Here is a 56,812-nt window from a genome sequence, read left to right on the forward strand (position 1 = left end):
CCTCGGCATGGCGGTGGCCGGGCCGCTCGCGGACGCCCTGGGCACCGCCTCGCTGTTCCTGCTGACGCTGGCCCTCGCGCTGCCGGCTCTGGCGGGCATCCTCGTGCTACGGCCCGACGCCGACTCCGGCCCTGAGTCCCACCCCGACTCCGGCCCTGAGTCCCACCCCGACTCCCGTACCCGTACCTCGCTCGACCTACCCGGTGCGTTCCTCCTCGCCGTGACCCTGGTCGCCCTTCTCCTCGGGATCAGTCAGGGGCGCACCTGGGGGTGGACCACGCCCCTCACCCTCGGTGTCCTGTGCGGCGCGCTCGTCCTCGGCGGCGGCTTCGTGGTCACCGAACTGCGGTCCGCCGCACCGTTGCTCGACATGAGGCTGCTGCGGGGGAGGGAACTCGCGGCGACCCACACCGCGACCGTCGTCATCAGCGTGGCCATGTTCTCGGCCGTCACACTGATACCGCAGTTCGTCCAGACGCCGAGCAGTGCCGGATACGGCTTCGGTGCCTCGGCCTCCCGGACCGGGCTGGTGATCGCGCCCATGGCCGTGTGCATGCTGCTGGCCGTCCCCGTCTGCGCGCGACTCGCCGCCCGTACGGGGAACGGCACAACGTTCCGCATCGGGGCGGCACTTGCCGCGCTCGCGCTGTTCTGGCTGGGCGCGGTGCACGACCGGCTGTGGCACTTCCTGGTGGCCGGGGCCGTGCTCGGGACGGCGTACGGGTTCGCCTTCGCCTCGCTCGGCGGGCTTGTCGTCGCCGCGGTGCCGGCCGAGCGGACGGGTGCGGCCACCGGCGTCAACACGATCCTGCGCACCATCGGCGGCGCGGCCGGTGCCCAACTCGCCACGGCGATCGTCACCGGCTCCATGGGGGCGCCTCCGGCGGCGCTGCCCACGGAGGCTGGTTACAGCAGCGCCTTCTACGCCGCCTCGGTGACCGCCGCGCTCGCCCTGCTGATGAGCGTCAGCATCAGCGTCAGCATGAGGGGCAGGGGCAGGGGCAGGAGCAGGAGCAGGAACCTCTCCGGGGTTACAGGGCGTTGAGCAGGTCGTCGAGGGGTGTGGGCGTGCGGTCGGGGGTGAGGGCCTCGACCAGGACCCGGCCGTAGTGGATTTTGCGGCCCGATGTCGTGCCGAAGAAGCGCCTCAACTGCTGCTGGATGGTGCGGCCTTGCTGGGCGGGCTGGTTCAGGAAGGTGCGCAGGGGGCGCAAGTCGCCCTCCGCGTCGATGAGTTCGGTGACGCGGGTCGGGCCCAGTGCGCGGATCAGTTCGTCCTCCAGGTCCGCCGCGCAGACGAAGACGGCCTGCTGCGGTGCGCCCGCGCTGTCGAAAGCCCGGGCGTAGTAGGGATGTTCGCGTTCGTCGCACAGGCCGGTGAGGCGCAGGCCCAGGCCGGAGGGGGACGGGCCCAGGAGACGGGCGTAGCGGCCTACGTTCATCGCGCCGCCCATCGACAGGACGCAGACCCCTTCGGCGGCCAGGTCCCGGCCGCGGGCGGCGGCGAGTGCGTCCACGGCCGCTACGTCACTGGGGCCTTCGAGTAGTACGGCGACCCGGACGCCGAGTTCCGCCGCCGACTCGCGTGCCGAGTCACCGGGGTCACCGGCCGCCGCGCACCCCGCGACCGCCTCCCGGAACCTCTCCATCTCTCCCGTGCTCACCATCCCGACCATGAGACGAGTCTCCGTCCTGCCCCGGCCGATCCGGTAGGGATTTTTCGCCGGGGCAGGATCAACTACCCGCACAGGCAACCGCGTTACGCGTCCGGCAGTGACTCCGCGAGGTGTTCCCAGGCCGTGTGCACGTCCTCGCCGACGATGCCGAACTGGGTGATCACGGCCACGCAGCGGCCGTTCTCGTCGTCGAGTTCCAGTGCCGAGGTCGGGCCGTGTGCCGCCGTGGAGCGGACCAGGTGGCAGGCGCCGACGGCCGTGAGGTCGAGTTCCACCGAGCTGTCCGCCACCGCCGCGAACACCCTTCCCCCGACGGTCCGGTCCGTGACGTGGACCCGGCCCGCGCACGCCTGCATGACCACGGCCGACGGGGCGAACACCGCTACGCCGATGGGCAGTCCGACCGAGCAGACGTGGTCCAGCACCGAGGCCACGACGTCGACCTCGATCGGCCGGGACACGCCGCCGCGAGAGCGGTGGAACGCCGTGCGCCGTCCGGCCCCGCCGTCCACCAACACCGCGTCCAGCTGGGCGAGTTGGTCACCCTGCTGCCAGGCGGCGGCCGGGACCTCGGGGGCCGTGGACGGCGGCCCGCCGCCCGACGTCCCCGCCCGCACCGTGGGCGCCAGCCCCGCCAGCAGGCGGTCGCCCTCCGACAGCAACTGCCCCTGGTGCACGGTCCGTCCGGCCGGGTCGAGGAGTCGCAGGGCTACGGCGTCCTCGTCGCGCGCGATCACCGCAGCCGCGATTCCGGCCGGGTCGACGCGCAGGGTGATCGACCCGGGCCGGATCGCGAACGCCTCGCCGCGCAGGGTCGGTACGGCGTAGCTGCCGGCCTGGTCGATGCGGGCGACCGGCCCGCCGGTGACCGCCCGGACGTACTGGAAGAGCGTCAGGCAGCGGGCCAGTTCCGGCATGCGCGCGTCGATCAGACGGGCGCTGCCGCCGCGCCGACCACAGCAACCCTCGTACCCACAGCCCTGGTTGTCGGTCATCCGCAGTACACGTCCATCCTCAGTACACGTCCCGTACGTAGCGCTTCGCCCGGCGCAGGTCCGCGAGGTACTCCGCCGCGTCGTCGTCGCCGCGTCCGCGCTGTTCCGCCACGACCGCCAGCAGTGCCGCCTCCACGTCCTTCGCCATCCGGGAGGCGTCGCCGCAGACGTAGACGTGGGCGCCGTCCTCCAGCCAGGCGTACAGCTCGCGCGAGCGTTCCCGCATGCGGGTCTGGACGTACACCTTCTCGGCCTGGTCGCGGGAGAACGCGAGGTCGAGTTCGGTGAGGACACCGCGCTGCCGCAACTCGCCCAGCTCGTCCTCGTACACGAAGTCCGTCTCGCGGTGGCGGTCGCCGAAGAACAGCCAGTTGCGGCCGGTGGCGCCGCGCGCGGCCCGTTCGTGCAGGAAGCCGCGGAACGGGGCGATGCCCGTGCCGGGGCCGATCATGACCATCGGGGTGTCGTCGTCCGCCGGGACGCCGAACGTGGGGTTGGGCTGGAGGTAGATCCCGACTCCCGTATCCCCATTGCCCGTTCGGTCCGCCAGGTACGTCGACGCCACGCCCCGGTGTCTGCCGTAGCGGACGGACGCGACCGTGAGGTGGATGCGGTCGGGGTGGGCCAGTGGGCTCGACGAGATCGAGTACTGGCGGGCCTGCAACGGCCGCAGGAGTGGCAGGAGTTCGGTCAGGGTCGGGGCCGTCGGCCCTGCGTCACGCAGCAGGTCCAGGATGTCGCGGCCCCAGAGCCAGGAGTCCAGGTCCGAGCGGTCGCCGTGGGCGACGACCGCCGCGAGCTCGCCGGACGGGGCCCGTTCGACGAGGTCCGCGATCAACTCCTTGGAGGGGGTGCGGATTTCGCGCTCCGTACGGAGCAGCCGGGCCGCCTCCTCGTCGGTGCTCGCGCCCAGGTGGTCCAGGAGCGCCCGGACCAACGCCTCGTCGTTCAGGGGGACTACGGCCAGCGCGTCCCCGGCCTCGTAGGTGATGCCGCTGTCGCCGAGGTCGAACTCGTAGTGGCGGATCTCCTTCTCGCTCCGGGGAGAGGAGAGGAGCCGGTTCACCGCGAGCCGGGACGGGTAGGGGGTGCGCTTGTTCCAGGGGGAGCGGGGGCGGGAGGCAACAGCCTCTGCACTTCCGCCGCCCGTTGCACCCGTCTCGGCCGCCACCCGCTCCAGCACCGCCGCCGTCCACTCGGCCGCCGGTTCCTCGAAGTCCACGTCGCAGTCGACGCGTTCGTGGAGCCGGGTCGCGCCGAGCTGTTCCAGTCGGGTGTCGATGAGCTTGGCGGCCTGGCAGAAGTCGTCGTAGCCCGTGTCGCCGAGGCCGAGGACCGCGTACCGGACTCCCTCCAGCCGCGGTGCCGTGTCGGACTGGAGTGCTTCCCAGAACAGGCCCGCGTTGTCGGGGAGTTCTCCCTCGCCGTAGGTGGAGGTGATCACCAACACATGGGTCATGGCGGCCAGTTGGGCCGGGGTGACGGTGTCCAGGGCGCTCGCCGATCCCGCGAGGCCGCGTGTCCGCGCCCCGGCCGCCAACTCCTCGGCCAGGAACTCCGCGTTGCCGGTCTGGGTGCCGTACAGGACGTTGAGCGTGGCGGTGGGTGCGGCACCGGACACGTCCTCCCGGCGTCCGGCGGCGGCGATGCCGGCGATGAACCCGGCCAGCCACGCCTCCTGTTGGGCGGAGAACGGTGCGTCGGCCGGGATGAGGGAGCCGGTCGGGGGCAGGAGCGTCACGTGGTCACCGTCTCGGTCGGGGCCTGCGGGGCGCGGCGCGTGGCGATGTCGTCGAGGGCGGCCGTGGCGAGCAACTCGTCGAAGCGGGCAGCCCGTACACGGCCGGCGTTCTTGGTGTGCTGGTGGACGATCCAGCCGTAGGTGCCGGGGGCGTCCACGCTGAGGTTGTTGCGTTGCCGCAGCGCCCGCTTGTAGTCGTCGAGGCGCTTGCTCGCGATGAGCGTGGCCAACTCGTCGTCGTCGAAGCGGTCCAGGGTGCCGCGCAGGTACTTCACCACCCGCTGCTTCACGAAGAAGTCCTCGGTGAGGACGAGGTTGCGGACCGCCTCGGCGACCCTGGGATCGTCCGCGCCGGTGGCGCCCGGTACGCGTTGCAGCGCGAGGTCCTGGGCGACCGCGAGCACGGTGTACGAGGACAGCAGCGAGAACATGTCGTCGCTGCCCTGGTCGCCGAACTCCGGTGCCCTGCCGCCGAGTACGGTACGGCGGTCGCGGTAGTCGACCTTGAACGCGCGGAGTTTGTCCGTGGCGATGGATGTCGCGAGTTCGTCGAGCAGCTCCCCCCGGGTCGCGGCCGCGAGGATCTCCGTCGAGTCCTGGTAGAGGAGCAGCGCGCGGGGCATTCCGCAGTACACGTGCCGCCGTTCCGTGTCCCAGTCGTGCAGCAGCCGGGCCGCCGACTCCGAGCCGGTGGCCTCCAGATGCCAGGTCAGCAGCAGGCGTACGGCCTCCTCGTGGAAGGCGCCGTGCACGGTGTCGGTCACGGGGAAGACGAGGAGCGAGTCGGCGCTGACGCGGTCGGCCAGTTCGCCCGACGGGTCGTACTGGTAGAGGAATCCGCCGCTCATGCCGTTGCCGAGGCCCTTGCCGAAGCCGCCCAGGTTCAGGACCGTGCCGCCGGTCATGTACTCGCAGCCGAAGTCGCCGATGCCCTCGACGACCGCCGTCGCACCGGAGTTGCGCACCGCGAACCGGTCGCCCGCCTCGCCCTGTACGAACGTCCGGCCGCCGGTCGCGCCGAACAGCGCGAAGTTTCCGACGAGGACGTTCCCGCCGCGTTCGGTGCTGCCTCCGCCCGGTGCGCGGACCACGATCCGGCCGCCGCTCTGGCTCTTGCCCACGCCGTCGTTCGCGGTGCCGGTGTGTTCGAGGGTGATGCCGTCGTTGCAGAAGACACCGTACGACTGTCCGGCCGAGCCGGTGGTGCGGACGCGGACCGCGTCGTCGACGAGACGGCGGCGGCCCCGGTCGTCGGTCGTGAACGCACCGCCGCTCAAAGTGAGTTCGTGGTTCAGCAGGCGCTCGACGTCGATCGACAGCTGGCCGCCCACCGACTTGTCGCTGTTGCGGAGGCGGATGCCGTCGATGAGGACGGCCGCCTCGCGGCGGTCCACGAGTGCGGTGCGGACGCGGTCGAGCAGGGTGTCGTCCGTCGTGAAGTCCTTCTCCAGGTACTCCGGTTCGGCCACGACCTTCTCCGGGACGCGGGCGAGGAGGCGGCGGACGTCGAGGCGGCCGACGCTCGCCGGGTGGTCGAGGAGCTGGAGCAGGTCCGTGCGGCCCCGGGCCTCGCGCAGCGAACGCAGGCCGAGGCGGGCGAGGATCTGCCGTACGTCGTGCGCGATGTTGAGCAGGTACTGCGCCAGGGCGCGCGGATCGCCCTCGAACGCCTCGGAGTTGGTGGTCAGGCCGGCGGGGCACTTCACATTGCAGTTCTTCGCCATGACGCAGCCGAGCATCATCAGCGCCGTCGTACCGAACTCGAAGCTGTCGCCGCCGAGCAGCGCCGAGGTGACGACGTCGCCGCCGGTCTGGTGTGCGCCGGAGCAGCGCAGGATCACCTTCTGGCGCAACCCGTTGGCCACCAGGGCCTGGTGTACCTCGGCGACACCGATCTCGGCCGAACGGCCCGCGTACTTCAGGCTGGTGACGGCCGCGGCACCCGTACCGCCGGTGTTTCCGGCGACGTTGATGACATCCGCGCCCGCCTTCGCGACACCGACGGCGATGGTGCCGATGCCCTCGGAGGACACGAGCTTCACCACGACCCGCACCCGTGCGGCCTTGCAGTCGTGGATGAGCTGGGCCAGGTCCTCGATGGAGTAGGTGTCGTGGTGCGGGGGCGGGGAGATGAGCTCGATGCCGGGGGTGCCGCCGCGGGCCGCCGCGATGTCCACGGTGACCTTCGGCGCGGGCAACTGGCCGCCCTCGCCCGGCTTCGCGCCCTGCCCGATCTTGATCTCCAGCTCCTCCAGCATCGGATCGGCGAGATAGCCCGCCCAGATGCCGAAGCGGCCCGACGCGAACTGCTTGATCCGGGAGCCCCGGATGGTGCCGTAGCGGGAGCGGTGTTCGCCGCCCTCGCCGCTGTTGGACATCGCGCCGACCATGTTGGTGCCGTGGGCGACGGCCTCGTGCGCGGTCGCGACCAGCGCGCCGTGGCTCATCGCGCCGGAGGCGAGGGCGCGGGTGATCTCGTGGGCCGGTTGTACGTCGGTGAGTTGGACGCTCTCGGGGGCGGGCCGGAGGAGGGCGAGGAGGCGGGCCGCGGTGCCGGTCGCGGTGACGGTGACGCCTTCGGGACTCACGGCGACCGTCTTCACCTCGCCGGGGTGCGCGAGGGCGAGACCGTCGGCGAGGGCGGTGTGGCGGTCGGCGTCCCCGGCCAGAGTGAGCCGGAAGGTCAGGGCGTCCAGGGCCGACACGACCACTCCCCGTACCGTCACGCTCGCGTTGCCCGCCGTGGAGAACCGGCCGAGTTCGCGGGCGAAGTCCTCCGCCGTGCGCAGGCCGGTGACGTCGGCGGGCAGGGCGAGGACGTCGCGCAGTGCGGACGGGCGGCGGGAGCGTTCCTCGTGGGTGGTGCGGAGGAAGGCCCGGTAGCCGGGGGTGATCCGGAACGCGTCGATCTCGGCGTCGCTGAGCGCGTCGTAGCCCGTGTTGCGGTAGGCGCTGTCGCTGATGCCGAAGGCGTCGTCGAGCTGGCCGAGGGTGAGGAGGCGGAGGGCGTCGGGGTCGGCCGCGCGCCCGAACTCCGGGCGCTCCTCGGCCATGTCGCCGAATCCGCGTACGGCGGAGACTCCGAAGGAGTGCCCGGCGCCGTCCGACCGTTCCTTGAACAGGCCCAGCAGCGGCACCTGTTGCTCGGTCTCCACGGCACGGGCCCGCTCGTGCCACTCGGTCGCGGCCTGCGCGATCCGCGCGAAGCCGACCCCGCCGACCGGCGCCTCCATGTGCGGGAAGACGCGGGCGAAGACGTCGTCGCGGGTGTCGAGGTAGTTCGGTTCGAAGAACGCGCCGCCTATGTAGCTCTCGGCGGTGCACAGGCCGACCCGGCCCATGGTCTTCGCGAGGGCCTTCTCGGCGGCCTTGCGGAAGCGCGCCAATGCCCGGTCGGTTTCCGTGACTTCGCCCGCAGGGGCCGGTGCGCTCGGGTGCTTCTCCTCGGCGCGCAGGCGGGCGCTGAGGCTGTAGACGGCGGAGGCGCCGAAGCCGAGTGCCGTCGCCACATGGTGCGAGGACGGCAGCTGTCCGCTCTCCGCCACGATCGAGACGCGGAGGCGCAGCCCGGTCTCGATGAGGCGCTGGTTCACGGCGGCGACGGCGAGAATCACCGGCAGCGGGGCGCGGGTCGAGGAGATCGCGCGGTCGGTGAGGACGGCGATGCCGCCGCCTTGCGCCGCGAACGCCTCCACGTCGTCGCAGAGTTGGTCGAGCGCGGCCCGCAACGAGTCGGCGTTCGCCGTCTCGTCCCCGGCCACCGGGTCGTAGAGCATCGCGAAGCGTTCCAGCGGCACGATCCGCTGGTCGCGCAGCCGCACCATGTCGAGGTGGCCCAACACGGGCGACTGGACGACGAGTTGACGCCCGCCCGCGCTGCCCGTGCCGTCCGGCTTGGGGCCGAGCGCGACCCGCATGCTCATGCCGTCGGCCTCGCGGATGCTGTCCAGCGGTGGGTTGGTGACCTGGGCGAAGCGCTGCGAGAAGTACTTCGCCATGCCGCCCTCGGTGTCGCTGAGCGCGTTGATGGCGTTGCCGTAGCCCATCGCGGAGATGCGTTCCGAGCCGTTGGCGAGCATCGGGTCGAGCAGGAAGCGGAAGCTCTCCTGGTTCAGCGAGTACGCCACGTACCGTCCGGCGAGGGCGAGATCGCCGTCGTAGCCGAGGGTCGTGGTGCCCCGGTAGTAGTCGGGTGCGGGCAGGTCGTCGAGGTTCACCCGGGCCGCGTCGAGGAGTTCGGAGTACGGGCGGCGGGTGGCCAGGGTGTCGAGGATCTCGCGGGTGCGCAGCCGGCGTCCGGTGCGGTGGTCGACGACCAGCATGCCCCCGGCCTCGATCCGGCCCCGGTGCACGACTTCGCTGTCCGGGAAGGCGACTTGGCCGGCCTCCGAGGCCACCATCAGGTACTCGGCGGTCTCGACGGTACGCAGCGGACGCAGCCCGAGCCGGTCGAGGCGGGCGCCGATGACGTCGCCGTCGCTGAAGATGACGGCGGCGGGACCGTCGTTCTTCTCCTCGTAGAGGGAGAAGTATTCGAGCATGTCCCGTACGGCGGCGGGGAGTGTGCGGTCGTTCTCCCAGGCGGGCGGCATCAGCGACACGACGGCCTCGACGAGGTCCAGCCCGTCGTCGAACACCCGGCTCTGGAGGGTCTGGTCGAGCCGGCTGGAGTCGGACTGGCCCGGGGGCCGCACGATGCTGCGGGTCCGGGCGCGCGCCAGGGCCTCGTCGCTGAGCCGGTTCTTGCGGTCGGTGTTGAGCTCCCCGTTGTGCGCCATGAGCCGGAACGGCTGCGCCATGGTGGGGTGCGGCTCGGTGTTCGTGGAGAAACGGGTGTGGAAGTAGAGCGAGCGGACCGAGTGGCGGGGGTCGTTCAGGTCCTTGAAGTACCCGATGACCTCACCGGAGTTGAGGCGTCCCTTGAGCACCTGCGTGCGGGCGCTGAGCGACAGGGGATACAGGCCGGCGTAGGTGTCGTCGGCGTAGGCGACGGCCTCGATCGCGAGGAGCGCGCGGTGGGCGGCTGCGTCCACGGCGGTCCGGGCCCAGTCCTCCGGGGCGCGGAACACCCACTGCACGAGGGGGAGTTGGTGCGGTTCGGCGGCGGGGCGGGGCACGCCGTGGTCGACGGGGACGTCACGTACGAGCAGCGGCTCGAAGCCCTGCTCGGCGATGCTGCGGCCGACCAGGGCGACGGCCGCGTCGCGACGTGAGGTGTCCTTCGGGACGAAGCAGTTGGCGACGCCGAAGTGGCCCGCGCGCAGCGGCTCCCCGGTCAGCGCGCCGAAGAACTCCACCGACAGGTCGACGCTGACGCCCGCGCCGTCGCCGACCCCCTCGGCGGACTTGCCGCCGCGGTGCGGGATGGCGCGGAGCGCCTCGTCGCCCCTGCGGATGACGTCGTGACTCGGCGTCCCGTCGAGCCGGGTGAGGAAGCCGACGCCGCAGTCACTGTGGTCGCGGGCAGGGTCGTAGAGACCGAAGGTCGAGTGATTCACGTGCCCGTCCTGTGCGCGGGTGCCGGCTGGGGGTACCTCCCAGGCGGTCGGGGCCCTGGGAAGGACGGCCAGGCTGCGTCGGTGAAGCGCTCGCCGCGGGCGGACCGGGGTGCGGTCGCCCTGTGTGGTGCAAAAGAGAACGGTAAGGGTTGCCTAACTTCCGCCGCAAGTGTGTCCGCCGGTCGGACGGGGGCGGGGGCGCCGCTCCCTGACCGGTAACCCGGGCTCAGACCAGCCGCCGTAGATCCTCCAGGTACCGCAGGACGGCCGCGACCCGGCGGTCCAGCTGGTCCGTCGGGGAGAGGTCGAGCTTGGCGAAGATGCTGCGGATGTGTTTGTGGACGGCGCCGTCGGTGACGACGAGCTTTCCGGCGATGGCGGAGTTGCCCAAGCCCTCGGCCATCAGGGCGAGTACGTCGCGTTCGCGGGGGCTGAGGCGTTCCAGGCGGGTGTCCTGGCGGGAGCGGGTGAAGAGCTGGGCGACGACCTCGGGGTCGATGGCGGTGCCCCCGGCGGCCACCCGGTGCAGCGCGTCGAGGAACTCCTCGACCCGGCCCACCCGTTCCTTGAGGAGATAGCCGAGCCCGTTCACCCCGCCGCCGAGCAGCTCGGTGGCGAAGCTCTGCTCGACGTAGGCCGACAGGACCAGGACCGCCAGGCCGGGGCGGCGGCGCCGGGCCTCCACCGCGGCGACGATCCCCTCGTCGGTGTGCGTCGGCGGCATCCGTACGTCGAGGATCGCGACGTCCGGCCGGTGTACGTCGATGGCGTCGAGCGCCTCGTCGGGCGTGCCGGCGGTGGCCACCACGTCCAGCCCCTCGGCGCGCAGCAGCAGGGCGAGGCCCTCGCGCAGCAACGCGTCGTCCTCGGCGATCACGATCCGCACGGCCTGTTCCATCTCGTCCACCTCATGTGCCACAGGGAAGGTCCACCGTCAGGACGGTCGGGCCGCCCGGTGGGCTGGTCAGGGTGAGACCGCCGTCGTGGGCGGCGACGCGGCGGCGGATCCCGGTGAGGCCGGAGCCGCAGTCCTCGTCGGCGCCGCCCCGCCCGTCGTCCTCGACGGACAGCAGCAGTCGGCCGGCACTTCCGCGTGCCCTGACGACCGCCTGCCGCGCGCCGCTGTGCTTGGCGATGTTGGTCAGGGCCTCGGCGACGACGAAGTACGCGGTCGCCTCGACGGAGGCGGCACAGCGCGCGGGCACGTCCACGTCGATCCGGCACGGCACCGCGCAGTCCGCGGCGAGACCGGAGAGCGCGCCCGCGAGGCCCCGGTCGGCCAGTACGGGAGGCAGGATGCCGCGCGCGACCGTCCGCAGTTCGGCGAGTGCCTGTTCGGCGGCGGACTGGGCGCGTTCGAGGAGTTCGTCGGCGCCGGCCGGATCGCGGGCGACCATGCGGCGGGACGCCCCGATCAACACGGCCACGGAGACGAGGCGGTTCTGCGCGCCGTCGTGCAACGAGCGCTCGATGCGCCGCAGTTCGGTGGCGTGCGCGTCGAGGGCGGCGGCCCGGGTGGCGGTCAACTCCGCGACCCGCAGGGAGAGATCGGCGTCGGGACCGGCCGCGAGGAGCCGTCGCCCGGGGTCCGACTGGAGCCGGGCCATACCGGGCGTCAGCCCCAGGACGATGGCGATCCAGCCGACGCCAAGGAGCGCCACGGCGAGGGCGTCCGCCCAGGTGTGCGCGTTGCCGACGCCCAGGGAGGTGGCCGTCGTGTTCGCGGGCAGGAAGCTCCAGTACAGCGGGAACGCGGTGTCCCGCACTGCCAGGGGCGGCAGCAGCACGCCGAGCAGTCCGAGCAGCAGGCCCAGGGTGGAGTGCCGTACCAGCCAGCGCAGTTCGCGGTGGGTGGTGGCGTCGGTGAGCGCGAGCCGCAGCCGGGTGGGCGGCGGCTCCGGGGCGACGACCTCGGGGCCCCGGCGGGCGAGCCGCTCCCGCTCCCGGTCGGCCAGGGCGTGCAGGGCGCGGAGAAATGTGGGCGCCATGAGCAGCCCGACCCCTACGACACTCGTCACGGCGGTGACGGCCAGCCACAGCACCAACAGCCCCGCGAACACTGCCGTGTTGAGGCCGGAGGCGAGCTGCGCGAGGGACTGCCCCGCGGTGCTCAGGGCCCGTAGCGCGAGGTGCCGGACGCTCTCGCGCGGGGCCGCCGCCCCGGCACCGGCTGGCCCGCCGCCGCTCTCGCTCGTGCTCGCTGTCATGCGAAGGACCCTATGCCGTACGGCAGTTCGGCGCGGGTGCGGACCGGCAGGAGTACAGCCTGCTGTACCCCGCATCCGGTGGGCTGCGGGATCGGCCGCGAGGGGTGCCGGTCCATAGCGTCGACGACGACAGCGGAAGCCGTAGGAAACCCAGGGAGCAGCCCCGATGCAGCACACGACGACCCCCGATCCCGCCGACCGGATCGGCCCCGGCGACATCGCCCGCGCGCTGCTCTGGACCGCGGTGGTGGCCAGCGCGCTCGCCAACATGGCGGCCTCCTTCGGCGGCGCCGACACCTGGGTGCACCTGGTGTGCGGCGCGGTCACCGTGCTGTGCGCGGGCACCCTCGTCGTACGGAACCTGCGGGGCCGGCGATGAACACCACGGTCACCACCGCGGCCATCGCCCTGGAGGGCGTCAGCAAGGCCTACCCGGGAGGCGTACGGGCCCTGGACGACGTGTCGTTGACCGTGGAGCGCGGCACCTTCCTCGCCGTGATGGGACCCTCGGGCTCCGGCAAGAGCACGCTGATGCACTGTGCGGCGGGGCTCGACTCGCCGACCTCGGGCAGTGTCCGTATCGACGGTCACGAGATCGCCGGGCTGAACGAGACCCGCCGTACCCGACTCCGGCGGGAGCGCGTCGGGTTCGTGTTCCAGGCCTACAACCTGATCCCCTCCCTCTCGATCGAGGACAACATCACGCTCCCGCTGCGACTGGCGGGCCGCCGTGCCGACCGCGACTGGCTGCACACCCTGGTGGAGCGGGTCGGGCTGGCCGACCGGTTGTCCCACCGCCCGGCCGAGCTCTCCGGCGGACAGCAGCAACGAGCCGCCGTGGTACGGGCGTTGGTGGCGCGGCCCGCCGTCGTGTTCGCCGACGAACCGACCGGCGCGCTCGACCTGCGCAGCGCCCACGAGGTCCTCGACCTGCTGCGCGACCTCGTCAACGACCTGCGCCAGACGGTCGTGATGGTCACCCACGACCCGGCCGCCGCCGCCCGCGCGCACCACGTGCTGGTGATGGCGGACGGCCGGGTCGTCGAGGCCCTCAAGGCACCGACCGCCGACGAACTCGCCGCCCGTCTCGTCGAGTTGGGGAGGGCCTGAACCATGTTCCGTCTCGCGTTGCAGATGGTCGGCCACCGGATCACCGCGCTGATCGCCGTGGCCTGCGCGGTCCTCGGCGGTGCGGCGCTGCTCACCGTCACCGGTGTCCTGGCCGAGTCCGGCCTCCGCTCCCACCTCCCCGCCGGCCGGCTCGCGGGCGCGTCGGTCGTGGTCGCCGCCGACCAGGAGTACCACCCGCCCGGCGACCTCGCGCTCGCACTCCCGGAGCGGCGCCGGGTGTCCGCCCAACTCGTCCGCAGGCTCGGCGAGTTGCCGGGCGTCACCGCCGCGGTCGGTGACCTGAGCTTCCCCGTCGCACTCCTCGACGCCCACGGGAGGGTCGTAGCGGCGAAGGACCCGCAGGTGGCGGGGCACGGCTGGTCCTCGACCGAGCTGCTCGCCGACGCGCCGCACATCAGCGGCAGCGCGCCGACCGCCTCCGACCGGATCGCCGTGGACAGCGCCACGGCCGCGGCGGCGGGCATCGAGCCGGGCGACACGGTCCAGGTCGTCGTCAACGCCCGCCCGGCGAGGGGCTATCGCGTCTCGGCGGTGGTGGACGCGCCGGGCGCGGGCGTCTACTTCGCCGACAAGTCGGCCGCAGGACTGTGCGGTTGCTCCGGCCGGGTCGACCTGGTCGGGCTGCGCACCGCGCCCGGTGCCGAGGCGCGGGTGGCCGCAGAGGTGCGTACGAAGCTGAAGGGCACGGGACTGCTGACCGTCACCGGGGCCGGGCGGGGCGATGCGGCCGCGCCCGGGGCCGGGGCGTCCCGGTCGCTGCTGGTGCTGCTGGCCGGCTCGCTGTCGGGGATCGTCGTGCTGATCACCGGGTTCGTGATGGCGAGCGCGCTGGCCGTGTCGATCGGCGGGCAGCGCCGTGACCTGGCGCTGATGCGGGCCGTGGGGGCGAGCCCGAAGCAGATCCGGCGGCTGGCCGCCGCGCAGTCCACCGTCGTGGCCGCGGTGGCGGTCGCACCCGGTGTCGGACTCGGCTATCTGCTGGCCGGACAGTTCCGTCGGCTGCTCGCCGACCGTGGGGTCGTACCGCCCGAACTGCCGCTCACCTACAGCCCGTTGCCCGCATTCGCGGCCATCGTCCTGTTGCTCCTCGCCGTGCAGGTGTCCGCCCGTTGCTCGGCCTGGCGGACCTCGCGGATGCCGGCCACCGAGGCGGTCGCCGAGTCCCGCAGCGAGCCGCGCGAGCCGTCGCGGACCCGGACGCGGATCGGGCTCGTCGTCATGGCCGTCGCGATGGTGATGTCGGCGCTGCCGTTGTTCTCCCGCACGGTGATCGGCGCCACGGCCACTTCGATCGCCGGGATCGTCGGGGCGATCGGGCTGGCCATGGCGGGCCCGGCGCTGGTGCGGGGCATCGGCGGTGCGGCGGCCCGGGCGACACGGCACGGCGGCTCGGCGTCGACCTGGCTGGCGATGGCCAACCTGCGCGCCTACGCCCTGCGCAACGCGGGCATCGTCTCCACGCTGGCCATGGCGGTCGTGTTCGTGCTGACGTACACCTTCACCCAGACCACCGTGCTGGCCGCCACCGCCCACGACACCAGCACCGGAACGCTGGCCCAACTGCGGCTCACCGCACCGGGGTTGGGCGGCCTGCCCGACGGCACGCCCGCCGCCGTGCGGAAGACGGCCGGGGTGCGGGCCGCCGCGCCGGTCACCACGACGACCGTGGTGTGGGAGTACGAGCAGTTCGGCGACAAGGTGAGCGAGTCCGGCTCCGCGACGATCCTCACCCCGGACGCGGCGGGCGTCCTCGACCTCGACGTACGGCACGGCGGCCTGGACCGGCTCACCGGCGCGACCGTCGCCGTCAGCGGCGATGTCGCCCGCACCCGCTCCGCGACGGTGGGCCGCACGGTGACTCTGGTCCTCGGCGACGGCACCCGCGTCACGGCGAAGGTCGTCGCCGTCTACGGGCGGGGCCTCGGCTTCGGGTCGGTGGTGCTCTCGCACGACCTCGCCGCCGGACACACCACGACGGCGCTCGACCAGTCCCTCCTGATCCGCACGGACGGAACGGCGAGCGCCCAGCGGCACCTGACCGCCCTCGCGGCCGCTCGCCCGGGACTCGTCCTCGCGCCCGCCGACTCCCCCTCCACCGGCGGTCTTTCGGACGCCCCGCCCGAGGTGTGGATCAACCTCGCCCTCATCGTGGTCCTGCTCGTCTACCTCCTGCTGAGCATCGCCAACAAGCTCGTCGCGGCCACCGCGCAGCGCCGGGTCGAACTCGGCGCCCTCCGCCTCAACGGCACCACGCCCCGGCAGATCCGCGCCATGATGCGCCGCGAGGCCGCGGTCACCGCCGCCACCGCGCTCACCGCCGCCCTGCTGCTCTCCGCGGTCCCCCTCGCCCTCCTCGGCCAGGGCTTCCTGGGCCGCCCCTGGCCGGCGGGTCCCGTCTGGCTCCTCCCCGCGCTCGCCCTCACGGTCACGGCGACGGCCTTCCTCACCATCGAACTCCCCACCCGCCAGGCCCTGCGGACCCCGCCGGCCGATGCGATCCGCGCCCAGTGAGCGGACGCGGCGGCCCGAGTCCGGGGATCGTCCGGTCCGGCGGTGAAAGGATCTGGCCGGAGCCGGACAGGACAGGTCGTGGAATCCATGACGGAACAGGAGACGCGCCGGCTGCGGCGGGCGCGTTTCGAAGGGCTGGCCCAGGTGGTGGTGGAACCGCTGCACCGGTATCTGCTGCGGCGGGCGAGCACCGAGACGGCTGAGGACGTCCTGTCGGAGACGCTGCTGGTGCTGTGGCGGCGCCTCGACGACGTCCCCGGGCTCGGTGACGACGCCACGGCGGACCCCGATGCCGTACTTCCCTGGTGCTACGGGGTGGCTCGGGGGTGCCTCGCCAACGCCCGCCGGGCCGACGGGCGCAGGCTCCGTCTGGTGGAGCGGCTGATCAGGACCCGGCAGCGGGCCCCGGAGGAGGCCGCCGAGCACAGCGAGCTGCATGCCGCGCTCGACTCCCTCGGGGCGGCGGACCGCGAGGTGGTGCGGCTGTGGGCGTGGGAGGGGCTGGCGCCGCGGCAGATCGCGGAGGCGACCGGGTCGACGCCCAACGCGGTGAGCATCCGGCTGCACCGGGCCAAGGCGGGACTCGCGGACCGGCTGGGGCGAAAGAACGGCGCACGGCCCGGACACAAGAGCGACGAAGGAAGGAGCGGTCAGTGAACGACGACGAGTTGCTGGCCCGGCTGAAGGCCGCGGACCCGGCGCTGACCCGTAGTGCTCCGCCGCCCGACATCGATCAGCTTGTGGAGGCCACGTTGAACACCGTCACACCTTCCACCCCTCTTGTCGCCGGTGCGCCCGCGGTACGGTCCCGCCGGCACCTCCTCGGACTCGCGGCGGCGGTCGGTCTTCTCGTGCTCGGCGGCGGTGTCGGGGTGGGGGTCATGGCGAACGGCGGTGGCGGTGGTACGTCCGACAACCAGGCGGGCGGCGGGAGTTCGGCCGCCGCCGGGGCCCTGAGGCTCACCGCCGCGGGCGGCTCCGCCAAGTGCGTGGCGCCCACCCCCGACACCCTGCGCGGATACCCGACGCTCTTCGTCGGAACGGTCACGTCCGTCAAGGGCACCGCGGTCACCTTCCGCGTCGACCACTGGCTGAAGGGCGGCACCGCCCGCACGGTCGTCCTCGACAGCGACACCGGCCGCCCGGAGGCGCTCACGTTCATCGACGGCGACCAGTACATCGTGGCCGCCGAGAAGGACGTGGTCCCCGTGTGCGGCGCGAACGGCATTACGGCCGACGAGATCCCCAACTTCCTCAAGGCGTACGGGAAGTGACCGCCCACCCGGCTACCGCAGTGCGCTCGCGCGCCGGTGGCCGGGGATGGCCAGCCACCGGGCCGCGGCCGTGCGCGCCGGCGGCAGGAAGTCGGCGCTGTCCAGGATCGCGGTGAGCAGGTCGTCGCGCGAGGCCATGCCGAGCGCGTAGACCAGGCTCTCCAGCGTGGCCGCGGTCACCGGGTCCCGGTCGCTCAGCCATACGGCGTGGTGGTGGGCGACGGCGGTCCGCAGGAAGTCCCCGCCGGCCCGGTCGGCCGCCACATGGCCCAGGCCGCGCACGGCCGCGTACGCGGTGGGCCGCGGCACGCTCGGCAGCACCGCGAGCCGCTGGAGCAGCCCGCGGTGGCGGTGGTCGCCGAGGACGCGCAGCGCGTCCAGCAGCACGATCGCGAGCCGCTCGTGCCGGACGGCAGGCGGGCGGACCAGCTCGGCGGCGAGCGCGTCCGCGAGCACCGGGCGGTACGGGGTGGCCGCGAGCAGGAAGGCGGCGTAGAGGCGGACGTCGAAGAGCGGACTGGCCAGCGTCTCGGCGACCAGCGCGGCCGGGACCGCGGGATCGCACACCCGGTCCGGTTCCACGGTGCCCAGGCGCGCCGTCACCCTGGCGACCGCCGCGGCCACCAGCGCGCGGGCGTCCGGATCGGACCCGCTCCTGTCCCCGCTCCCGTTCCTGGCGGGTTCGTCCCGCCGGGTCGTGGCGCGGCGGCCCAGTACGGCGCGGGCGTACTCGGGGTACAGCGCGGACAGATGCCCGCGCAGCGGCTCGACCTGGTCGCCGGTCGGGCCGTCGCCGCCGGCGTCCCGCACCGCGCGGACGAGAGTCCGCAGCTGGCCGTCGTCGAAGTGCCGGTAGCGGACCTTGCGGAAACACGCCATGACCGCGCCCCGGTGCGCCAACGGCCCGCTGGGGCGGGCGAGTTCGCTCAGCACCAGGTCGGCCGCGTCGGGGTGTCCGCAGTTGTCCAGCGCGCAGACGATCTCGGTGGCCGTCAGCCGGGCCGGTCCGGCGGCCATCGCGCCGCACACGGCGATGACGGTACGGCCGCCCCGGCGGTGGTTCAGCAGCCGGTTGAGGGACTCGAAGCGGAGCATCCACGGCAGGTCGTCGGCGATCACCATCTCCTCGACCAGCCGCTCGGCCAGCGCGGACCAGGTGCCCGACGGCATCAGCACCACGTCGGGACGCGCGCACAGGCCGTCCACCAGCTGGTCCCAGTCGTCACCGGTCATCACATCACCGGACACCGCCTGCTCCAGCAGGTCCTCCAGCGGCCGTACGGCGGGGCCCGCCGGGGCGACGTCCAGGACCGGACCGGGCGCCCAGTAGCGCCAGACGGTGCGCGCGGTGGCGGTAAGTGTGTTGCGGGGAAGGGCGAGCAGTTCCTCGTAGCGGCGAACCGCCCGCCAGGGAACGGGAGTTCGGCCCGTCTCCCAGCGCGACACGGTGCTGACGCTCACCTCGCGGTCGTACACCCCGCCGTGGAAGGCCGCGGCGAACGCCGGCAGCGATCTCAGCGAACTCTCCTCCGCCAGCAGGCGGTTGACCCGTAACAGCCAGGCGACGCGGGCCCGTCGGCCCAGCGCGGAACCCGCGGCGACCGCCGCGTGAGCATCCATCCGGCAAGTCTGGCAGGAGCCGGACATCACCAGGGCAAGGACGACAAATGTCACGCCATACTCCGTTTCCCACCGCCCGGCGACCGCCGTTGCACCGGCCGGCGAGCCGTGCAACGCACCCGGAACGGGCCCCGCCGACGGGGTATCAACAGGGAGCCGGCCCCTGACGGGCGGGTCCGGCACGGGGGTCCGGACCCGCCCTGTCGGCGGGGCGGGTGCGTGCCCTCCGGTGTGACGAACGTCCGTCCGATCGAGTGGACTCGCCGGGACGCGCAGCGCGGGAGGCCCCTCCGCCGGACTCCGGATGGTGGCGTGGCCACCTCAACCCCCAACCGGAAGAAGCGCCCCGGCATGCGACGTACTCCTTCCCGACGCCTGGTGGCAGCCGCGCTGCTGGCGGCCTCCGTACTGATCCCGACGGCGACCACGTCCGCCGTGGCCACGACGCCCACGGCAACCGTCTCCTTCGCGGGCGGCGACCGGGACCACTGCCCGGCGGGCCCGGCGGGCGGCCTCGGCCGTACGACGACCGCCCGGCTGGACAAGGCCGTCGCCGACGTCCGCCGCCAGGCCGGCATCCCCGGTGTCGTCGTCGGACTGTGGATGCCGGGCAAGGGCTGCTACGTCCGCGCGACCGGCGAAGCCGACACCACCACCCACCGCCCGATGACCACCGACCTGTACGCGCGCATCGGCAGCGAGACCAAGACCTTCACGGTCACCGCCCTGCTCCGGCTCGTCGACGAGGGGCGGATCCGGCTGGACGACCCCATCGCGCGCTACGTCCGCGGAGTGCCGGACGGCCGGCACATCACGCTGCGCCAGCTCGCCGGGATGCGCAGCGGACTCTTCCCCTACACCGCCGACCCCGGCTTCGTGCACGACCTGCTGAGCGACACCAGCCGCTCGTTCACCCCGCGCGAGGTGCTCGCGTACGGCTTCAAGCACGACAACACGTTCGCGCCGGGCAAACAGTTCGAGTACTCCAACACCAATCTGGTGCTGCTCGGCCTGGTGATCGAGAAGGTCACCGGGCTGCGCGCCGCCGACTTCATCGACCGGAACGTGCTGCGCCCGGCCCGCCTCGGCCACACGCTGCTCCCCGGCGGCCCCGGGTTCCCCGACCCGCACGCGCGCGGCTACACCAACCAGACGCTGAGCGGCGCGGTCGCCGACTCCACGGACTGGAACCCCAGTTGGGCCTGGACGGCCGGGGCGATGATCTCCGACCTGCACGATCTGCGCAGCTGGGCCAGGACCGTCGCCACCGGCACCCTCCTCAGCCCGGAGACCCAGCGGCAGCGGCTCAGGATGCTGCCGACCGGCTTCCCCGGCCTCAGCTACGGCCTGGGCATCTTCGAGAGCGGCGGCTGGATCGGCCACAACGGCTCCATCCCGGGCTACGAGACCGTGACCGTCTACCTCCCCTCGCAGCAGGCCACCCTGGTCGTCATCCTCAACACCGACATCACCTACGGCGGCCAGGAACCGTCCTCGCTCGTCGCCCGCGCGGTCACCGAGGTCGTCACCCCGGACCACGTCTACGACCGCCCGGTGCCGTCGGACCCGGAGTCCCTCCGCTAACGGTCCCCCCGAGCCGAGGCCGCGCACGACTTCGGGCAGCCGCAGGCGTGTTCACCAGCTGATCCCCGCCCCCACCGGCAAGTGGTCGCTCCCCGTGGCCGGCAGCACCCACGACCTGGTCGGGCGTACGCCCCGCACCAGGATCTGGTCGATCCGCGCCACCGGGAACTTCGCCGGCCAGCTGAAGCCGAAGCCGTCCCCGGCCGCGTCCTGGACCGAACGCAGCCGCGAGGTCAGCCCGGTGAACTCGCGGTCGTCCGTCGTGCCGTTGAGGTCGCCGAGCAGCACCACCCGCTTCTCCGGCTCGGCGGCGACGGCCTTGGCGAGCGCCTTGGCGCCACGGTCCCGGTCGTCCGTGCTGAAGCCGCTGCTGGGCAGCACGCGTACGGACCCCAGATGGGCCACGTACACCGCGAGCGGCCCCCGGTCCGTGGTCACCGTGGTGCGCAGCGCCCGGTTCTCGGCCGCCCGGGCACCGGCCGGCAGCCGGTCCGCGAGCGGCCCGACGTCCATCGCGGTGTCGACCGCCCGGGTGTCCGACAGCGGCAGCCTGCTCCACACCCCGACCGTGCCGAGCACCGCGTGGTACGGGTACGCCGTCGCCAGCTCCTTCTCGTACGTGCCGCTCGCCCGCGCGGTCAGCTCCTCCAGCGCCAGTACGTCCGCGCCGGAGGCGGCCAGGGCGCGGGCGGTGCCGGCCGGATCGGGGTTGTCGGCGGCCACGTTGTGGCTGACCAGGGTGAGGTCGCCGGCCCCGCCCGACTTGTCGCCGAGCAGTCCGCCGAAGAGGTTCAGCCACACGGCGACGGGCAGCACCAGCGCGAGCGTCGCGATGGCGGAGCGGCGCCAGAGCGCGCGGGCCAGCAGCACCGGCACGAACAGGCCGAACCACGGCAGGAAGGTCTCCACCAGGCTGCCGAGCCCGCCGGCCCGGTTCGGGATCCACGAGTGCAGCAGCATGACCAGTCCGAGCGACAGCGCGAGCACGGCCGACACCCGGGCCCGCTTCCAGGGCCCCGGCCGGATCGCGGTACCGGTTTCACCTGCGCCCGCCTCTCGGCCGACGTCTCCCTCGACACCTACCTCTGCGCTCATACCGCCACTCAAAGCCGCCCCGTGTTGCCCCCGCGTATGAGCTTTTCGATACGTCACCGATACGCCCCGGCTCGTAGCCTCGACGGCATGCGTGTGCTCATCGTCGAGGACGAGCCCTATCTGGCCGAAGCCGTCCGTGACGGCCTGCGCCTGGAGGCCATCGCGGCCGACATCGCGGGCGACGGCGACACCGCCCTGGCACTGCTCGACATCAACGCCTACGACATCGCCGTCCTCGACCGTGACATCCCCGGCCCCTCCGGCGACGAGGTCGCCCGCCGGATCGTCGCCTCCGGCAGCGGCGTCCCGATCCTCATGCTCACCGCCGCCGACCGCATCGACGACAAGGCGTCCGGCTTCGGACTCGGCGCCGACGACTACCTCACGAAACCCTTCGAGCTGCGCGAACTCGTGCTCAGGCTCCGGGCACTCGACCGCAGGCGCGGCCACAGCAGGCCGCCCGTGCGGGAGATCGCGGGGCTGCGCCTGGACCCCTTCCGCCGGGAGGTGTTCCGCGAGGGACGCCATGTGGCGCTCACCCGCAAGCAGTTCGCCGTGCTGGAGGTCCTCGTCGCCGCCGAGGGCGGCGTCGTCAGCGCCGAGGACCTGCTGGAACGGGCCTGGGACGAGAACGCCAACCCCTTCACCAACGCCGTCCGCATCACCGTCTCGGCGCTGCGCAAACGGCTCGGCGAACCCTGGCTGATCGCCACGGTGCCGGGCGTCGGCTACCGCATCGACACGGCGACCGACGGAGGCGCGACCGACGGAGGCCCCCATGGATAGGCCCCCCGGTCTCAGCGTCCGCGTCAAACTCACCCTCAGTTACGCCGGGTTCCTCATGATCGCGGGTGCGCTGCTGCTCTCCGCCGTGTGGGTGTTCCTGAGCCGGGTGCCCCACGTCGGGCTCCTTCTCATGCCCGGCTATCAGGCCGCCGTAGTCCGCGCCTTCGCCCCGATCGCGGTCGTCTCGATGGCGTGCCTGCTGGTGTTCGGGCTCGTCGGGGGCTGGTTCCTCGCCGGCCGGATGCTCGCCCCGCTGACCCGTATCACCGGCGCGACCCGCCTGGCCGCGACCGGATCGCTCTCGCACCGCATCCAACTGCCGGGCAGCAAGGACGAGTTCCGCGAACTGGCCGACTCCTTCGACACGATGCTCGCGCGGCTCGAAGCGCATGTCGCCGGTCAGCGGAGGTTCGCGGCCAACGCCTCGCACGAACTGCGCACCCCGCTGGCCATCTCCAAGACGCTCCTCGACGTGGCCCGCACCGACCCGACCTGCGACACCGGCGAGGTCATCGACCGCCTCAGCGCGGTCAACACCCGGGCGATCGACCTCATCGAGGCCCTGCTGCTGCTCAGCCGCGCCGACCAGCGGTCCTTCACCCCCGAACACGTCGACCTGTCCCTGCTGGCGGAGGAGGCCACCGAGACGCTGCTGCCGCTCGCGGAGAAGCACGGCGTCACCGTCGAGACCGGCGGCGACATCACCCCCACCACCGGATCGTCGGCGCTACTGCTGCAACTGACCACGAACCTCGTGCACAACGCGATCGTCCACAACCTGCCCGCGGCGGGCACCGTGCGGGTGACCACCGAGGTCCGCCCGGGGACGGTGGCGCTCACCGTCGAGAACACCGGCGAGAGACTCACCCCGCAACTGGTCCCGACGCTGACCGAACCGTTCCAGCGCGGCACCGAGCGCGTCCACACCGACCAGGCGGGCGTCGGCCTGGGCCTGGCCATCGTCAAGACCATCACCGACGCACACGACGGCACCCTCACCCTCACCCCGCGCCCCGCCGGCGGACTCCGCATCACCGTGGAACTCCCCGGGCGGACCCCCTAGTCGTCCGGAACGGCATCCCGCCGTCGGCCGGTTCTGATCTCCGTGTGACAATCCCCGCCTTGATGTTCGAAGCCACTCGAATTCGTTCGAACTGGTCACCCTCTGACCCGCCCGGGACGGTCCGCGCGGGGGCATGCTGGTGGTCCTGTACGCGCGGGCCGGGAGGTGTCGGGATGCGGTGGTGGGCCGGAGTCGGGACGGTCGCTGTGGCGGTCGTCCTGGCGGGATGTCACACGGCGGCCGGCAGCGGGCAGGTGGGAGGAGCGTCGGAGAGCGGCGCGAGTCCCAGCGGCGGAAGCACGTCGGCGTCCGCTTCGCCTGAGGGTTGTGCCGCCGGGCACGCGGAGGTCGTCGTCAGTCCCGGTGACGCGGTCGCGCGGCGGCTCTGCGTGCGCCCCGGGACCGTCGTGTCGCTCGTGCTGAAGCCGCGTGTGGACGACAAGAGGTGGACGGCCGTGGGGAGTTCCGCGCCGGTGTTCGTCCTCGTGTCCGGCTGGCGGGTGGATTCGGACGGTACGGCCCGTGCCTCGCTGCGGTGCGCGGGAACCCGGGCCGGTGCGGCCGAGGTCACCGCGTCGGCGAAGGCGCCGGACGTGGCGGGGGCGGCGCGGACCGTCTTCACGCTGCACGTGAGTGTGGTGCCGTACACGACACAGGGGTGACTCCGAATGATCCGGAGCCACCCCTGTCGGTCGTCTCCGGGTCAGCGGAGGCCGCGCACGCCGATCGTGTAGATGCCCCGGCCGTGCGTGGCCGCGTACAGCGTCCGGCCGTCCGGGCTGAGCTTCAACTGGAGTACGGCGACGGCCGGGAGGTTCCCGACGCGCTGCCAGGTCGTACGGCCCGGCGCGCGGTAGACGACGCCGAGGTCGGTGGCGACGGCGAGGCCGCCGTCGGAGGTGACGACCGCGGAGTTCGTCGGCACGTCGGGCAGGTTCTTGGAGATGTCCTTCCAGGTGGTGCCGCCGTCGGTGGACTCGAAGACGTGGCCCACACCGGCGCCGGGGCCCTCGGTCCAGTGCCGGGAGAAACCGTTGACGGCGAGGTAGACGTGGTCGGCGTTCTTCGGGTCGACGGCGAAGCCGGCGAGGTAGCGGTTGGGCACGGTCGCGTCCACCGGGAGGCTCACGTCGTGCCAGCCGGTGCCGTCCGCGTTGCCGACGGAGATGCCGCGCGCGAAGCCCTGGTTGTTGCAGGGCCCGCACCAGGCCGCGTACACCTTGCCGCCCGAGGCCGCGACGGCGGTCGCGGTACGCCCGGCGCCGAGGTCGTAGACGCTGGTCCACTCGGAGCCGCTGCGGATGGCGTAGCCGTGGGTCTGCACCCAGATGTGCCGGCCGCCCGCGACCCAGGTCGAGCTGTTCTTGATGTCGGCCGTGAGCGGGGCGATGAAGCGCGCCTCTCCGGTGGCGTTGTCGGCGGGAGCCACGCCGTACGACGTGACCTTGCTGGGGTCGGTGACCCAACTGCCGTCGTTCACCGCGCAGTTCTGGGTCACCTGGATCGCCAGGTAGACGTACTCCTGAGCAATATTGCAGCCGTTGGCCGGATCGGTGATCGTGTCGCCGCCGTCACCGCCGAAGTTCGAGCCCATCACGGTGTCGTTGCTGCGCAGGATCGACTGGCCGTTGTCCTGGAGGCCGCCGGTGACGGAGAGGCCGCCGTAGGTGAGGTCCTTGCCGACGCCGACCGAGTAGTACTGGAGGGTGTCGATGGTGCCGTCGTTGAGCGAGGTCCAGTCGGTGGCGTGACCGGAGGCGTCCTGGGAGCCGTTCAGCGGGCGCTTGTAGACACCGCCGTCGTTGCCGACGTAGACGAAGCTCTTGCCGTGGTAGCTGCCGATCGCGACGCCGTGCTGGTCGGAGTGGGTGGTCGGGTTGCAGTCGCCGGTCTGCTTGGTCGGGTCGATGCTCCAGCAGGGGAAGCCGAAGTTCCAGTACGGCCCCACGGTCGACCAGTCGGTGCCGCCGTCCTTGGTCTCGTAGACCTCCTCCAGGCCCGCGTAGACGTGCTCCGCGTTCGCCGGGTCGACGGTCAGGAACTGGTTGTACCAGGCCTGCACGCCCGGCATGTAGCCGCTGGAGGTCAGCGCCGAACCGTCGGCGGCCAGGCCCTTGTAGTCGGCGATCTTCGTCCAAGGTCCGGTCGGGGAGCCGGACTTGGAGACGTAGATGCCCTCGAGACCGCTGTCCGGGTTGGTGTTCAGCTGCTCCGGTGACTGGTCGATGGCGTAGTAGCGGGAGCCGTCGGCGGAGCGGGCGAAGGTGACGTTGCCGACGTTGTCCGCGTCGGTCGGCAGGTCGCCGAAGCCGGTGCTGAGGCGGGTCCAGGTGCCGGTGGAGTCCTTGCTGTAGAAGCCGTTGTAGTCGTCACCGCTGCGCCAGCCGACCGCGAGGACCACCTTGGCGGGGTTCTTCGGGTCGATCGCGATGTCGTTGGCGATGTTCTTGTACGCGGCCGAGGGGTCGCTCGCGAGTGAACCGCCGGGCAGATAGGCCGGGTTGGGCGCGAACTCCAGCTTCCAGGCGCCCTTCAGCGTCTTCGTGGAGTGGCTCCACACGCCCTCGCTGGTCGCGGCCCACACCTTGCCGCCGCCGAAGCGCAGTTCGTGGACGGTGGTGGACTCCAGCTCGTCGCCGCCGACCCGGCTGCGGGTGGAGAACGTGCCGTGGCGGGGGTTCGTCAGGACGTAGACACCGCTGCCGAGGTACGCGTCCGCGTTGGTGGTCGCCTCGCCGGTGCCCAGCCACAGCCGACCGGCGCCGTCCAGCGCGAGCGCGCCGGTGGACTGGGCGGGCAGCTTGTCGCTGATGGGCTGCCAGTGGCCGCCCCCGGACCGGGACCGCCACACTCCGCCGCCCGCGCTGCCCGCGTACACGTACCCGTCGTCGTCGGCGGCCATCGCCGCCATCCGGCCGGTCACATCGCCCGAGCCGCCGCTGGAGTTGGAGTCGTAGTCGCGGTAGCGCGGGTCGTCGGAGTTGTACGGCAGGTCGGTGATGTTGCGCCAACTGCCGCCCGTGCCGGGCAGGTTGGTCAGGCTCGTCCAGGCGGCGCCGTACGCGCCCGGGGCGACGATGCCGGGCGAGGTGCGGGCCTCGGCGTACTGGTCGGCGCCCTCGGCTATCTCGTCGGCCTCGTTGCCGTCGTCACCGCCGTCGTCGTCGGCTTTCGCGCGAGGGCTGACGGTGTCCGTCGACTGCCCGCGTGCGGCGGCGAGTTGAGCCAGTGCGCGGACTCCGAAGGGGGCGTTGCCCGAGCCGGGCGCGGCGCCGGCGGGTATCGCCACGAGGGCGGCGGATGCGGTGATGGCGCAGATCGTGAACCAACGTCTCTTGCGGGTCGGTTGTGACACCAGGTCCTCCCGAGCGGGCGCGGATACAGCCGTCGGGACGACCCGACCACCGGGGCCGGGAGGAGTCCGGCATTTGGACAGTCCTTGACCAGAACCTGTCACTAGCGATGGCTGGAAGGAGACCCGTTCGTCACACCGTCACGCGGTCCGCGCGCGGGCCACGACCGGCAGCGCGCCCGCGAGGGCCAGTGCGACGGCCCCGGAGACCAGTAGCGGGAGATGGCCGTCCGCGCCCCAGGCGAGCCCGGCCCACACGCCCGCGAGCAGGACGGCGGCGCCGGTCGCCCCCTGGTAGAGGCCCTGTGCGCTGCCCTGCTGGTGGTCGGGGACGAGCGTGGAGATCCAGGCCTTGCCGACGCCGTCGGTGCAGGCCGCGAAACCGCCGTAGAGCGGGAGGACGAGGAACACCGCCCAGGGGCTGTGGATCAGGCCGAGGCCCAGGTAGCCGACCGCGAAGAAGACCAGGCCGGCGGCGAAGACCAGCGGGCGGGGGAGCCGGTCGGACAGGGCTCCGGCGGGGTAGGACAGGGCGGCGTAGACGAGGTTGTAGACCGCGTACGCGCCCACCACCCCGGCCGTCGACAGGCCCAGGTCGTGGGCGCGGAGCAGCAGGAGCGCGTCGGGGAAGTTGACGAGGTTGAAGACGAGCAGCACGGCGAGGACCCGCCAGTACGGGCGCGGCAGGGACCGCCAGGGGGTACGGGGGGCGGCTGCCCTGCCCGTCCTCGCCCCGGCTCGGGGGTCGCGCACGGCGGCGACCAGCGCGACCGACGCGACGGCCGGGAGTACGGCGATCCAGAACAGCGGGCGCAGCCGGTGGTCGAGCGCCTCGTACAGGACCAGTCCGACCAGCGGGCCGACCACCGCGCCGGCGGTGTCGGCGGCCCGGTGCAGCCCGAACACCTTGCCGCGCTGTCCGGCCGGGACGCCCTCGACGAGCAGGGCGTCGCGCGGCGCCCCGCGCATGCCCTTGCCGAGCCGGTCGGTGACCCTGGCGACGAGGACCAGCGGCCACGCGGTCGCCAGCGCGATCAGCAGCTTGCCCACCGCGGCCAGTCCGTACCCCGCACCGATCAGCGGACGGCGGGCGAACCGGTCCGCCAGCCGCCCGGCGGCCACCTTGGTGAGCGAGGCGGCGCCCTCCGCCGCGCCCTCGATCGCGCCGACCGCGGCGGGCGGCGCGCCCAGCACCACGGTCAGGAAGATCGGCAGGATCGGGTAGAGGAGTTCGCTGGCCGCGTCCTGGAGGAACGACACCCCGCAGAGCACCTTCACGTTGCGGGTCAGCCACGTGGGGTGTTCGGGGTCCGAGGGGGCCTCGGTGGCCGGGTCGGTCACACGCGCAGTATCCACGCCCACGGTAAAAGGTCGAGCGCCGCGGGCCCCGGCGGCCCGGGGAGCGGCCCGGTCGCTGGATAGGCTCGGGACGTGGAGCTGCGGGCGTTGTGGTGGGGGTCGGCCGGGCTGGTGCTCGCCGTGCCCGGTACCTCGGTGCTGGTCGCGGGCGCCGGGGACGGCCCGCGACTGGCCGTGGCCCTGGCCCTCGTCCTCGTGCAGGTCCTCGCCCTGAGGTGGCAGGTGCGCGCCCCGGTCGCCGTACTGGCCGTGAACGCGGCGGCCGGGCTCGCGGTGTGGGCGCTGCTGCCCGAGGTGTCCCTGACGGGGGCGCTGCTCGCGGCGCAGGTCACCCTGTGCGTGCTGTCGGCCACCGCGTCGCGCCGGACCTCGCTGTGGGCGCTCGCCGCGATGTGCCTGCCGGTGCCGCTGGGCCTCGGTGCGGGCGGTGGTCCCACGGGGGTGATGGTCTATCTGCTGGCGGTGGTCCTCGCGTGGACCGCCGGGCAGTGGCGGCGGGCGCAGCGGGCCCGGACAGAGGCGGAGCTGCGCCGGGCCGTGGTCGAGGAACGGGCGCGGATCGCGCGCGAGGTGCACGACCTGGTCGCGCACACCTTGTCCGTGATGGTGATTCAGGCGGGCGCCGCCGACGACGTGTTCGCCCGGCGGCCCGACCAGGCCCGGCAGGCACTGCGCGCCATCGAGACCGGCGCGCGTTCGGCGCTCGGTGAACTGCGGCTGCTGCTACGGGCGTTCGGGCCTGAGGAGTTGGGCGACGACGCGGCCGGTGAGCAGCGGAAGCCAGGGCCCACGCTCGCGCGACTCGACGAACTCGCCGACACCGTGCGCGCGACCGGCATGACCGTGCGCGTGCACCGCGAGGGCGTCCTCGACGGTCTGCCGGCCACCGTGGACCTGGCGGCGTACCGGATCGTCCAGGAGGCCCTCACCAACACGCTGCGCCACGCGGTCGACGCCGACGAGGTGAGCGTGCGGGTGACGGGCGACGGGGAGTGCGTGGAGGTCACGGTGGTCGACAACGGCCGTACCGGGCAAGGGAGTTCGGTCTCGGCGGGCGCGGGGCGCGGGCTCGTGGGGATGCGGGAGCGGGTACGGCTCGTGGGCGGCGGTCTGCGTGCCGGTCCGCGGACCGGCGGCGGGTTCGAGGTGGCGGCGCGGCTGCCGGTGGAGGGCGGGTCATGACCCTGCGGGTGGTGGTGGCCGACGACCAGGCCCTGGTCCGTACCGGATTCCGGATGATCATCGACGCCCGGGACGACCTGGAGGTGGTCGGCGAGGCGTCCGACGGCCGGGAGGCGGTGAGGCTGACCCGGGAACTGGCGCCCGACGTGGTGCTGATGGACGTACGCATGCCCGTGCTGGACGGCATCGAGGCGACCCGGCGGATCGTCGCGGACGGCGGCCGGGCCCGGGTGCTGGTGCTGACCACCTGGGACGTGGACGCGCAGGTGGTCGCCGCACTGCGGGCCGGGGCGAGCGGGTTCCTGCTGAAGGACATGCGCCCCGGCGAACTCGTCGACGCGATCCGGGTCACCGCCCGCGGTGACGCGCTGCTCGCGCCGGCCGTACTGGGCCGCGTCCTCGACCGGTTCCTGAGCACCGCCCCCGACCAGGCACCGCCGCCCGCGCTGCGCGACCTCTCCGGCCGCGAGCGGGAGGTGCTCACCCTGATCGGGCAGGCCCTGTCGAACGCGGAGATCGCCGAGCGGCTCCGCCTCTCGGAGGCCACCGTCAAGAACCACGTCACCGCGGTCCTGCGCAAACTGGGCCTGCGCGACCGCGTCCACGCCGTCGTCGCGGCCTACGACCACGGCCTGGTCGAGCCTCGCCGCCCCTGACCGCCGGTGCCTCCTCCTCAGGGAGGACACCGGGCCGCGCTCCTCCCGCGCTCCCAGTGCCGGTCCGTTCCCGTGGCCGATCCGGGGGCGGGGTGGGCGGCCGTAGCGTCGAATCGTGGACGACGACCTTGCCTGCCTCATGTATCTGCTCGCCTACGACGACTCAGTCGAGGGGCTCTACGACCGTCCCCGCACCCGGCTGCTGGTGCGGGCCGCCACCCTGGTCGACCTTGCCTCGCGCGGCAGGCCGGGGGAGGACGGCGGGCGCGACTGGAAGCGGCTCGTCCGCCGGCACCGCAGGCGGACCCTGACTGAGGTGGAGGACCGGCTCGTCGCGGCGGGGGTGGTCGGCGTGCGGGCGGCCCGCGGGCCGTTCGGGACCCGGCGGGTGACCGTCACGGACCGCGCGGCGCTCGCCGCGGTCCGCGTCCGGGTGTCCGAGGCGCTGCACGGGGACGTCCCGGTGACCGAGCTGCCCGTGGCCGACGCCGCGCTGCTCGCGCTGGCCGCCGCCGGCGGCATCCGCCCGGTCGTGTCCCGCCGGGACCGGAAGACGTACCGGGCGCGTATCGACGCCTGCACGGACTCGCTCGCCGCCCTCGCGCCGGGACTGGACAAAGCCGTACGCACACTGCCGACGACCATGATCGCCGGGCAGGGCGGCATGGGCGGCGGCTGACAGCCGACGGACGACGACTCACGAATGACGAACGGGGAGAAGAGACCATGCACACGCGCCACCGCGTCCTGACCACCCTGGGCTGTGCCCTGACCGCCGTACTCGCGACGACCGCCTGGTCCGTGCCCCCGCCCGCCACCGAGGTACGCGTCCACGACGGCGTGGTGCGGGGCGCCGCCCACGACGGCTACCGCACCTTCGAGGGCATCCCGTACGCGGCGCCCCCGGTCGGCCGCCTGCGCTGGGCCCCGCCCCGCCCGGCCGCACCCTGGCCCGGCGTGCGCGACGCGACCAGGCCCGCGAGTGCCTGCCCGCAGCCGGCCGGTGAGGTGCCCGGCGGCAGTACCGACGAGGACTGCCTCCACCTGAACGTCACCACGCCCGACGGCGCGGGACCGGACCGCCCGCGACCGGTGATCGTCTGGCTGCACGGCGGCGGCCTCACCACCGGAGCGGGCAGCTCCTACGACGCCCACCGCATGGCGACCCGGGGCGATGTCGTGGTCGTCACCGTCGACTACCGCCTCGGCGCCCTGGGTTTCCTCGCCCACGCGGGGCTGCCCGGGTCCGGGACCTTCGGACTGGCCGACCAGCAGGCCGCGTTGCGCTGGGTGCGCGCCGAGATCGGGGCGTTCGGCGGCGACGCGCGCAACGTCACACTTGCCGGGGAGTCGGCCGGCGGCTACAGCGTCTGCGCCCAGCTCGCCTCGCCCGCCGCCGCGGGCCTCTTCGACCGGGCGATCATCGAGAGCGGCCCGTGCGCGGGCAGCCCCGACCGCCCGTTCGCGCCGTCCTCCGTCACCCTGTCCACGGCCCGCGCCACGGGCGCGGCCCTCGCGGCGAAGGTCGGCTGCGGCGAAGCGCGCGATACGACGGCCTGTCTGCGGCGCGTGTCCGTCCCGCGCCTGCTCGCGGCCCAGGACACCGATCAACAGCCCGCCCACGACACCCCGTTGCTGCCCGCCGACCCCGGGGTGGCGATCACGGCCGACCGCTTCCACCACGTCCCCGTCCTCATCGGAAACAACCACGACGAGGGCAACGGCTGGGCCGCCGGCATCATCCAGGCCGGCAACCCCGTCACCCCCGAGACCTGGCCCGACGTCGTGTCCGCCTTCTTCCCCACCCCGGGGCAGGCGAAGGCGATCGTCCACGAGTACCCGGTGCACCACTCCGACGGCGGCCCGGTGTTCGGCGCCGTCATCGGCGACGCGAACTTCGCCTGCCCGACGGCACGCACGGACACGGCCCTGCGCGCCGCCCAAGTGCCCACCTGGCGCTACGAGTTCGCCGACGAGCACGCCCCGCCGCTCACCCCCGGCACCCCACCGTTCCCCCTCGGCGCACCGCACGCGAGCGAGCTGCCCTACCTCTTCGACCTGGGAGGCCGCCCCCGCGACATGACCGCGGCACAACACCGGCTGGCCGACACCATGATCGACTACTGGACGCACTTCGCCGGCACGGCCGACCCGAACAGCCCCGCGTCCCCCAAATGGCCCCGGAACACGGTCCTTTCCCTGGCGCCGGATCGCGTCACTCCCACGCGCACTGCGGAACTCCGCCACCACTGCGCGTTCTGGGGCGCGCACAGGTGACTATCCCGTCCCCGTCGTGGCCAGCCGCCAGATCTGTGCCGTGGTCTGCTCCGCGGTCTGGGTCGGCGGCGGGTCGTTCGGCAGCTGGGCCGGTGCGGTCGTGTTCTTCTTCTTTCCCGGGCGGTCGGCGAACAGGGCCGTGGTCAGGGCGAGTTGGGGGTCCAGGCGGGTGGACCACACGGTGCGGCGGGTGATGCCGCCGCCCGCGCCGGCCGTGAAGACGGTCTCCGGGGCGCGCCGGTCCGTGGGGACCCGCTCGGCCGTGGGGACCGCGGGGAGCGCGCCGGCGTACAGCTTGGACATCGTCGCGTTCACCATGAACGCGTCCTCCTCGTCCAGCACACGCCGGGTGTCGGGGTGCGCGGAGTACACCTGCCGGCCGTCCCGGGTGATCCTCGTGACCGTGTACGGCGCCGCGTACATCCCGTCCGCCGCCACGGCCGCGTACGCCGAGGCCAGCTTGAGCGGGGTGGGTGCCGCGGTCCTCGGCAGCGCGGTCAGCGGCGCGCGGAGCCGGTACTTGGCGAAGGGGTCCAGTGCCGTGCCCGCCTCCACCGCGCCGCCCACCGCGTCGTTGAACGGCTGCCGGGCGTAGTCCGAGCCGCCGTACAGCAGCCGTACCGCCCCGTCGCCGGGCACGATCCCCACGACGGCGGTGTGCAGCGTGACGCCCTTGCCGCTCTTGATGTCCTTGACCGCCTCGGTGGTGGCGTCCTGGAGCGCCAGGTCGAAGGTGGTGCGCACGGTGTAGCCGCCGCGCGCCAACTGGTCCTCGGTGATGCCCAGTTGATCGGCGGCCTCCTGCGCGGCCACGTCGATCATGTACTGCCGCTGCCCCTCGGTCGCCCCCGGCGGATAGAACCGGAACGCGGGGAACGCGGCCTCGGCGCGCTGCTTCGCCGTGATGCTGCCGCTCGCCGCCATCGCGTCGAGCACCCACTCCCAGCGCGCCCTGAGCGTCGCGGTCACCTCGGGATCGGAGCCCGCCTTCTCGTAGTACGACGGGATGTTGACGATCCCCGCGAGCGCGGCGCCCTGGGAGACGGTCAGTTCGCGGGTGTCCACGCCGAAGTAGTTGCGCGCGGCGGCCTCGATACCGGCCGAACCCCGGCCGAAATAAACGGTGTTGAGATAGCCCGCCAGGATCTCGTCCTTGGAGCGGGTGCGGTCGAGCTTGATCGCGATCAGGGCCTCGCGGGCCTTGCGGGACAGCGACTGCTCCGGGCTCAGCAGCGCGTTCTTGACGTACTGCTGGGTGATGGTGGAACCGCCCTGCCGTTCGCCGCCGGTCAGCGAGGCCAGCACCGCGCGGGCGAGGGCGCGCGGCGACACCCCGTCGTCCGTGCGGAAGGTGCGGTTCTCGGCCGCGATCACGGCGTCCTGGACATATCTCGGGACCTGCGACAGCGGCACCTCCTGGCGGTCGACGGGACCGCGCCGGCCCAGATAGGAGCCCTTGTCGTCGACGAAGACCGTGCTCTGGGTGACGGTCTCCGGGTGCGGATCAGGGATCCCCGTCAGCCGGTACGCCACGACCGCGGCCGTGCACAGCGACACGACCAGCAGGAGGAGGGCGATGATCAGTCGCCGCAGCAGCCGCCCCCGGTTGCGGCGCAGCCGCAGGCGGAGCGGGACACGCGACTCGGCGGACCTGGCGGCGCGCTTCACCAGTCGGCCCCGCCCCGCGCGACGACCTTGCCGGCCGCGTCGTACACCGTGACGGTCGGACCGCCGTCGCCGTAGCTCGACTTCAGCTCCGCCAGCGACAGCGGTGCGCGCGTGTACCAGACGCCCCAGCCCGGACTGCCCGCCAGCGTGAGGACGGTGCCGGTCATCCGGCTGTCGTCGACGGTGACCTCGACGCGCGCCGGATCGGCGGACAGGCCGCGATACAGGCCGGACAGGAAGTACGAGCTGTTCAGCCGGTCGGGCTGCACGGAGGCGCCCGGCTTCCCGGCGCCAGCCTTCGAGCCGCTCGCGTAGCTCTCCTCGGTCAACCCGAGGAACTGGTTGGGCCGTTGGGGCGTCGACCAGTGCTTGCCGTCGCTCGTCAGCCACACCTGCACCCCCGGCAGGGCCGCCACCCGCTCACCGGGCGCGACGATCCGTATCGGGCTCCGCGCCACGTCGACCGCCCCGGCGGCGGCCCCGTCCGCCGTGCCGCCGCCCACGACCCGGCCGACGCCGAAGACACCCGCCGGGACGACCAGCAGCGCGCAGACCGCCGTGACCACGGCTCTACGGCGACGCCGCAGCACCCGGCCCCGCTGCTCCACGGCAGCGAGCGAAACGCCGAACGGGACGTCCCCCGAGCCGACTTGGACCGCTTCGGCAGCTTCGGCCACTTCGGCCGCTTCCGCGAAGAGCTCCCGCAGCCGCCCCGCGTCACCCCCGCACACCGCCAGCCCCCGCCGGGCCCGGCTGCCCACCGCACCGGCCGACCAGCCGAGCAGCTGGGCGACCTCCGCCTCCCGCAGCCCCTCCCGGTGCAGCATCACGAGCACGGCCCGCTGCCGCGCGGACGTGTCCTTCAACACACCGTGGGACGGGACCTGTTGGCGGCGCGCCCCGCGCAGGAACTCCCTCACCAGGGACCGCCGTACATAGAAGTCCACGTCGTCCCGCGGTATCCGGCGCCACCGCGCGCACACCCCCACCAGCGTTCTCCGCACCAGCTCGGTCGCCTCGCCGGGGTCTCCGGTGGCACCGGAGAGCAGGTGCGCGGTGGTGACCAGCCGGGGCAGCTGCGCGTGCGCGTAAGCGGTGAAGTCGTCGTGGGGGTCGGGCACTTCGGTGGTCCTCCGATACAACTGAGGGGGGGAGTGGATCCTGGGACGCGTGTTCGTCGTCTTTCCTGTACGCACGGTGCGGCGGTCGGGTTGCACGGGAATTCCGAGACTCCGGTGAGGTCATGACCGAGGACGAGTTCGACGCCTTCTACGCCGCCGCGTTCCCCCGGCTGACCGGCCAGCTCGCGGCGTTCACCGGGGATCGCGAGGAGGCGCAGGACGTGGTGCAGGAGGCGTTCGTACGGGCCTGGGACCGGCGCGGGGACTTCCTCGCGGACGAGGCGCCCGAGGCCTGGATACGCACGGTCGCCATGCGGCTGGCGGTCAGCCGCTGGCGCCGGGCCAGACGCTGGCTGGAGCTGGTGCGCCGCACCCCACCGCCCGTGTCCACGCCGGGGCCCGACCCCGATCACACGGCACTTGTCGCCGCGCTGCGCCAACTGCCCACGGCACAACGGATGGTGATCGTCCTGCACTATCTGTGTGATGTGAGCGTCGAGCAGATAGCCTCCGAGACGGGTGCGCCTGTGGGGACGGTCAAGGCCAGGTTGTACCGGGGACGGGCGGCGCTGGCGAAGCAGTTGACTCCTGACGAGGCGGACATGCCGGTTCGGAATCGGAAGGAGAGCGGCCGTGTCGGATGAACTCTCCAACGGATCCCACGGGTTCACGGACACCACTGACGAACTCTCGCTCGCGCTGCGCGAGTTCGCCGCGCGGCAGGAGGCCCGTCCGGTCCTCACCGGCGCCGAGGTCCGGGGCCGTGCGGTGCGGCGGGCGCGCCGCCGGACGGCCGGCACGCTGGGCGCGGGTGCGGTGGCCCTCGCGCTGTTGGGCTTCGCACTGACCCTGGACCTCACGGGCAAGCAGGACGACGGCCGTCGGCTCCCGGGTGCCGCCGCGCCCGCCGCCCCGTCGCAGTCGCAGGCACCGACCCCGTCGCCGTCCGCCGCCTCCGCCGCGGTGTCGGCCCCGGTCTCCGCGGTGCCCGCCACCGGCACACTGGAACTCACCAAGCGTGCCCTGTTCGTCGGGGGCCGGGCCATGCCGCTGACCTTGGACTCCTCCAACAGCCCCGCATTCGCCGGGCCGTTGACGGTGTACGGGAAGCACGACGCCAAGGTCCTGACCGTCACCGACTCGACCGCCGGAGTCGGCCTGTACACGGAGGTCACGCTCGCGGTCGAACTGCGTGACGCCGACAACAGGCCGGTCTACGTCGGCGTCACCCGCTCCTACAAGGCGAAGAGCCCCGGCACGCAGGGCACCGGCAGCACCGGCGCCTGGATCGGCCTGGACGGCGCCGACGCCAAGTGGTTCTACCAGGACGCGAAGATCGGCACCGTCATCTCGGTCACCGGCGACTGAGCGCGAAGTCCTCGGGAACGAAGACGATCTTGGGATGGTCTTCCAGGCGGCGGCCGTGGTCGGGAAGGTGAAGGAGTCGGCGGCGAAGGCCGCCTGCCCGTCCTTGCTCAGGTACAGATCGATGCCGATGGTGCCGTCGGCCTTGGTGTACGGCACCGGCACGCTGACCGGCTCGCCTCGCTGCCGGGGAACTTGGTGATGAGCTCCCCCTGCGTCTCGCCGACCTCGGGCACGAACGCGGCGACGTGGACCAATACCCCGCAGCGGGTTCGACCCGGAGATCGTGGTGTAGCCCTTGTGCTGGAGTTCCTTGATGGTGGCGTTCCAGCACGAGGAGTCGGCGTACCCGCCGTGCACACCACCGGCCAGCGCGCAAAATGGCCTGGTTTCCGGGGCGGTTGTGCACAGCACCGGACCCCTGAATCTCCCATCGGCCGTCGCGCCGCGCGCCCATGTGACCGATCATGAGGTGTGCGATTCGATTCCGTTCCCATGCCGGTGACCGTCGGGGCCAGGCCTCGTGACACACGGGGTTATCCCGTGCCCGCCATCACGCCCTGGGAGGGCGACGCGCCGCAGTTCGCGCTCACCGACTACGGGCGGAGTGCGGAGTGTGCTCGGCGGCGGCTGTGTTCCGTGTGCGGCACGCTCATGCCCAAGGGGGCGGTGTGGCGGGTGGTGGGCGGTGCCGAGAGTTCGGCGATTCGGGAGGCGCTCGACGCGGGGCGGCCGTACCGGAACATGGCGGCGACGCTGGAGGGGCCGGGGCACCGGGCGTGCATGCTCTACGCCTCGATGGTCTGCCCGTATCTGGCGCGTCCCAATGCGCGGCGGGGACTGACGGCGGAAGCCCCGGACGACATGACCGCTCATGTCGTCCGGGGCGCTGTGCGGGGGGACCTGGGTGCCGTGGTGGGGTTCGGTGACTACGAGTTCGCCGTCACCAGGAGCCAGGTCCTGTTCCGTTTTCTCGATGTGGTCGAGTATCTGCCGCACGACACGGCCGACCAGCATCTGGCGGAGTTGCGGGCCGAACTCGCCCGCGGTGGTCAGCCGCGGTAGGCGGGCAGGCCGGTGTGGGTGGAGACCTTGACGGGCCGGCCGAAGCCGTGGGCGGTCTTCGTGATGGTGTACGTGCCGGTCGGGGCGCGGAAGGCGATGGTCTTGCCGTTGGGGGACCAGGTCGGCTCGGTGTAGTCGGTGGTCGCGGTGGGGGTGACGTCCTTGACGGTGTTCGTGGAGGTGCCGAGGTCCTCGACGAAGAGGTGGTCGTGGCCGTGCACGGAACGGACGAAGACGATCTCCTCGTTGTCGGGGGAGAGCGCGGGCTCGGAACCCTTGGCCAGCGCGCCGCCCTGCTGGCGCAGGTAGTCGTCGCGGATGTAGACCTCGCCGGTGCGGGTGTTCTCGTAGACGGCCGAGCCGTACTTGCCGCCGACGTTCGGCCAGGTGTTGTCGGTCTGGGGGAGGGCGGCGTCCCCGGGCTCGCCGTTCAGGCTGATCCTGGCCGGCCTGCCGTGGTCGGCGGTGGCCTTGACGCCCTCCAGGACGGTGCTGCCGTGGATCTTCGCCGAGAAAACGATGTTGTTCTTCGCGGGGATCTGGTTCGTCCGGTCGGCGGCGGTCACCTGCCAGGTGGGATGGGACCAGGTCTGCCCGCCCGGGTTGGCGGCGACGGTGACGCGGTGGGTGCCGTCGGGGTTGGAGACGACGAGGTTGCCGTGCCCGTCGATGAAGGCGGCCTTGCTGCCGGCCGGGTTCCAGGCCAGGTCACGGACCGTGGTGCCGAAGTCGATCGACCTGCCGTTGACGATCACGTGGCGGGTGCCGTTGCTGAGGGTGAGTCCCCTGGGTACGGTGAGCGTGTGCGTGGAGGCGGCCGCGGCGACCATCGCGGCGCTGCCCTTTGCTCCGGCGGCGGACGGGGTGGCCGGCGCGGCGCAGGCCGTGCCGCACAGGGCGAGCAGGGCGGCGACACCTGCGGTGATGGCGGTGGCGCCGGCGCGCCGACGGTTACGAGCGGACATCGAGGTTCCCCCTGCTGATGTGAATGACGCTGACGCTGCGATGAGAGATTCGCGGGAACCGCCGGCCGTCCCCGGAACCTGAACCGGTCCGCTCGGCTTGCTGCCCTTCGCGACAAGAGGAAGTGTTCCCGCGGTGGGTGACGGGGCTGTGCGTCGGCTGTCACAGGTGTGCAATAGGGCGGTGAGTGGGGGATACGGGGACGGCGGCCCCGCCCGAGCCGGCCGGGCCCTCAGCCGCCCGCTCCCACCCGCAGCACGATCTTGCCCCGCCGGTGCTCCTTGGCGAGCGCCTCGTACGCGGCCCGCGTCTCGGCCAGTGGTACGACCCGGTCCACCGCCGGAGTGAGGCGGCCGTCGTCGATCAGCCCGGTGACGGCCTCCAGGCCGGCGCGGTCCGGTTCGACGACGAAGAAGACACCGCGTGCGGTGGCGTCGGTGCGCGCGCCGGGATCGGGTGGCTGCACGATGCTGACGAGGGTGCCGCCCGGGCGCAGTACGGCCCAGGAGCGGGACTGGGTCTCGCCGCCGACCGCGTCGAACACCACGTCCACATCGGCGACTTGGTCCTCGAAGCGCTCGGTGCGGTAGTCGACGACCCGCTCCGCGCCGAGCCCGGTGACGAACTCGCGGTCCTGCGGCAGCGCGGTGGTCGTCACCCGGGCGCCCAGGGCCGCGGCGATCTGGACCGCGAAGGAACCGACGCCCCCGGCCCCGCCCTGGACCAGCACCCGCTGCCCGGACGCCAGCGCCGCGTGCCCGACCAGTCCCTGCCAGGCGGTGAGCGCCGCGAGGGGTACGGCCGCCGCGCTGTCGTGGTCCAGCCGGGCGGGCTTGGCGGCGAGGACGGCCGCGGGGACGGTGACGTACTCGGCGGCGGCCCCGTCCCGGGTGAAGGGGATCAGGCCGTAGACCTCGTCGCCGACGGCGAAGTCCGTGACGCCTGCGCCGAGTTCGGCCACCACCCCGGAGACCTCGTGGGAGGGGATGACCGGTGTGCGGTCGTGCCCCGGCCCGTCGAGGCTGTCGGTCCAGGTGGCGTCCCAGTCCAGCTCGCCCGGGGTGATGGACGCGGCGCGCACCGCGACCAGGACCTCGCCGGCGGCCGGCTCGGGCCGCGGAGCCGACTCGTACTTCAACTGCTCGGGCCCGCCTCGCTGGTGGGCCCGTACGGCACGCATGGTGGTCATGGTTCGGTCACTCCTCTGGTCGGTCGGGTGCCGGGGTGTTCACCAGGTGGGGACGAAGCCCCCGTCCACGGTGATGTCCGCGCCGGTGACGTTCGCCGTGCGGTCCGCGGCCAGCAGCAGGACCACGTCGGCGATCTCGGCGGGCCGGGAGAAACGGCCGGTCACCGTGGTCCGCGCGGCGTTGTCGACGACGTCCTGGGGTTTCAGGCCGGTCGCCTCGGAGACCGTCGCGGCGACCCCGCCCTCCCCGAGCCAGAGATCGGTCTCGACCGGGCCCGGGCTGACGGTGTTGACCCGGATCCCCTTCGGGCCGACCTCCTTGGACAGGGCCTTGGAGAAGCCCGCGAGGGCCGCCTTCGAGGCGCTGTAGTCGATGACCGCCGGGTCGGGGAGCGCCGCGTTGACCGAGCAGATGCTCACGATCGAGCCCCGGCCCCGGGCGAGCATCACCGGCAGGGCGCTGCGGGTCGTACGGACGGCCGCCATCAGGTTGAGGTTCAGGGTGGCGAGCCACTCCTCGTCGGTGACCGCGAGGAATCCTCCGGTACGGGCCGGGGCCGAGCCCACGTTGTTGACGAGGATGTCGATCCGGTCGCCCGCCGCCTCGACGAGCCGCGCGGGTCCCGACGCCTCGCCCAGATCGACGGGTACGACCCGCACCTTGCCCGTCGCGGCCAGCTCCTCCAGGCCGGGCGAGGAGTTCCGGGCCCCGGCATGGACCGTGACGCCCTCCGTGACCAGCGCCCGTACGACCGCCAGTCCGATCCCCCTGCTGGCACCGGTGACCACGGCCACCTGTCCGTTCAGTCCGAGATCCATCGTGAGTTCTCCCGTCCTCGGCTACATTCCACACGCCGGTCGGCAAGGTCGCCTGTCGGCGTCGGGCACGGTCCCGACACGAGCATGCGCCCACCGCGCCGTGAACCGTGGCCCGTCGGCCGAACAGCCTCCCGACCGGTCGCTCGCCGTCGCCGGGCCGCTGCGGACAGAACTGCGCGTACCGGCGGCGCAGCGCCGTGATGCCCTGTTCGTGGGGGAGCAGGACCGGGTGCGGGCGGTGGATCTTGTGGTCCCGGATCCGGAGCTCCTCGCGCACCTCGCCGAGGGCCTGCGTCCGGAAGACGAGCTTGAGCACGGGCGTCAGGAACGGGAGCCGGGCCGGTTCGCGGACGTAGTACAGCATCCGCAGCTCGCTCGTGCGGTCGTCGACGGGGGTGGTGAGGGCGACGGCGGTCAGCGACAGGGCGGGGCCGTGGGTGCGGACCACCATGACGCCCGGCCCGTACATGGACGCGTCGAAGGTGTTGTCGATGTCCCGGCCGAGCACGCGCCGGGAGATCCGGCCGCGGGCCTCGGCGAAGGGGCCCTCGGACCGCCAGTCCTGGACGAGGGGTTCGCTCTGGCCGTGCAGGAAGTGGAAGTGGGACTCGTCGACGATGTTCTCGCGCATCTCCTGGACGTGGATGCGCGCGCGGCGGACGTCGTCGATCGGCCTGGCGTACCGCCCGGACACCGCCTCCGGTATCTCCGGCACCTCCCACGCCGGCTCGCCCGGCCCGACGTGGACGAGGACGAGCCCGCTGTGCTCACGGACCGGAAGGCCGCCGAGCGACACCTTCGGCGTCCGGCGCGCGAACGGCGCCGCCACGCACCGCCCGTCCGGCCCGAACCGCCGGCCGTGGAACGGGCATTCCACACTGGCGTCCACGACCTTGCCGCCCGCGCCGAGGTGCGCGCCGTAGTGCGGGCAGTGCGCGTCCCGTACGGCCGCCCGGCCGTCCGCTCCCCGGAACGCGACGAGCGCCCGCCCGAAGTAGTGCGGGCTGACGACCTCGCCCGGCCGGAGCTCGTCGCCGCGGAGCACTGCGTACCACCCGTACGGCACGGCCGGCATCGGGTAGTCGTCGGCCCGCGGGTCGCGCGGCAGGGCGGCGAGCTTGTCGTGGCGCCGACGCAGAGGCATGACCGGATGCCGGCGAGGGGCGGGTGGCTCCGGGGCGGGAGTCCGCACACTCGCTGTCGTCCAACTCCCTTGAACCGCTTGTGAGTCGGGGTCGACCGGTGCTCCTACGCGCCGTCCCCGCCGGCGGGGAACAGCCGCTGGATCGCCGCGACGACGGCGGCCCGCCGGGCGGCCGGGGAGGGATCGCGGACGTCGTCGCCGGCCGCCTCCACGAGGTCGAGCTGGCCGGACCAGGCCATGGCGATCTGGTTGACGAAGACGAGGATGTCGATGGGGTCCCAGACGGGGTCCAGGTGGCCGGCCTCCTGGGCCGCGCGGAGCTGCGCGACCTTGCGGCGGGTGGCGTCCCGGAAGACGTCGTCGCCGGCGCCGCCCGAGAGTTCCATCCGGCCCCAGGTCATGAGCCGGCCCCGGTCGGGGTGGCGCTGGAAGTAGTCGTGCACCCGGCCGGCGTACTCGGGCAGGTCGGTGGCGTCGAGGCGGGTCGCCTCGGACACCGCGGCCATCTCCTGGTCGGCGACGAAGGCGTAGAGGGCCTCCTTGCTGCGGAAGTACGCGTAGAGGCGCTCCGAGCTGGTCCTCGCGGCCTTCGCGATCCGCGTGATCCGCGCTCCGGCGATCCCATACCGGGCGAACTCGGCCCTGGCCGCCGCGACGATGCGGTCGCGGGTCGAGTCTGCGGCGGTCGTAGGGGCCATGCCCGCAAGATTACCCGGCCAAAAAGGTCTGTTTGGCGAAGGGCGTCCGAGGGGCGTACCGTCGGTTCCGTACAGCCAAAGCAAACATTTTGGTTTGACCGGAGCGGGACTTTCGACTTTGAGGAGCACGTCATGCAGCACCGGACACTCGGCAGCCAGGGCCTTGAGGTCTCGGCGATCGGCTACGGCGCGATGGGCCTGACGATGGCCTACGGCCCCGGCGACGAGCAGGAGGGCGTCGCCGCCATCCACCGCGCCCACGACCTGGGCGTCACCTTCTTCGACACCGCCGAGCTCTACGGCTGGGGCACCGGATCCAACGAGATCCTGCTCGGCAAGGCGGTCAGGGACTACCGCGACGACGTGGTCCTGGCCACCAAGTTCGGCTTCGACCTGTCCGACCTGTCCAAGGGGTTCGGCCTGAACAGCCGCCCCGACAACATCCGCAAGGTCGCCGAGGACAGCCTGCGCCACCTCGGCACCGACCGCATCGACGTCCTCTACCAGCACCGCGTCGACCCCGACGTGCCCATCGAGGACGTGGCCGGCACCGTCAAGGAACTCATCGACGCCGGCAAGGTGAAGTACTTCGGCCTGAGCGAGGCCGGCCCGGAGACGATCCGCCGCGCCCACGCCGTACAGCCGGTGTCCGTCCTCCAGACCGAGTACAGCCTCTTCGAACGGGACGTGGAGCAGCTCTTCCCCGTCCTGGACGAACTCGGCATCGGCTTCGTCGCCTACTCCCCGCTCGGCCGCGGCTTCATCACCGGCACCGCCAAGCCCGCCGGCGCATACGACGCAAGCGACATGCGCAACTCGGACCCGCGCTGGGCACCGGGCAACTTCGAGAAGAACGTGGAGGCCGTCGACAGGCTCACCGGCCTGGCCGTGGCCAAGGGCATCACCGTCTCCCAGCTCGCCCTTGCCTGGCTGCTCACCCGCGGCGAGACCATCGTGCCCATCCCCGGCACCCGCAGCCCGCAGCGCATCGAGGAGAACACCGGCGCCGCCGACATCACCCTGACCGCCGCCGACCTCGCCGCCATCGACGAGATCCTGCCTCACGGCGGCTTCGGCGCCCGCTACAGCGAGGGCCACGTGCCGACCTGGATCTGACTCCGCCCCCTGGGCCGGCGCCGCATCTCCCCCGGTACCGCGACGTCGGCCCTTTAGGGTCGTAGACATGACGACGACGACTCCTGCCGGCACCGCCTTCGACTCGCTCCGTCTCGACGCCCTGTCCGACCAGGACGCGCTGCGCCAGGTCTACGACCTCCCCGGCGAAGCCGCCGTACGCAAGCAGATGACCGAACTCACCGAGCAGACACGGCGGTTGATCGGCTGCTCCTCGCTGGTCCTGGTCGCCAGCGCGGACGCCGAGGGCCACTGCGACGTCTCCCCGCGCGGCGGCCCCGCGGGGTTCGTCGCCGTCCTGGACGACCGCACGGTGGCGATACCGGACGCCACCGGCAACAAGCGCCTGGACACCCTCAAGAACGTCATCGCCACCGGACGGGCCGGGCTCCTGTTCGTCATCCCCGGTCGCACCACCACCCTGCGGGTGAACGGCCGGGCCTGCGTCTCCACCCGCCCGGACCTGCTGTCCCAGCTGACCGCCGTGGGCAAGCCGCCGGCCAGCGCGCTGGTCGTGGGCATCGAGGAGGTCTACCCGCACTGCCCCAAGTCCCTGCTCCGCAGCGGGGCCTGGAAGCCGGAGCAGTGGCTCCCGGCCGACGCCCAGCCGACGTCGGCCGAGGTGACACTGGCCCAGCTGCGGATGCCGGACCTCACGATCGACGACATCAGGCAGACCGAGGCGGACTCGCTGAAGTACCGGTACGAGTAGCGGGGCCCGGTGTACCGCGGTACCAGTGACCAGCGGTCATTGTCCCCTCCGGGCCCACGGCCCGCGCCGCACCCGCTCCTAGCCTCGAAACCAGTGACCCGGACGGATGCCGGGCCAGAGGCGAGCGGGGAGCACCACCGTGATCGAAGTTCATGAACTGACCAAGCGGTACGGGGACAGGACGGCGGTGGACGGGCTGAGTTTCACCGCGCCGCCGGGGCAGGTGACCGGATTCCTGGGACCGAACGGGGCCGGCAAGTCCACCACCATGCGGATGATCGTGGGCCTGGACGCGCCGACCAGCGGCACGGCCCTGGTCAACGGCAGGCCCTACGCCCAACACCGCGCGCCCCTCCAGGAGTTGGGGGTGCTGCTGGAGGCGAGGGCGGTCCATCCGGGGCGCTCCGCGTTCAACCACCTGATGGCGTTGGCGTACACCCATGGTGTGCCGAGGCGGCGGGTGGAGGAGGTCATCGACCTGGCGGGTCTGCACGCCGTGGCGCACCAGCGGGTCGGGGCGTTCTCGCTGGGGATGGGGCAGCGGCTGGGCATCGCCGCCGCGCTGCTGGGTGACCCGGCGGTCGTGATGCTGGACGAGCCGGTCAACGGGCTCGATCCCGAAGGCGTGCGCTGGGTACGGGAGTTGCTGCGCGGGCTGGCCGCCGAGGGGCGCACGGTGATGCTGTCCTCGCACCTGATGAGCGAGATGGCGCAGACCGCCGACCGGCTGGTGGTCGTGGGGCGGGGGCGGCTGCTGGCCGAGACGACCGTCGACGCGCTGGTGGAGCGGTCGGCGGACAAGGGGGTGCGGGTGGCCACCGGCGAGCCCGCGCGACTGCGCTCGCTGCTGGCGGGACCCGGCGTCACCGTCACCTCGACCGGCGCCGAACGGCTCGTCGTCTCCGGCCTCGACACCCGGCGGATCGGGGAGGTGGCCGCCGAGCACCGGGTGCCGCTCTACGAACTGGCCGCCGAATCGGTCTCGTTGGAGGAGGCCTTCATGAACCTGACCCAGGACGCCGTGGAGTACCAGAGCCTCGACGCCGGGAGGGCCGCCTGATGAGCACGGACACAAGCACCGTCACCCCGCTCGTCCACCGGGTCACCGGCCGACGCGTCGTCCGCTCCGAGTGGTCCAAGTTCTGGTCGCTGCGCTCCAGTTGGATCACGCTGGGCGTGGCCGTGCTGTTCCTCGTGGTCATCGGGTCGATCGCCGCCGCCCTCTACAGTCCGGACGGCCCGCTCGGCGGCAAGGACGCCGGCTCCGGCGCGGCACTGACCCTGGCCCTGGCCGGCACCAACCTCGCGGCCCTGGCCGTCGGCGCCCTGGGCGTCCTGCTGTCGGCGGGCGAGTACAGCACGGGGATGGTCCGCTCGACCTTCGCCGCCGTGCCCGGCCGACTGCCCGTGCTGTGGGCGAAGTGCGCGGTCTACGGCCCGATCGCCTTCGTCGCGGCCACCCTCGGCGCGCTGGTCTCGTTCCTGGTCGGGAGCGCCGCCCTGCACGGCGAGCCGATCGCGCTGTCCCTCGGGGACGCCGGGGTCCTCCGGTGCCTGCTGGGCGCGGGACTGTACCTGGGCCTGGTCGGTGTGTACGGCGTGACGGTCGGCCTGCTCGTGCGCAGCACCGCGGGCGGCATCGCGATCCTGGCCGGCGTCGTGCTCGTCCTGCCCGGCCTGACCGGGCTGCTGCCCAGTTCGCTCGGCGACACCGTCGGCCGCTGTCTGCCCAGCAACGCGGGCCAGTCGGTGATGACCCTGCACGCGACCGGCGACTCCCTCGTCAGCCCCGGAGCGGGCGTGACGGCGCTGCTGGTGTGGGCCGTACTGCTGCTGGCCGCCGCCGCCCGCCGGCTGCGCCGCAGTGACGTCTGAGAGGCCGTCCGCGAGGATGGAGCCGATGGACGACAGGACGAGGGCGCGCTCGGCCCGGGCGGAGCCGACCGCGCTCCCGCCCGGGCCGGACGCCGTCTGGGCGCACCCCGTGACGCGGGCGTTGCTGCGGATCCTGAGCCGCCTCCGGGCGGCCGACCGGCGGCGCCCCCGGCTCCTCGACACCGCCGTGGTGGTCCTGGTCGCCGCCGCCGCGCCACCGGACCTGCTGGCGCACGGCCCGGGGGATCCGGTGTCCCGTCCGGTGGGGGCCGGCCTGCCCGTCGGTGTGGTGCTGGGGATCGCGGCCGTGCTGGTCGTCCCGCTGTGGTGGCGCCGCCGCCGTCCCGCCGTCGTCTACGGCTGCTGCCTTATCGTGTGTCCGGTCATGTGGTCGCTGGGGCTGGGGCCCGCCGCCGCCCTCGTCCTGCTGATCGCCCTGTTCGACCTCGCCCTGCACGCCTCGCCGCGGGCGATCTGCTGGGCGCTGCCGGTGACCGTGGCGGGGTGGGTGGTGCTCGTGGTCGCCGTGATTCCGACGGACAGTCCGGTGGCCTTCCTGGTCCTGTCCGTCGGTACCGGCGTCGGGTCCGTCGCCCTGGGCCTGACCGTCCGTATCAGCCGGCTGTACCTGGCCGCGCTGCGGGACCGGGCCGCGCGGCTGGAGGTCGAACGGGACCAGCGGGTCCGGCTGACCGCGGCGGCGGAGCGCTCGCGGATCGCCCGCGAGATGCACGACATCGTCGGCCACAACCTGTCGGTCATGGTCAATCTCGCCGACGGCGCCGCCGTACTCACCACCCGCGACCCCGGCCGCACCGAGCAGGCGCTCCATCTCATCGGCGACACCGGCCGGCAGGCGATGGACGAACTCCGGCGCGTACTGGGGGTGTTGGGCGAATCCCCGGAGCGGCAGGACACCGCACGGTCCCCGCAGCCGGGCGTCCGCGACCTGGACACCCTGCTCGACCGGGTTCGCGCGGCCGGACTGCCGGTGGCGTACCGCACCGTCGGCCCGGTCGACGCCCTGGGCCGCGGCGTGCAGCTCACCGTCTTCCGCGTGGTGCAGGAAGCCCTCACCAACACCCTCAAACACGCCGGCCCCGGCGCCACGGCCGAGGTCACGGTCGCCGTCGAGGGCGGCGGGCTCCGCGTGCGGGTCACCGACACCGGTCCGTCGTCACGGAGACCGGCGCCCCGCCGGGACGGCGGCCACGGCCTGGTCGGCATCCGCCAGCGGGCCGCGCTCTACGACGGCACCGCGACCGTCGGACCACGCGCCGACGGCCGGGGCTGGATCGTCGACGTCCTGCTCGATCCGTCCGCCCAGGCCACCTCCGGAGAGACCGCGCCATGACCACGATCCTGATCGCCGACGACCAGCCGCTGCCCCGCATGGGCTTTCGGATGCTGCTCGACGGCTCCCCCGGCGTGAGCGTCGTGGGCGAGGCGGACAACGGCGCCCAGGCCGTCCGCATGGCGGCCGAACTGAGCCCCGACGTCGTCCTGATGGACGTACGGATGCCCGGCCTCGACGGCATCGAGGCCACCCGCCGCATCGTGGCGGCGGGCGGCCGTACCCGTGTACTCATCCTGACCACGTTCGACCTCGACGAGTACGCCTACGCCGGACTGCGCGCCGGAGCGAGTGGCTTCCTGCTCAAGGACGTCCGGCCGGCGGAACTCCTCGCCGGCATCGAGGCGGTGGCGACCGGCGACGCCGTCGTGTCCCCCCGGCTGACCCGCCGCCTGCTCGACGCCCACGCCCACGACGTCCTCGCGCCCGACGCCGGGCCGCGCACGGACCCGCGGCTCGCGACGCTCACCGAACGCGAGCACGAAGTGTTGGTGGCCATCGGCACGGGCTGGACGAACGCCGAGATCGCCGAACACTTCGTGCTGACCGAGTCCACGGTGAAGAAGCACGTCGGCCGGGTCCTGGCCAAGCTCGGCGCCCGTGACCGTATCCAGGCGGTGATCGTCGCCTACGACGCGGGGCTGGTCACTCCCCGGCAGTGACCGCCCGCTTGTACAGCCTCAGCGGCACCCGGCTGATGACCGAGTCGAGGGAGGAGTCGTTCCGCCCGTCGGCCCAGGTGACGTAGGCGTACTTGTCGGTGAGCGTGATGCCCGACCAGCGGTCACCGGGCGGGCCCGTCTCGCCGACCGGCTCGGTGACGTGGTTGACCTGGACCGGGGCGCTGAAGGAGCGTCCGTGGTCGAAGGAGACGGCCGAGAACGCGTCGCCGGTCGTGGTCCGCCACATGACACCCAGGTCACCGTCGGGGCCGAAGTCGATCGCCGGCCGCAGGGCGCCCGTCGCGGCGATGGTCGCCGGGCCGGTCCAGGTCCTGCCGGCGTCCGGGGTGACGTAGACGTCGAGGGTGTTCGAGTCCCGGGGGACCATGACGGCGAACCGGCCGCGGTGGGAGGTGTCGGCCGCCACCCACGGGACGGGGTCGGCCGCCGCGCCCAGGGCCGGAACCGGTACCAGGGAGCCGGTGCCCGCCGCGACCGGGCTGCCCTGGCCGTCCTTGAGGGTGGTGTTCGTCCACGTCCTGCCGTCGTCGCGGCTGACGTGGAAGTTCACCGGCTGCCCGGCCTCCTGCGAGGCGGAGACGAGGATGCCGCCGTAGACGGCGATCTCCCGTCCCGGGTAGCCGCACACGAGCGGGATGCCCGGTGCCACCTCGATGCAGGGCATCGGCCCCGGGATCACCCGCGAGTCGCTGCTGAAGGTCCTGCCGCCGTCCGCGCTGACCGAGACCGCGCTCGGGTACTCCCAGGCCGCCCCGGCGACCGCGTAGACCTTGCCGGTCGCCGCGTCCACCCGCATCTTCGGGGCCCCGCCGAGGAGCAGCGGTGTGGACACCGGGTCGGTCCACGTCCGGCCGCCGTCCGTGGACCTGGCGACCTGGTTGTGGTTGACGAGGTTCGCGGCCAGCCCCGAGCTGACCTGGTTGTTGTCGACGTACACGGTGCCCTTCGCGTCGAACTGCACGCTCGGCTCACCGCACTTGGGCGCCGCGGTGCCCAGCGGCCACGCCACCCGGGTCCAGGTGTCGCCCCGGTCGTTCGAGTAGGCGAGGAAGCAGCCGCCGTCGACCGGCTCCAGGCCCGGTGACGGCGGGAAGATCGTCGAGACGAAGACGAGGTTCTTCGGATTCCTCGGGTTGACGGCGACCGTCGGCTGGCCCTCCTTGGTGGCCGGCAGGCCGGTGACGTCGACTTCGTGGACGGCCGCGTCGTTCGCCGAAGCGACCGCGGCGGGTGATCCGCACGTCAGGAACAGAGCGGCAAATGCCGCCGCGCTCAAGGCAGTTGAGGACTTTCTCATCAGCACCATGCGAGCAGGCTAGGAAGACCCGCTGCCGGTGGCCTGGGACCACGGGAGACAGTTGGCCCGGCGGACTGGTACCGCGGTACGCCCCGCCGCCCGGCCTACGGCCGCCGGGCCGGCCGCGGTGCCGTCATGTCACTCATGTCCCCCATGTCGACCCTGTCGAGCAGCAGCATCGCGTCGTGGTCCGGGCTGCCGGGCTCGGCGGTGTAGACGCCGATGCGCTGGCCGGGGGTGCCCTCGATGTGCAGGGACTGGGAGGTGAGGGTGAGCGTGCCGACCTGGGGGTGGTGGAAGGTCTTCTGGGCGGCTTTGCGGCCGGTGACCTCGTAACGCTCCCAGAGTCCCGCGAAGTCGGGGCTCTTCAGAAGGAGTTCGCCGACGAGGTTGGTGAGGTCGGGTGCGTCGGGGGCGGTGCCGGCGATGGCGCGCAGGCGGGCGACACACGTGGTGATCTGCCGGTCCCAGTCCTGGCGGAAGAGCTCGCGGGCCGCCGGGTGCAGGAAGAAGTAGCGGGCCAGGTTGCGCTGCTTGACCGGCCAGTCGTCCAGGCCCGCGTAGAGGGCGAGGCCGCCGGGGTTCCAGGCCAGCAGGTCCAGGCTGCGGCTGATGACGTACGCCGGGTTCGGGCGGAGGGACTCCAGCAGCAGCTTGAGGTGGGGGCGGACCGTGCGGCTGGGCGCGGGCGGCGGTTCGGGGGCGTAGCGGGCGGCCCGGGCGGCGAGTTCGCGCAGATGCTGGTGCTGCTGGTCGTCCATGTGCAGGGCGCGGGCGAGCGAGTCGAGGACGGCGGGGCTGGGGCGGGTCTCCTTGCCGCGCTCCAGCCGCACGTAGTAGTCGATGCTGATGCCGGCGAGCGTGGCCAGCTCCTCGCGGCGCAGCCCCGGGGTACGGCGGATGCCCGCGCCGACGGTGAGGCCGACGTGGTCGGGGCGGGTCTGGGTGCGGCGGGCGCGCAGAAAGCGGCCCAGCTCGGCGCCCTCGCTGTGCGCGCTCTCGGTTGCCATGCCTCCAGTCTCGCCCGCTCCCCACCCGTCGCGCAGGCGGGTGGGGGGCCCTGTCGTTACCCCTGAAGAGCCCGCCCTGCCACTCCCTCGCGATCCGGGCGAAGGTGAAGGGGCAACACGCCGCGACGGACCGGAGAGGGCGACATGCGCTACATCAAACTGCGTGACCTGGAGGTTTCCCGGATCGGCCTCGGCGCCATGGGCATGTCCCACGGCTACACCGGCTCCGGCACCGACGACGCCGAGTCGATCAGGACCGTGCACCGGGCACTGGAACTGGGCGTCACGCTCATCGACACCGCCGAGATCTACGGCCCCTACACCAACGAGGAGCTGATCGGCCGGGCCCTGAAGGGCCGTAGGGACAAGGTCGTACTGGCCACGAAGTTCGGCCTGGTCTCGCACGCCGGTGCGGGCGCCTGGAACCAGGACTCGAGCCGCGCCAACATCCGCACCGCCGTCGAGGGCTCCCTCAAGCGGCTGGGCACCGACCACATCGACCTGTACTACCAGCACCGCGTCGACCCGAACACGCCCATCGAGGAGACCGCGGGCGCGGTGGGCGAGCTGATCGCCGAGGGCAAGGTGCGCGCCTTCGGCCTCTCGGAGGCGGGCCCCGACACGATCCGGCGCGCGCACGCCGTCCAGCCGGTGACCGCGGTGCAGTCGGAGTACTCCCTGTGGACCCGCGGGATCCAGGACCGCGTCCTGCCCGTCCTGCGGGAGCTGAACATCGGCCTGGTGCCGTTCTCCCCGCTGGGCCGCGGCTTCCTCACGGGCACCATCCGCTCCACCGACCAGTTCGACGCCTCCGACTTCCGGCGTGACAACCCGCGCTTCACCGGCGAGAACTTCGACCGCAACCTCGCGCTCGCCGACGAGGTCAAGGCCCTCGCCACCGAGGTCGGCGTCACCCCCGCCCAGATCGCGCTGGCCTGGCTGCTCGCTCAGGGCGACGACATCGCCCCCATCCCCGGCACCAAGCGGGTCGGCCGCGTCGAGGAGAACACCGCCGCCGACGCCGTCACCCTCACCCGCGAACAGCTCGACCAGCTCAGCAGCCTGCCGCCCGCCGCGGGCGACACCCACACCGAGGCCCAGGCACGGATGCTCGAACGCTGATCGTCAGCCCCTACTTGGAGTGACCATGCGCGCAGCAGTGATGTACGGAGCCGGAGACGTCCGCGTCGAGAACCGCCCCGACCCGAAGATCGTCCGGCCCACCGACGCGGTGGTCCGGGTCGTCGCCGCGTGCGTGTGCGGCAGCGACCTGTGGCCGTACGGGGCGATGCCCGCCACCGACACCGGACGCCCCATGGGCCACGAGTTCCTCGGAGTCGTGGAGGAGACCGGCGCGGACGTGACGGGCCTGCACGCCGGTGACCTGGTCGTCGCCCCCTTCACCTACAGCGACAACACCTGCGACTACTGCGCCAGGGGCCTGCACATCTCCTGCCGCAACGGCGGTCGCTACGGCTTCGACGGCGTCGACGGCGGCCAGGGCGAGGCAGTCCGCGTCCCGTACGCCGACGGCACCCTGGTCAAACTGCCGGTGGCCGCCGACTCCGCCCTCCTCCCGTCCCTGCTGGCCCTCTCGGACGTCATGACCACCGGGCACCACGGCGCGGTCACCGCCGGCGTCGGCCGCGGCGACACGGTGCTCGTCGTCGGCGACGGCGCGGTCGGGCTGTGCGCGGTGATCGCCGCGCGGCGGCTGGGCGCCGAACGGATCGTGCTCGCGGGCCGCCACGAGACACGCACCGGCCTGGGCCGCGAGTTCGGGGCCACCGACGTCGTCGCCGAGCGGGCCGAGGAGGGCATCGCCCGCGTCCGCGAGCTCACCGGCGGCGGCGCGGACAAGGTGATCGAGGCCGTCGGCACCCGGCAGAGCCTGGACACCGCGCTCGGCGCGGTCCGCGACGGCGGCACCATCAGCCGGCTCGGCTTCCCGCAGTACGAGGAGGGCCCGATCGGCCCGGCCGTCTTCAGGCGCAACATCACGCTGACCGGCGGTGTCAGCCCCGCCCGCGCCTACATCGAGGAACTGCTGCCCGAGGTCCTGGACGGCACCATCACCCCGGGCCGCGTCTTCGACCGGACCTTCGCCCTGGCCCAAACCCCGGACGCGTACCGGGCGATGGCCGACCGCGAGGTCCTGAAGGCCCTTGTCACCCCCTGAATCCCCCCTGAACCCCCCATCCGGCCAAGGAAACCCCCATGCACCACGTGACCCTGAACAACGGCGTCGAGATGCCGCTCCTCGGCTTCGGCGTCTACCAGATCCCCGCCGAGGACACCGAACGCGCCGTCTCCGACGCCCTCGCCGCCGGCTACCGCCTCCTCGACACGGCTGCCGCCTACGGCAACGAAGAGGCCGTGGGCAGAGCGATCAAGTCCGCGGGCCTCCCGCGCGAGGACCTCTTCGTCACCACCAAACTGTGGATCCAGGACGCCCCCGCCGAGGACAACACCCGCCGCGCCTTCGAGGCCTCCCTCGACAAGCTGGGCCTCGACCACCTCGACCTCTACCTGATGCACCAGCCCTTCGGCGACGTCTACGCCCAGTGGCGCGCCATGGAGACCCTCCACCGCGAGGGCCTGGCCAGGGCGATCGGCGTCGCCAACTTCTACCCCGACCGGCTCCTCGACCTCATCACCAACAACGAGACCGTGCCCGCCGTCAACCAGATCGAGACCCACCCGTTCTTCCAACGCGCCGACTACCAGGCCCTGATGACCGAACACGGCGTACGGACCCAGTCCTGGGGCGGCTTCGCCGAAGGCCGCAACGGCCTGTTCACCAACCCCCTGCTGACCGAGATCGGCGCGGCACACGGCAAGTCGGTCGCACAGGTCGTGCTCCGCTGGCTCACCCAGCGCGGAGTCGTCGCCATCCCCAAGTCCGTACGGCCCGAACGCATGGCGGAGAACATCGACATCTGCGACTTCGAGCTCACCGACGACCAGTTGGCGCGGATCGCGACCCTGGACACCGGCAACTCGCTCTTCTTCGACCACCACGACCCGGAGATCGTCACCTGGCTGGCGGGGCGCCGCCTCGACGCGTGACCGCGGCGTCAGGGCGATCGCGGCGGCCTGGCGTCCCTCACCGCGCGGCGGGACGCGTCCCGTCGTCGTACGGGCACCTGGCGGACGGGCTGTCTCGGGTCGCCGCGTTCCAGACGGGTCACCCAGGCGCGGACCTGCGCGCGGTCGGCGTGGACGGGGTTCCAGAGACGTACCGTGTCGGCGGCCGTGACCTTGTGCTTACGGCCCCGGACGTCCCGCAGCAGCCACCGGCCGTCGGGGTCGCGCACGGGCAGCCCCGTGAAGGTGCCGTCGGCGGTGTCCGCCTCCCAGACCAGGGCCTGGGCGAGGGGCCCGGCGACATCGTGGTCGAGCCAGCGGGTGCCGAACTCCGCACCGGTCAGCTCGGTGCCGGTGGCGAGGAGTTCGGCGAGGGCGCCCCGCTCGCGATCGGCCTGCGCGGCGAGACGCGGGAGCCGTAGCCGCAGAGCGGTCAGCTCCAGGACGTACGTCCCGTTGAGGTGACGCATCCCGTACGCCGTCACCGCCTCTCCCCGGTAGGTGCGGATGTCCACGCCGACGGAGCCGTCCGGGTGCACGGCCAGGTAGCCCGTGTGGTGGCCGAGGGTCAGCCGGCGGTTCCCTGCCGACAGGAAGTCGTCGGCGATCGCGTCCAGCGCGGCGCGCGCCGCGGCGGCCGCTTCGGGCGGCAGCCCCGACAGGGCGCGGCGGTGCCGGCCCAGCCCCGGCATGCCGGCCGCGGCACTCAGCGCGGTGACACCCGCCCGCGCGGGCAGGATCTCCCGCTCCGGAAGGCCCGGCCGCCGCCGGTCGGGACGGCGGCCCAGCACCTGCGCGGCCACCAGCCCGATGAGGGCCGGGTCCCCGGTGAGGCAGGCCGCCCAGGAGGCTCCGGCCAGGAGCTTCGCCCGGTCGAGGACGAACGTCTGCCTGCTGGGCTCCGATTCGGTCGTACGGTCGTCGGGACGGCTCGTGTCCATGCGCAGCAGGCCGCTCACGACCTCGGGGGCGACCGTGAGCATCTCCAGCCGCTCACGGACCTGCCCGAGCCAGGACTGGGCCGGACGGTAACCGTCGATGGTGAGGAGCACTGAGAGCAGGTCCAGCACCCCGGGTTCGAAGACCAGCGTGCCCAGCGCGGCCAACGCCCGGTTGCCGCAGGGGTCCCCGTCGGGAAGGACCCGCGGCAGCCGCCCGAGCACCTCGCGGTCGTACGGCAGGTCCAGCAGCGCGGCGGCCTCCTCCACGGAGAGATGCCACTGACACTGCTCGAAGCGGCCCGAGCCGCGGTGATCACGGGCGCCCAGCACGACGGCCCGCAACCAGGGCCGGTAGCGGGCCCGCTCGGACACCGCCTGCTCCCGTACGGCGGCGAGCGGCAGCCCGAGACACCGGCACACGTCGCGGAAGCCGTAGGGGCTGTGATCGGGGTCGCGGTCGGGCAGTCGATCGATCTCCGGCACGGCGAGAGCGAGCAGTTCCCCGGCCTCCTCGGGCGACCAGCCGCACGGGTGCCGCGTCAGCGCGGCCTCCATGCAGATGTCGCCCCCGGTGCCGCGCGGGTTGCTCAGCAGCGCCAGCGCCAGCCGCCGGCGGTCCCCGGGTTCGAGCGAGTCGACGAGCCGATGACTGTGGCTCCATCGGGAGGGGTCGGCCGGTGCCAGGACGATGCCGCGCCGGATCATTTCGTCCGCCGTCGGTTCCCGCCCGAGGTCACGGTGACGGGCCCGGGCCGCGGCCCTCCTGAGCGCTGCGGCCAGCGGCGGCACCACGGCATCGCGCCGGGCCCGGTGGGGAAACGTCCGGTCTCCCGTCCACCACGGCCACATCGGCCCCACCTCCGGGGGTGCCATTCCCGCCCGGCACCGAAAGTATCCTCGCCGGCCGTCTGTTCCGGTGGTCAACTTCCTTGTGCGGCGGGCTGGTTGATGTGCCGCCCGGGAGTGCGGGTTCGTACCGCTGCCGACCGTGAGAGCAGTCGTGGTTCAGATGCGGTAGGCGCCCGCCGGTACGCCGTGGGCGACGCCGTACGGAGTCAGGGCGACGACGCCGGTGCCGCGTGACGGTGTGTCTGCGGTGAGGTCGAGCGGGTTTGCGGCGCCGAGGGAGCGGGCGATGTCCGGGGCGAGGTCGTGCGCGGTCCACCGCCACTCGTCCTCGTCGTCCTCGCTCTCCTGCGCGGCGTCCCAGTCGGGGCGCAGACCCAGTTCCGTACGGCGTGCTCGTTCGTAGGGCAGCGGCTCGCCGAGGGTCAGCAACTCGTCCTCCGCCTCGCCGGTTTCGCCGTACCGCCGGATCACCGTGCCGTGCTCGGCGACGAGCCAGGCGGAGCCGTCGCCGCGACCGCCGTAGTAGTACGCCTGGGCCCGGCCGTAGCGGGAACTGAGCTCGGTGCACAGGCGCAGTACGTCCTCGCGGCGCTCCTGGCCGTGCGGGTCGCACCAGGCACCGAGGACGAGGGTCCAGCCGTCGAGTTCGGGGGTGACGAAGACCCTTTCGTAGCCGGTGTGTTCGTCCGCCTCGCAGCCGTGGCCGTCGGCGTCGACGATGTCGTTGCCGAGTGCGAAGGTCACGGGTCGTGGGTCGGTCAGGCCGAGGGTGCGCATGATCCCGGCCTGGTCCCCGCCGGGGACGGCCATCCAGTGGTTCCAGCAGGCCCACAGCGGTTCGGGACGATCGTCCGGGAGCTTGATGCGGATGAGTCGCTCGATCGCGGCGGTGTCGGCGGGAGACAGAGCCGGTTCGCCACCGAGCCCGGCGAGGACGGTCAACGCCCGCGCCCGCTGCCGGCCCGGCCCCCTTTCCCGGACGCGCCGGAGCAGCGGAATCACGTGCTCGCCGGTACGGCTCAGGGTGTCCTGGGCCTGCCGGGCGACCTCCTGGTCCGGGTCGCCGAGCAGTGGCACCAGGGCGGCGGCGGACCGGCCGGCCTCGCCGCAGTGCTCGATGCCACGGACGGCCAGACGGCGCACGAGCGGCACGGGGTGGGCGAGTGCCGCGGTGTAACGGTCGAGAACGGCTACGCCGAGCTGGGAGAACGCGAAGCCGACCCGCTTGCGGGACTCCCCGGTGGACGCGGAGCCGAGCCCCCGGAGCAGACCGTCGAACCCCGCGTCCCCGATCCGCCCGAGTACGGAGGCGACCGGCAGCCAGTCCAACGGGGACTCCGCGTCCATCACCTCCCGCACCAACTGCTCCACCCCGCCGGCGCCGAGCGCGACCAACGCGTCTGACGCTGCCTCGTACCGGTCCGGCCTGCCGAGGTCCCGTATCAGGTCGGCGTTCACCACGTGCCCCTCCAGCAGGGTCGACCAGGCTTCCGAGCGTCATGATTCCGCAGGGGTCTGACATCGCCCGAGCGGTCCCGCTCCTCGTACGTCCCTCGGGCAGGCCGTTCGTCCAAGAGCGCCGTCCCATGATGCGGTCGTGGTGTGCCACCTACCGGACTGGACAACAAAGAACCCCGGGGCATCGACCTGGGGGGCGTGTGGCCGCACCGTTGTCGACCATGGTTTACCGGTCTTGAGGGCACGGGAAGTGAGGGCCGGCCGCAAGGGTGCCGGTGCGATGGTGCACTCGTTCTTGGTCCTCGGCGGGCGGGCCCTCCTGGTCGGACCCGACGGACGCGCAGACACCGGTCGCGGCATCGCACCGGCCGCC

At 72.9% G+C, this 56,812-nt stretch carries 47 protein-coding genes and 1 pseudogene (2 of these 48 cut by a window edge); 27 read left to right on the top strand and 21 right to left on the bottom strand.

Going from position 1 to position 56,812, the window contains the following annotated elements; translation table 11 throughout:
• On the top strand, positions 1-1,045 hold the 3' portion of the coding sequence (locus tag ACQHII_RS25610) for an MFS transporter (protein ID WP_427921506.1). Its footprint begins 443 nt before the window's first position; 1,045 of the gene's 1,488 nt are visible here — the last part of the coding sequence; its start codon lies off the left edge, out of view; the stop codon is at positions 1,043-1,045.
• On the opposite strand, the gene ACQHII_RS25615 is transcribed toward ACQHII_RS25610, so the two are convergent.
• The 6 genes from ACQHII_RS25615 to ACQHII_RS25640 all read right to left on the bottom strand — a co-directional run bounded on the left by ACQHII_RS25615 (position 1,032) and on the right by ACQHII_RS25640 (position 12,117).
• A complete protein-coding gene (locus tag ACQHII_RS25615; RefSeq protein WP_427921507.1) occupies positions 1,032-1,676 on the bottom strand; it encodes a TOPRIM nucleotidyl transferase/hydrolase domain-containing protein in 645 nt (214 codons plus the stop codon). The two genes, ACQHII_RS25610 and ACQHII_RS25615, sit on opposite strands and share 14 nt — an antisense overlap.
• Before the next feature lie 83 nt (positions 1,677-1,759).
• Positions 1,760-2,671, bottom strand: a complete 912-nt coding sequence (locus ACQHII_RS25620) for a hypothetical protein (protein ID WP_427921508.1) — start codon at positions 2,669-2,671, stop codon at positions 1,760-1,762.
• Positions 2,672-2,690: 19 nt separating this feature from the next.
• Entirely contained in the window at positions 2,691-4,412 is a 1,722-nt protein-coding gene (locus tag ACQHII_RS25625) for a diflavin oxidoreductase (protein ID WP_427921509.1), read from the bottom strand.
• A complete protein-coding gene (locus ACQHII_RS25630) occupies positions 4,409-9,910 on the bottom strand; it encodes a glutamate synthase-related protein (RefSeq protein ID WP_427921510.1) in 5,502 nt (1,833 codons plus the stop codon). Before ACQHII_RS25630 ends, ACQHII_RS25625 begins: the two co-directional genes overlap by 4 nt.
• Positions 9,911-10,136: 226 nt before the next feature.
• Positions 10,137-10,808 carry a response regulator transcription factor gene (locus ACQHII_RS25635; protein WP_427921511.1) on the bottom strand — a complete coding sequence of 224 codons (672 nt, stop codon included), beginning with the start codon at positions 10,806-10,808 and terminating at the stop codon, positions 10,137-10,139.
• 10 nt (positions 10,809-10,818) lie between these two features.
• A complete protein-coding gene (locus ACQHII_RS25640) occupies positions 10,819-12,117 on the bottom strand; it encodes a sensor histidine kinase (protein ID WP_427921512.1) in 1,299 nt (432 codons plus the stop codon).
• 166 nt (positions 12,118-12,283) lie between these two features.
• Here ACQHII_RS25640 and ACQHII_RS25645 point away from each other — a divergent pair, with 166 nt between their 5' ends.
• From ACQHII_RS25645 to ACQHII_RS25665, 5 genes are all read left to right on the top strand, one after another.
• The gene (locus ACQHII_RS25645) at positions 12,284-12,496 is read left to right on the top strand and encodes a hypothetical protein (RefSeq protein ID WP_427921513.1); all 213 of its coding nucleotides are present in this window, start codon (positions 12,284-12,286) and stop codon (positions 12,494-12,496) included.
• Positions 12,493-13,227 carry an ABC transporter ATP-binding protein gene (locus tag ACQHII_RS25650; protein ID WP_427921514.1) on the top strand — a complete coding sequence of 245 codons (735 nt, stop codon included), beginning with the start codon at positions 12,493-12,495 and terminating at the stop codon, positions 13,225-13,227. Before ACQHII_RS25645 ends, ACQHII_RS25650 begins: the two co-directional genes overlap by 4 nt.
• Before the next feature lie 3 nt (positions 13,228-13,230).
• Entirely contained in the window at positions 13,231-15,759 is a 2,529-nt protein-coding gene (locus ACQHII_RS25655; protein ID WP_427921515.1) for an FtsX-like permease family protein, read from the top strand.
• A gap of 87 nt (positions 15,760-15,846) precedes the next feature.
• Positions 15,847-16,416: an RNA polymerase sigma factor gene (locus tag ACQHII_RS25660; protein ID WP_427925410.1), complete on the top strand. Its 570-nt coding sequence runs from the start codon at positions 15,847-15,849 to the stop codon at positions 16,414-16,416.
• The gene (locus ACQHII_RS25665; RefSeq protein ID WP_427921516.1) at positions 16,413-17,033 is read left to right on the top strand and encodes a hypothetical protein; all 621 of its coding nucleotides are present in this window, start codon (positions 16,413-16,415) and stop codon (positions 17,031-17,033) included. The genes ACQHII_RS25660 and ACQHII_RS25665 overlap by 4 nt, the downstream gene beginning before the upstream one ends.
• A gap of 12 nt (positions 17,034-17,045) precedes the next feature.
• Here ACQHII_RS25665 and ACQHII_RS25670 read toward each other — a convergent pair whose 3' ends face one another.
• Complete coding sequence (locus ACQHII_RS25670) at positions 17,046-18,653, bottom strand: XRE family transcriptional regulator (protein WP_427921517.1); 1,608 nt, start codon at positions 18,651-18,653, stop codon at positions 17,046-17,048.
• A 351-nt stretch (positions 18,654-19,004) separates the two neighbouring features.
• Between ACQHII_RS25670 and ACQHII_RS25675 the strand changes: the two genes are divergently transcribed.
• Positions 19,005-20,237, top strand: a complete 1,233-nt coding sequence (locus tag ACQHII_RS25675; RefSeq protein WP_427921518.1) for a serine hydrolase domain-containing protein — start codon at positions 19,005-19,007, stop codon at positions 20,235-20,237.
• Between the two features lie 51 nt (positions 20,238-20,288).
• Here ACQHII_RS25675 and ACQHII_RS25680 read toward each other — a convergent pair whose 3' ends face one another.
• Complete coding sequence (locus ACQHII_RS25680; protein ID WP_427921519.1) at positions 20,289-21,332, bottom strand: endonuclease/exonuclease/phosphatase family protein; 1,044 nt, start codon at positions 21,330-21,332, stop codon at positions 20,289-20,291.
• A gap of 87 nt (positions 21,333-21,419) precedes the next feature.
• Here ACQHII_RS25680 and ACQHII_RS25685 point away from each other — a divergent pair, with 87 nt between their 5' ends.
• The 3 genes from ACQHII_RS25685 (at position 21,420) to ACQHII_RS25695 (ending at position 23,843) form a co-directional block, all read left to right on the top strand.
• Positions 21,420-22,118, top strand: coding sequence for a response regulator transcription factor (locus tag ACQHII_RS25685; protein WP_427921520.1), 699 nt, complete (start codon positions 21,420-21,422; stop codon positions 22,116-22,118).
• The gene (locus ACQHII_RS25690; RefSeq protein ID WP_427921521.1) at positions 22,111-23,181 is read left to right on the top strand and encodes a sensor histidine kinase; all 1,071 of its coding nucleotides are present in this window, start codon (positions 22,111-22,113) and stop codon (positions 23,179-23,181) included. The genes ACQHII_RS25685 and ACQHII_RS25690 overlap by 8 nt, the downstream gene beginning before the upstream one ends.
• Positions 23,182-23,612: 431 nt before the next feature.
• On the top strand, positions 23,613-23,843 hold the full coding sequence (locus ACQHII_RS25695) for an acetyl-CoA synthetase (RefSeq protein ID WP_427921522.1): 231 nt from the start codon (positions 23,613-23,615) through the stop codon (positions 23,841-23,843).
• 41 nt (positions 23,844-23,884) lie between these two features.
• Here the strand turns inward: ACQHII_RS25695 and ACQHII_RS25700 are convergent, their stop codons facing one another.
• Positions 23,885-26,536 carry a glycosyl hydrolase gene (locus ACQHII_RS25700; protein WP_427921523.1) on the bottom strand — a complete coding sequence of 884 codons (2,652 nt, stop codon included), beginning with the start codon at positions 26,534-26,536 and terminating at the stop codon, positions 23,885-23,887.
• A gap of 138 nt (positions 26,537-26,674) precedes the next feature.
• Complete coding sequence (locus ACQHII_RS25705) at positions 26,675-27,874, bottom strand: MFS transporter (protein WP_427921524.1); 1,200 nt, start codon at positions 27,872-27,874, stop codon at positions 26,675-26,677.
• A 90-nt stretch (positions 27,875-27,964) separates the two neighbouring features.
• Here ACQHII_RS25705 and ACQHII_RS25710 point away from each other — a divergent pair, with 90 nt between their 5' ends.
• From ACQHII_RS25710 to ACQHII_RS25725, 4 genes are all read left to right on the top strand, one after another.
• On the top strand, positions 27,965-29,074 hold the full coding sequence (locus tag ACQHII_RS25710; RefSeq protein ID WP_427921525.1) for a sensor histidine kinase: 1,110 nt from the start codon (positions 27,965-27,967) through the stop codon (positions 29,072-29,074).
• Positions 29,071-29,730, top strand: coding sequence for a response regulator (locus tag ACQHII_RS25715; protein ID WP_427921526.1), 660 nt, complete (start codon positions 29,071-29,073; stop codon positions 29,728-29,730). Before ACQHII_RS25710 ends, ACQHII_RS25715 begins: the two co-directional genes overlap by 4 nt.
• 115 nt (positions 29,731-29,845) lie before the next feature.
• A complete protein-coding gene (locus tag ACQHII_RS25720) occupies positions 29,846-30,409 on the top strand; it encodes a GPP34 family phosphoprotein (protein ID WP_427921527.1) in 564 nt (187 codons plus the stop codon).
• A 47-nt stretch (positions 30,410-30,456) separates the two neighbouring features.
• On the top strand, positions 30,457-32,007 hold the full coding sequence (locus ACQHII_RS25725) for a carboxylesterase/lipase family protein (protein ID WP_427921528.1): 1,551 nt from the start codon (positions 30,457-30,459) through the stop codon (positions 32,005-32,007).
• Here ACQHII_RS25725 and ACQHII_RS25730 read toward each other — a convergent pair whose 3' ends face one another.
• Both ACQHII_RS25730 and ACQHII_RS25735 read right to left on the bottom strand, forming a co-directional pair.
• Entirely contained in the window at positions 32,008-33,675 is a 1,668-nt protein-coding gene (locus ACQHII_RS25730; RefSeq protein ID WP_427921529.1) for a transglycosylase domain-containing protein, read from the bottom strand.
• Complete coding sequence (locus ACQHII_RS25735) at positions 33,672-34,796, bottom strand: sigma factor-like helix-turn-helix DNA-binding protein (RefSeq protein ID WP_427921530.1); 1,125 nt, start codon at positions 34,794-34,796, stop codon at positions 33,672-33,674. Before ACQHII_RS25735 ends, ACQHII_RS25730 begins: the two co-directional genes overlap by 4 nt.
• A gap of 122 nt (positions 34,797-34,918) precedes the next feature.
• Here ACQHII_RS25735 and ACQHII_RS25740 point away from each other — a divergent pair, with 122 nt between their 5' ends.
• From ACQHII_RS25740 to ACQHII_RS25750, 3 genes are all read left to right on the top strand, one after another.
• Positions 34,919-35,440: a SigE family RNA polymerase sigma factor gene (locus ACQHII_RS25740; protein WP_427921531.1), complete on the top strand. Its 522-nt coding sequence runs from the start codon at positions 34,919-34,921 to the stop codon at positions 35,438-35,440.
• The gene (locus ACQHII_RS25745) at positions 35,430-36,164 is read left to right on the top strand and encodes a hypothetical protein (RefSeq protein WP_427921532.1); all 735 of its coding nucleotides are present in this window, start codon (positions 35,430-35,432) and stop codon (positions 36,162-36,164) included. Before ACQHII_RS25740 ends, ACQHII_RS25745 begins: the two co-directional genes overlap by 11 nt.
• Positions 36,165-36,704: 540 nt before the next feature.
• Positions 36,705-37,226 (top strand): hypothetical protein, encoded by a 522-nt coding sequence (locus tag ACQHII_RS25750; protein WP_427921533.1) that lies wholly within the window; start codon positions 36,705-36,707, stop codon positions 37,224-37,226.
• Here ACQHII_RS25750 and ACQHII_RS25755 read toward each other — a convergent pair.
• From ACQHII_RS25755 to ACQHII_RS25775, 5 genes and pseudogenes are all read right to left on the bottom strand, one after another.
• The gene (locus ACQHII_RS25755) at positions 37,214-38,191 is read right to left on the bottom strand and encodes a TolB family protein (RefSeq protein ID WP_427921534.1); all 978 of its coding nucleotides are present in this window, start codon (positions 38,189-38,191) and stop codon (positions 37,214-37,216) included. The two genes, ACQHII_RS25750 and ACQHII_RS25755, sit on opposite strands and share 13 nt — an antisense overlap.
• Positions 38,192-38,421: 230 nt before the next feature.
• On the bottom strand, positions 38,422-39,378 hold the full coding sequence (locus ACQHII_RS25760; RefSeq protein WP_427921535.1) for an NADP-dependent oxidoreductase: 957 nt from the start codon (positions 39,376-39,378) through the stop codon (positions 38,422-38,424).
• Between the two features lie 39 nt (positions 39,379-39,417).
• Complete coding sequence (locus ACQHII_RS25765; protein ID WP_427921536.1) at positions 39,418-40,197, bottom strand: SDR family NAD(P)-dependent oxidoreductase; 780 nt, start codon at positions 40,195-40,197, stop codon at positions 39,418-39,420.
• Between the two features lie 229 nt (positions 40,198-40,426).
• Positions 40,427-41,341, bottom strand: a pseudogene (locus ACQHII_RS25770) (Rieske 2Fe-2S domain-containing protein); the annotation flags it as partial.
• Positions 41,342-41,445: 104 nt separating this feature from the next.
• Positions 41,446-42,039, bottom strand: coding sequence for a TetR family transcriptional regulator (locus ACQHII_RS25775; protein WP_427921537.1), 594 nt, complete (start codon positions 42,037-42,039; stop codon positions 41,446-41,448).
• Positions 42,040-42,171: 132 nt separating this feature from the next.
• Between ACQHII_RS25775 and ACQHII_RS25780 the strand changes: the two genes are divergently transcribed.
• From ACQHII_RS25780 to ACQHII_RS25805, 6 genes are all read left to right on the top strand, one after another.
• Positions 42,172-43,155 carry an aldo/keto reductase gene (locus ACQHII_RS25780; protein WP_427921538.1) on the top strand — a complete coding sequence of 328 codons (984 nt, stop codon included), beginning with the start codon at positions 42,172-42,174 and terminating at the stop codon, positions 43,153-43,155.
• A 67-nt stretch (positions 43,156-43,222) separates the two neighbouring features.
• Complete coding sequence (locus ACQHII_RS25785) at positions 43,223-43,885, top strand: MSMEG_1061 family FMN-dependent PPOX-type flavoprotein (protein ID WP_427921539.1); 663 nt, start codon at positions 43,223-43,225, stop codon at positions 43,883-43,885.
• A 139-nt stretch (positions 43,886-44,024) separates the two neighbouring features.
• Positions 44,025-44,945, top strand: a complete 921-nt coding sequence (locus ACQHII_RS25790; RefSeq protein ID WP_427921540.1) for an ABC transporter ATP-binding protein — start codon at positions 44,025-44,027, stop codon at positions 44,943-44,945.
• A complete protein-coding gene (locus tag ACQHII_RS25795) occupies positions 44,945-45,760 on the top strand; it encodes an ABC transporter permease (protein ID WP_427921541.1) in 816 nt (271 codons plus the stop codon). Before ACQHII_RS25790 ends, ACQHII_RS25795 begins: the two co-directional genes overlap by 1 nt.
• A gap of 25 nt (positions 45,761-45,785) precedes the next feature.
• A complete protein-coding gene (locus ACQHII_RS25800) occupies positions 45,786-47,114 on the top strand; it encodes a sensor histidine kinase (protein WP_427921542.1) in 1,329 nt (442 codons plus the stop codon).
• A complete protein-coding gene (locus tag ACQHII_RS25805) occupies positions 47,111-47,776 on the top strand; it encodes a response regulator (protein WP_019070494.1) in 666 nt (221 codons plus the stop codon). Before ACQHII_RS25800 ends, ACQHII_RS25805 begins: the two co-directional genes overlap by 4 nt.
• Here the strand turns inward: ACQHII_RS25805 and ACQHII_RS25810 are convergent.
• Together ACQHII_RS25810 and ACQHII_RS25815 are read right to left on the bottom strand one after the other, a co-directional pair.
• Complete coding sequence (locus ACQHII_RS25810; protein WP_427921543.1) at positions 47,760-49,103, bottom strand: sialidase family protein; 1,344 nt, start codon at positions 49,101-49,103, stop codon at positions 47,760-47,762. The genes ACQHII_RS25805 and ACQHII_RS25810 overlap by 17 nt on opposite strands.
• 95 nt (positions 49,104-49,198) lie before the next feature.
• A complete protein-coding gene (locus ACQHII_RS25815; protein ID WP_427921544.1) occupies positions 49,199-50,104 on the bottom strand; it encodes a helix-turn-helix transcriptional regulator in 906 nt (301 codons plus the stop codon).
• A 144-nt stretch (positions 50,105-50,248) separates the two neighbouring features.
• On the opposite strand from ACQHII_RS25815, the gene ACQHII_RS25820 reads away from it, so the two are divergent.
• The 3 genes from ACQHII_RS25820 to ACQHII_RS25830 are packed head-to-tail and all read left to right on the top strand — an operon-like array spanning position 50,249 to position 53,173.
• Positions 50,249-51,226, top strand: a complete 978-nt coding sequence (locus ACQHII_RS25820) for an aldo/keto reductase (RefSeq protein ID WP_427921545.1) — start codon at positions 50,249-50,251, stop codon at positions 51,224-51,226.
• A 25-nt stretch (positions 51,227-51,251) separates the two neighbouring features.
• Positions 51,252-52,283 (top strand): zinc-binding dehydrogenase, encoded by a 1,032-nt coding sequence (locus tag ACQHII_RS25825; RefSeq protein WP_427921546.1) that lies wholly within the window; start codon positions 51,252-51,254, stop codon positions 52,281-52,283.
• Positions 52,284-52,321: 38 nt separating this feature from the next.
• Positions 52,322-53,173 carry an aldo/keto reductase gene (locus ACQHII_RS25830; RefSeq protein ID WP_427921547.1) on the top strand — a complete coding sequence of 284 codons (852 nt, stop codon included), beginning with the start codon at positions 52,322-52,324 and terminating at the stop codon, positions 53,171-53,173.
• A gap of 8 nt (positions 53,174-53,181) precedes the next feature.
• On the opposite strand, the gene ACQHII_RS25835 is transcribed toward ACQHII_RS25830, so the two are convergent.
• Both ACQHII_RS25835 and ACQHII_RS25840 read right to left on the bottom strand, forming a co-directional pair.
• Positions 53,182-54,837, bottom strand: a complete 1,656-nt coding sequence (locus tag ACQHII_RS25835; RefSeq protein ID WP_427921548.1) for a DUF4132 domain-containing protein — start codon at positions 54,835-54,837, stop codon at positions 53,182-53,184.
• A gap of 300 nt (positions 54,838-55,137) precedes the next feature.
• The gene (locus ACQHII_RS25840; protein WP_427921549.1) at positions 55,138-56,439 is read right to left on the bottom strand and encodes a HEAT repeat domain-containing protein; all 1,302 of its coding nucleotides are present in this window, start codon (positions 56,437-56,439) and stop codon (positions 55,138-55,140) included.
• A 280-nt stretch (positions 56,440-56,719) separates the two neighbouring features.
• Between ACQHII_RS25840 and ACQHII_RS25845 the strand changes: the two genes are divergently transcribed.
• Positions 56,720-56,812, top strand: the 5' portion of a protein-coding gene (locus tag ACQHII_RS25845) for a hypothetical protein (RefSeq protein WP_427921550.1). It continues 63 nt past the right edge of the window; the window shows 93 of its 156 coding nt (coding positions 1-93); its start codon is at positions 56,720-56,722; its stop codon lies beyond the right edge, outside the window.

Origin of the sequence: Streptomyces sp. cg40, assembly GCF_050320165.1 — a bacterium.
Taxonomy (GTDB): Bacteria; Actinomycetota; Actinomycetes; order Streptomycetales; family Streptomycetaceae; genus Streptomyces; species Streptomyces hokutonensis.

Bases quoted from the DNA above. Each gene is read 5' to 3' on its own strand.
- ACQHII_RS25615 (WP_427921507.1), bottom strand. From the start codon at position 1,676: ATGGTCGGGATGGTGAGCACGGGAGAGATGGAGAGGTTCCGGGAGGCG.
- ACQHII_RS25620 (WP_427921508.1), bottom strand. From the start codon at position 2,671: ATGACCGACAACCAGGGCTGTGGGTACGAGGGTTGCTGTGGTCGGCGC.
- ACQHII_RS25635 (WP_427921511.1), bottom strand. From the start codon at position 10,808: ATGGAACAGGCCGTGCGGATCGTGATCGCCGAGGACGACGCGTTGCTG.
- ACQHII_RS25640 (WP_427921512.1), bottom strand. From the start codon at position 12,117: ATGACAGCGAGCACGAGCGAGAGCGGCGGCGGGCCAGCCGGTGCCGGG.
- ACQHII_RS25645 (WP_427921513.1), top strand. From the start codon at position 12,284: ATGCAGCACACGACGACCCCCGATCCCGCCGACCGGATCGGCCCCGGC.
- ACQHII_RS25650 (WP_427921514.1), top strand. From the start codon at position 12,493: ATGAACACCACGGTCACCACCGCGGCCATCGCCCTGGAGGGCGTCAGC.
- ACQHII_RS25655 (WP_427921515.1), top strand. From the start codon at position 13,231: ATGTTCCGTCTCGCGTTGCAGATGGTCGGCCACCGGATCACCGCGCTG.
- ACQHII_RS25660 (WP_427925410.1), top strand. From the start codon at position 15,847: ATGACGGAACAGGAGACGCGCCGGCTGCGGCGGGCGCGTTTCGAAGGG.
- ACQHII_RS25670 (WP_427921517.1), bottom strand. From the start codon at position 18,653: ATGGATGCTCACGCGGCGGTCGCCGCGGGTTCCGCGCTGGGCCGACGG.
- ACQHII_RS25675 (WP_427921518.1), top strand. From the start codon at position 19,005: ATGCGACGTACTCCTTCCCGACGCCTGGTGGCAGCCGCGCTGCTGGCG.
- ACQHII_RS25680 (WP_427921519.1), bottom strand. From the start codon at position 21,332: ATGAGCGCAGAGGTAGGTGTCGAGGGAGACGTCGGCCGAGAGGCGGGC.
- ACQHII_RS25685 (WP_427921520.1), top strand. From the start codon at position 21,420: ATGCGTGTGCTCATCGTCGAGGACGAGCCCTATCTGGCCGAAGCCGTC.
- ACQHII_RS25690 (WP_427921521.1), top strand. From the start codon at position 22,111: ATGGATAGGCCCCCCGGTCTCAGCGTCCGCGTCAAACTCACCCTCAGT.
- ACQHII_RS25715 (WP_427921526.1), top strand. From the start codon at position 29,071: ATGACCCTGCGGGTGGTGGTGGCCGACGACCAGGCCCTGGTCCGTACC.
- ACQHII_RS25725 (WP_427921528.1), top strand. From the start codon at position 30,457: ATGCACACGCGCCACCGCGTCCTGACCACCCTGGGCTGTGCCCTGACC.
- ACQHII_RS25740 (WP_427921531.1), top strand. From the start codon at position 34,919: ATGACCGAGGACGAGTTCGACGCCTTCTACGCCGCCGCGTTCCCCCGG.
- ACQHII_RS25755 (WP_427921534.1), bottom strand. From the start codon at position 38,191: ATGTCCGCTCGTAACCGTCGGCGCGCCGGCGCCACCGCCATCACCGCA.
- ACQHII_RS25760 (WP_427921535.1), bottom strand. From the start codon at position 39,378: ATGACCACCATGCGTGCCGTACGGGCCCACCAGCGAGGCGGGCCCGAG.
- ACQHII_RS25765 (WP_427921536.1), bottom strand. From the start codon at position 40,197: ATGGATCTCGGACTGAACGGACAGGTGGCCGTGGTCACCGGTGCCAGC.
- ACQHII_RS25775 (WP_427921537.1), bottom strand. From the start codon at position 42,039: ATGGCCCCTACGACCGCCGCAGACTCGACCCGCGACCGCATCGTCGCG.
- ACQHII_RS25780 (WP_427921538.1), top strand. From the start codon at position 42,172: ATGCAGCACCGGACACTCGGCAGCCAGGGCCTTGAGGTCTCGGCGATC.
- ACQHII_RS25785 (WP_427921539.1), top strand. From the start codon at position 43,223: ATGACGACGACGACTCCTGCCGGCACCGCCTTCGACTCGCTCCGTCTC.
- ACQHII_RS25795 (WP_427921541.1), top strand. From the start codon at position 44,945: ATGAGCACGGACACAAGCACCGTCACCCCGCTCGTCCACCGGGTCACC.
- ACQHII_RS25800 (WP_427921542.1), top strand. From the start codon at position 45,786: ATGGACGACAGGACGAGGGCGCGCTCGGCCCGGGCGGAGCCGACCGCG.
- ACQHII_RS25805 (WP_019070494.1), top strand. From the start codon at position 47,111: ATGACCACGATCCTGATCGCCGACGACCAGCCGCTGCCCCGCATGGGC.
- ACQHII_RS25810 (WP_427921543.1), bottom strand. From the start codon at position 49,103: ATGGTGCTGATGAGAAAGTCCTCAACTGCCTTGAGCGCGGCGGCATTT.
- ACQHII_RS25815 (WP_427921544.1), bottom strand. From the start codon at position 50,104: ATGGCAACCGAGAGCGCGCACAGCGAGGGCGCCGAGCTGGGCCGCTTT.
- ACQHII_RS25820 (WP_427921545.1), top strand. From the start codon at position 50,249: ATGCGCTACATCAAACTGCGTGACCTGGAGGTTTCCCGGATCGGCCTC.
- ACQHII_RS25825 (WP_427921546.1), top strand. From the start codon at position 51,252: ATGCGCGCAGCAGTGATGTACGGAGCCGGAGACGTCCGCGTCGAGAAC.
- ACQHII_RS25830 (WP_427921547.1), top strand. From the start codon at position 52,322: ATGCACCACGTGACCCTGAACAACGGCGTCGAGATGCCGCTCCTCGGC.
- ACQHII_RS25835 (WP_427921548.1), bottom strand. From the start codon at position 54,837: ATGATCCGGCGCGGCATCGTCCTGGCACCGGCCGACCCCTCCCGATGG.